Source organism: Ferruginibacter sp. (assembly GCF_028288465.1).
Classification (GTDB): domain Bacteria; phylum Bacteroidota; class Bacteroidia; order Chitinophagales; family Chitinophagaceae; genus Ferruginibacter.
Map to the genome: position 1 here is coordinate 1 of NZ_JAQBNR010000015.1, position 57,671 is coordinate 57,671.

Sequence of the window (57,671 nt, forward strand, 5' to 3'; positions counted from 1 at the left end):
AGTGGACCCGGGCGACGACGCTTATGTAGTTAAGACTGCACAATACGGATATGCGCAGGTGCTATTTATTTCGCAATTTGACGCATCCAATCGTTTAACCTGGTCCACAAGAATAGAAGGTAACGCCGATGATGACCTGGGAGCCAGAGTGTGTACCGACAGAGTAGGGAATATTTGCCTTGCCGGCAATACAAGATCTTCTAACTATCCGCTGGTAAATGCCGGGGGCTATTATAACCCTGCAGCCTGGGGCGCTGTAGTTACAAAATTTAATCCTGCAAGGCAAATGACCTGGTCGACCTATTTTCCTTATCCCTATGGGGTAGATGATGTAACTGCTGACGATAGCTGCAATTTGTATGTTGTTACAGATAAGACCGTATCAAAATTTGATAGTAGTACACGGTTGGTTTATGAAAAAGTGATCAATACCGACAAGATGTATTTCTGGAATAAGATTAATTATGATCCGGTACACGATCAGCTTCAATTGCTTGGCGTAATGAATGAAAGCTACGCGGGGTTTCCTGCCATTAACACAGCCTGCAATGGAAGTTTTTTTTACGATGGGTCATTTCCGCAAACGTATAACAACGCTACCGGGCCAATTTTTGGCACCATGGGCACAAATGGAGAATTTAGTTACCTATCCCTGGCAGATTGGGTTTACGAATATTATGATCAAAATGAAATGGCGATAGATGCGAAAGGTGATCCTGTTTATTTATTCTGTTATCAACAGGATGGATACACTATGCCTAATCCCCAGCTTACCAACCCGGGCAATGGTGCTTATTTTGATAGTACTTGTTGTTACCTTGCTAACAGCAATAGTTCTGCGTTGCTTCTTAAATTAAATGCTTCTGACCTCTCTGTAAAAACTAAGGTACAAGCCCCTGTTGGTTGCAGTTGCAACGGCACTGTCGCCGTTACTACTCAATGCGGGGTAGCTCCTTTCAAATATCTCTGGAGTAACGGCGATACTTTGGCAACAGCTAAAAATTTGTGTGCTGGTAATTACTGGGTAAAAGTAACGGATGCCAATAATCTTTCTTCCATAGCAAAGTTTGTGATAGATCCGCCATTGGGCAGCATCAGCAGCGCTATCACCGTTGTTACTCCGGAAAACTGTAATCTTAGGAATGGAACCATTCAAATGCAAACTGTACAAGGCGGAACAGCACCATTTAGTTATTCGCTGGATGGCACTACATTCCAGTCATCATCATCATTTACAGGGCTGAGTTCTAAAGTCTATAATTTTTATATAAAAGATGTTAATGGTTGCCTGTACACCGATACACTATCTGTTTCAAACCTGGCAGGGCCATCTGCGGTAACCTATGAGATTAAAAAGAGTTCCTGCATTGCCAGCGATGGACAAATAAAGGTGACTGGTGTCACGGGTGGTTCAGGTACATATCATTTTAATTTGAGCGACGGGCAAACAAACAGCACGGGCATTTTTACGAATCTTGCTGCAAAAACTTACCAGCTGGAGGTTATAGATAGTGCCGGTTGCCCACTGATGCAAACAGTAGTTGTTGCCAATGAAACTGCAGCTTCAGATGCAACCTACGTGATTGCAAATGATCATTGCAAGCAGGCAATAGGTAGTATACAGGTAAGCAATGTTACCGGCGGAATGGCTCCCTATACATTTTCAATTGATAGTATTAATTTTAATGCAGGTCCTGTTAAACAGCTACAGGAGGGTAGTTATAACCTGTATATAAGGGATGCCAATGGTTGTGTGCTTAAAAAATCGCCATTGGTGGTGGCAAACGAAGCAGGGCCAACGATCCTTACGCTCACTACAATCAATGCTTATTGTGGAAGTGTAACCGGTAACATAAAGGTCACTTCTCTGCAAGGTGGTTCAGCACCTTACCTCTATTCAGTTGACAACGGCGTAAGTAGCGAAACTGGCAATTTTACAGGGCTTCAGCCTGGTATTCATACCACGACTGTGCAGGATGCGTATGGGTGCAAGGACAATAAGTCTGTAGAGATTCTATATAAGTTTACTCCATCATTAAAGCTGGCACCGGCAGATACCACGGTTTGTTTTAATGAAACAGTTACATTACGTGTTACTGGAGATGTCAGCCAGCTAACGAATATTAGTTGGGATATTCCGGCACAGGGTGCCGTAGCGGCTATAAAAGTAACAGGTAACCAGCAGGTGCAGCTAAGTGCTACAGACACCAATGGTTGCGTCATCACAGCTACCAGTTTGCTCAAAGCAAAGGCTTGTAACACTGCAGAAAATTGCATTGCTATACCGGCAGCCTTTACTCCAAACGGTGATGGTATAAACGATAAAGTGGCCCCGATCATAAACGGTTGTCGAATAGACAATATCAGTTTTGTGGTATTTAATCGCTATGGTGAAGCAGTGTTTGAAATGAAAAATCCTGGTAAAGGGTGGGATGGTATATACAAGGGCACAGCACAGCCAGATGGCGCTTATGTTTACCAATGTACCTATACTTCCGGCGGAGTTACAATATATAAAAAGGGCACGTTCGTACTTATCCGTTAGCAGAATTTGCGACACGTTTTTGACAGTGTTGAACTGTGGCAGAAGTTGGATACTGCTGCTGATATTGAAATAGAAAAAAAGGTCCGTTATCCGGAACAACCTCTATTATATAATTACACTCCGCCGGCAAAAGATAAAAAGTGCTGGTGGAAGTTTTGGGTATTATAAAGGCTTTCAACAACCGGACACCGGATCTGTTTTTTAAAGTATCAAAAAAACCGCTAAACCAGTAACACAATGGAAGAAACAAACCAGGTCACTAACTATTTAAATGAAGAAAAGCAACAAAAATTGTACAGGTTTAACTATGCAGTACACAAAGCAAAAGGCGCCTTGTTTTTTGCTGCGGGATTAAGTTTAATCCCAATGATGCTTTCGTATTCCCGAACAGACGGACAATTAGGAAGCTTCGAAATTATTTTGTTCGTCTTACTATTTTGTTCCTTTATTGGTCTTAGTTTCTTTGCATCAAAAAAACCATTTACGGCGCTCGTAATAGCGGCATTGGTATACGTTGCCTATATCCTCATGCTTGCACTTCCTTTTTTATTTTCGCAAGGGATTTCCGGCTTAGTTATGGCTATCTACTCCGGCTGTCTTTTTAAAATAATTGTATTAACCATTTTAGGCAAAGCCTCACAAGTGGCTAAACCAATGCAACTGCTGAAAGAAGAAATGGACCTTTAAGATTTATATACACCTCTTAGACCGCACAAGGTTTAAACAAAATCCTCCCTCGAATGAGTTCTAACAATTGCAAATGGTGAAATGAAATATTTAAGAACACCCTGGATCAGGGTAGTTGTAACGTAATATTTAATTTTATTAGTTTCAAGTGCGAACAGGCATTTGCTTTTTTACTTTTTTCGAAATGAATAACATTGTTATCACCTGTGTCTATTATGATTAGTTAATTTTTCAATTGTTTGAAATGCAGTACTCTGCCAGGTAATTTTGCCTTCCTTTATCTCGAAGCAATCTGTGGCAAACGGAATATTTATGACTGGGCTGTCAGCCGTCCAAACAATATAAACCTTTTCGTCTTTCGAAATCATCTTTTTTATTTCCAAGCTAGACTTATCTTTTGGGAGCAGTGTGAATGCGTATGAAAAAAAGGAAGAGATATTTTCCATCCCTGCAATTATTCCATTTTGCGTCCAAAGTTCAGATTGTTCTGTGTAGTCGTTTAGAAGTTCCTTTAAGTTGTTATTTCCAAGAGCTTGTAAATGATGTTGAATTACATTTTCTGCAGTTGTTGTTGTTGATAGCATAAAAATAAATTTGGCAGAAAAGTAATAAAATTGTTTTCAAAAGACAATTATTATTTTGAGTAAATTAGAGTCCACAAATATTGGTCTGCCATAAGTTTGCCGCTAACGAAAAAGGTATTGCTGCAGGTGTGGAATTCATTGCTTGTCCTGCCCGGAACTACTGCCCAATAATGATTTAAAAGTACAAGATAACAACTAAAAGCCCAAGAGAATTCAGTCCGCTGGAACTGCTGCTGATAGTGAAATACAGCCGAAAATGACAACGCCCAGCCACACTTGCAGCAATACCCATGTTAGCGGAACTGGTTTTTGTCAGCTTGTTTAATTAAACGAATTTCTAAATTCCAAAGGCGTTTTATTAGTTTTATGCTTAAACAATTTGCTGAATGATTGCGAATGTTGAAACCCTAAATCAAAAGCTATTTCAGACACCGATAAGTTCGTTGTCGATAGTTTTTCTTTTGCTTTCTCGATAAGCTTATACTGTATGTATTGTTGAGCGTTTTGTCCAATTAGTGAACGCAACATATCACTTAAATAACTTGGCGTAATGTACAATTGTTCGGAAAGGTATTGAACAGTTGGAATGCCCAGATGTAAGGGCTTTTCTTTACTAAGATAATTATCTAAAATTTCTTCCAATTTATCCAATATATTATTGCTTGCTGTTTGTCGGGTAATAAATTGGCGTTTGTAAAACCGATTGGCATAATTCAGTAACAGGTCTATTTGTGCAATAACAACGTCTTGACTAAATTCATCTATCCTGCTGTTTAACTCTTCCTCAATGATTTTAAATACAGAAAGGATGATTTCTTTTTCCTTAACAGATAAATGCAACGCTTCGTTGACGGAATATGAAAAGTAGCCGTATTGCTTTATTTGTTTTGATAAGGGATAACCCAGTAAAAAATCTGGATGAAATAATAGCACGAAATCAGAAACAGTGTTGGTGTAATTCACGTCATCTCCAATTACCTGGTTAGGTGCTGCAAACACCATTCCTCCATCATTAAAATCATAATAATGCTGGCCGTATTTTACCCTGGCGGCTGAATCAGCAGAAAAAGATATTTTGTAGAAGTTCATAATATGCGACCCTTTAGGCGGTCTTAATTCTCCATCGTTATCAGAAGGTTTGATCAGACTAATTAAAGGGTGCAAAGGCTTTGGTAGCCCAAGCACCCCATGTATGTCTGACAAAGAATTAAATTTTACCGGTATACTTTCTTTTTCATTCATAAGAAATAAATCTACAGGAAATTAAACTGATTTAGAATCTATTTTCCCTTTTGGATGTTGATTTTTTGCTAAAGCTTCCACTGCGTCTTGCCATGCTTTATTTTCCGGGAAAAGTTTTGTGCGAATGTAAGCTGCGGTCATTTCGTTTACAAAAGCCACGGTTTCCGGATTTTCATCTTTGGTTTGATCTGTTTCTAAAACATCGTATCCCGAAACTCCACCCAATATATGACCACTGTTAAAAACGGTTAATAAAGTTTTAGGCGCCGGGCTGAAATTGTAGGCATCCATGCGCCAGTTGTCACGGGCTGAAAAAATTGCACTCTTATCCAGGTCTCCGGCTACTACCAGTACATCTCTTGTCATTTTAGAATAATCAGTGCTTTTAAGTATAGGATAATGTTCAGATACCCATTCTGCAGCGTCTACTCCAATGCCAGGCGCACCCATAACCACAAATGCCTTTATACGGGGTTCCTCTATATTTACCGTTTTACCGGAAACAGGATCGGCAACATGCATACCAGCAAGCATAGAAACCGTATTTCCGCCCAAAGAATGCCCAACTGCCGCAACCCTGGTTTTATCTGTTCGTTCGGTAAGATTGGGAATTGCTGAAAGAATGTCTTCAATGCGATCATAAACATAGATCATATCTTCTGCCCTGGATTTCCAAAACAGGGGGCCTTCGGGTCCGGTTGGATCGAGTTTTAATGTTTTTGAATCCTGGTGAGTTGGTTGTATCACTACAAAACCATGAGACGCATAATAGTCAACAATCGGGGCATACCCCCGGTAGGAAGATAGAAAATTTGATGCTCCATGACCGTGTGATAATAAAATAACCGGAAGATTTTCTCCACTTACCGGTGCTGTAATCTTAACTTCTAAATCTACCAAACGGTTTGGAACTTGAAACACGATTGGACTAACTGAAATGATCTGATTTTGATGTGTCATAATTTTTAATTTTAATTGATGACTCAAAAGTCAGCATTCTCATTTTTTTGAATGTAGCTCTATTAAGGATTATTGTAGTCGAATTGAGGGACTTGTTATTAGTAGGGTCTGTCTTACCATTGCCGCTAACGTTCAGGGCTTTATGATGTTGGGATATTTCCATTCGTCCGCCCAAAACCGATGCTAAATATATAAATTAAAGTTCATTGTTTTTCCTAAACTTCAAAGGTGCTAGTCAAGCCCAGACTGAAGACTGGCTTTGCTTTTAGCTGATGATAGTTGGTCAAGCCCCAATAGCATAAAACCCCATGTTATGTGCAGTACTGGCTACTTTGTGAATTAAGATTCTAAACATTCTTATTATTTCCTCACCCATTGATTTGTGTATCCCAACTGAGAAGCTTAATTTAGAAGATAAGGCCTTATATAATAAACCTAGATTAAATAGTTTTCATTTAATCAAAATACTTTAAGGCAATAACTGTGTTTTCTATCATATTCACTTATTGCTCCCACTATATTTTCAAATAAATAAAAGTGCTTATCCCCATTTCCATTGAGTATTTCGAAACTTGCTTTACCACATTGCTCCATGTTTTTACGATACACAACTTGCGGAATATCAGAAATTGAAAACACATATGATCCTTTCTTTTTAGCTATAATGCCAATTTTCAAATTATACTTGTTGTTAGATTCCAAAAAACTCAGTTGTTTAACCCTTTTAGGATCTAAGGTTTGAACAGAGTAAATTTCACCTTCCACTTTCACAAAATCAAAACTATCAACAGCACCTCTTTCATACGTACCAAACTTTTTTATATCTTGAACTAATAGCGTTGTACCAAGATTTACTACTGATACAAAATCTACTTCACTGCTTGTAGTTAAATCTTGCATACGGGTCGATGTTTGACATATTAACCAAAGGGTGTCTCCCAGAGGAATACTATCGTTCTCACCTAAAAAGGAAGCTGTAATTGAAAAAGAATAATTTGATTCATTGCAAGGTTTTTGACACGCCGTGAATTGAAGAAGAAACCACGTTAGTAATAAAAGCGTTATCGAAGATTTCATAAATTAATAGTGATATTTAAAACAAATTTCTTGGTATCTAATTAAAAGCCTGAAGTTTGATATATTCAAATCTTCATCACACTAACGTAAAATACTTCAAACTTAGAATAAGTTGTGAATTCAAAAATTCAACCAATATTTTTAAATTGATATTTCTTATTTCCTTAGCCAAGTAAGATAACAAATAAATGTCGATGCTTCTAACATTAAGGGTTAAATTGTATTGCACATAAAGCCCCATGTTATACGCAGACATATTTGTACATCTTCAAATTAAGTTCTCGCAGAAAGACTAAAACTCATAATAACAATTATTGAATTAGGCTGGCCATTCAAATTCTGAATCCAAAACTCTTTTAATTGTTGAAAAAATTCTCACTTCTCTTTCTTCTCCTTCAAGTAAGTTGGCATAAAAATATTTTTCTGAAACCAGCTTTTCAAATCCAAATATTATTGTCCTTTCGTTATAAGTATACGAATCACTATCTTCAGCAACTTTCCAAAATTTTGACAACCGTCCATCAGATATTTTAAAGCAGCCTGAAAAAAGGTACATTGAATAATTAACGCCAACACCATCGAAATGATCCTCACATACTAAATACCACTGAAATCTTTTAAAAGTCGCTATGCCATAAACTGTATATTCTTTATTAATAGTAACTTCAAAATGACTGCTTTTGTTGTAGGAATAAACGCCTTCTGGTAATGCAGCACCAGTATTATCAATACATTTAACTTTCATAATTTAATATTCGAATACAGTCGTTTTTGATTGATGGAATTTCTAATGAACTTGAACTCGTATAAGTTTGCGTATAACGAGCAGGGTTTTATGCAGGTTGGGTATTAGTATTTCGTCTGCCCAGAACCGCTGCTGATTGAAAATATGTTGATGAAGTTAAGAATTAATGCTCAGCGATGTTTGTCCAGCCGACAACTAATGCCTGGCTTTGCAATTTGCTGAAGCTAAGTTTGTCAAGCCCAACTTGCATAAAACCCCATGTTATAAGCCGTTTTTTGAACGTTTAGCGTCATAATAAAAACTCCAATGCGGTACATATCCGTGGTCTATGTCACCACTGTCAGGTGATGGAAAAAACTTAAACTGTTCTATAAAATTATTATGTCTAATTGTATCAATTTCTGCCAATAAAAATTCTTGTGTTGTATTCGGAAAAAACCTTTTTTTTATCGTATCAATTGCTTCCTGTTTTGTCTTGTCAGTCATTTGAACGCTAATTGCCCAATAGCCACGAACTCTTTGAATTTGTCGAAGATTATCTGTTTCAATGTAAAGTGTCCCAATCATTGTACCCGTACTTTGTCGAGCAGAAAAGAACTTGTCAAGAGTAATATATGAGTGGCCGTCACCTTGTCTATTAGTTGTGTCTTGGTAAAAATTAGGTCTTGAAGTTAGCTTGTCAAAACGTTCATTAAAAACAAAAAGGGGTGCCCCTTTATAAAATAAACTTGAAGTGTCTGAATATACTTTTGGTCTGTCAGCATTACCAGTTTGTCCCGTATACAGGATAACGTCAACAAACACATGAATGAGAGAAGAAGCTTCATTTAAAATGGCTTATAAAGCCCCATGTTAGCTGCCGTTTATTTTTTCCAAAAGTCGTTGTGATATAAATGGTCAACAAATATTTCAAAAGTACTACCTAATGAAATAAAGTCATTTTTGTCTCCAATGTAAGGAAGGATCCCAAAATTCATTTTATCATCTCGAGTGTCGATTACATACATCTCGTTACCGCCGTCTGTTCCAATAAAAACAATCCAAGGGAAAATTTCACCTCCATACTCTTTCGTGTATCTTTCGATTTGTTCAACCTGCAGAAATATCGAATACGATTGTCCTACTTTTCCATTATATCCGTTAGTCCTGCGTAAGAACGCAATATAATCTTCCGGAAACTTTATTGCCAGTAACTTTTCTACCTGTTTAATATTGTCCAAGTCGGCGGCTGGAAAAAATTTACTGATACCGCCATAATCTTCAGAACTACTTGGATCGCTGAAATATTTTTTTATGATGTCTGTCATTGATGTCTTTTACCGAAGTGTGTCATTGAATGGCAGCTAACGTATCGGGCTTTATGATGCTGGGATATTAACTTCCGTCTGCCCACAACCAAAGCTAAATTAATAATGAAAAGTTCATTGTTAGTACTAATGTTCAAAGATGCTGGTCCTGCCGAAATTAATGCCTGGCTTTCCTTTTAGCTGATGTTTGTTGGTCAAGCCCCAATAGCATAAAACCCACTGTTGCGCGAAGGCATTTAGTATTCAATAAGTTTCTCTAAAGTCAAATGATTCGCAATCCTAACTCTAAATTGTTTGTTGTTAGAAATTGTTTCGCCGTTTTTAGTAAAAGTATAGTCAACTTGCATTTTTAAAGACTCTGTATGTTCAATCGAATATTGTCCTGATAATGCGAACTTATTCATTTTTGAAAAGTTGTTGATTTCAAAAAAGGAATTCATTTGGATGGGTTCACTATGCAAAGAGTCCCAAGCCAGCGGTCGAAATGCTGGCTTTACAATTTCATTTTTATCATTGTAAATCGTCAAATCGAATTTTATAAATTCAATGTCGCTTCCTTTGGTAATAATCGCTTCGATACTCACTCTGTCAAACATTTCTGGTTGCAATTTGAATTCTACTGTCAAGTCATTCTCCTTGTAAAGGGAAATATGGTTTATGTTGTCTTTGTCAATAATAAACTGTTTAGTCATATTAGGCAAGCCAGCATAAATTGCTGTCATGGCCAAAATGAAAAGTAGTGCAGCTATAATCAATAAGAGTTTCTTGCTTTGAAGTTTATTTCTTTGCGAAAACAAATAAAGCAAAGGAATGCTAAGAAGGACTGTCATTATTAAAGCAACTGTTCCGCCTGCATTTGAAAAGTAAAGTCGTCCGTGACTACCTGCAAGAGCAAATGCTAAAACAAAGAATGAAAGTAGAAGAGCAGTAATTTGAATTGCAGAAAATGTCAAGACTCGTTTTGTCATTAGTGGTGTGTCTGTTTTGCTTACGCCCAACGGGCAGGGCTTGCTGCAGGGGTGGAATTCATTGCTCGTCCTGCCCGGAACCGATGTTAAATTTATAATTAAAAGTTCATTTTTTTACAAAAGTTCAGATTTGCTGGTCAAGTCCAAACTGAAGACTGACTTTGCTTTTAGCTGAAGATTGTTGGCTAAGCCCCAATAGCATAAAGCCCCATGTTGTGCGCAGTTACCTATTTAGGATAAACGATTAACCTAATCTGTCTATATGTATCTATGTCCCTTTTGAACATCAGAAGATAAGCATTGAGTTGGTTTAACCGTTGCCATTTCACATCATCTCTTTCTGTTTCTTCTAAAAACTTACTTTTTATATTCCTAACAGATGGAGTGCCAAGCAGTTTTGTAAAAGTTAAATCAAGAGTAGAAAACTTTCTGTCGAAAGTCTTGATAATATTTGTTCGAGGCGAGGCTGAATTAACTGAGACTGAATCATTAGCAACTTCAGCAACATCCCACTCATGCAAAATTGTTCGAACTGAATCATCGGATGTTGCGTAGTATTCTAATGTATATTCCATTCCTTCATCTGCGGATGACCGCAAGAACCGTTTGACATTCGTTAATCTGAAATGTGCCTTATTGGGATAAAGACTTGTGTCAATACCGACTGTATACTCATAAGAAATGTCTTTAGAGCCGATATTTTGTTCCATTTCTATGGCGTTTTCAAGGGTTATGGGAAAAGAGTTCACAGAGATATCTTCTGAATCAATAGCTTTTTTTGTATTACATCCTATAAGCAACAAACTGCAGGCAATAACTTTGGACAATAATGAAGTCATGTGTAAATATTAATTTGAATGTATAATTGCGCACAACGACCGGGCTTTATGCAGGTTGGGTATTGTTATTCCGTCTGCCAATTACCGATGTTGTTTGAAAATGTGATTTTCAATTTACAACCTTCTGTTGAAAGTTATTTGTCAGACCATGACCGCTGCCTGGCTTTGCACTTTGTTGAAAGTTTGTTTGTCAAGCCCAACTTGCATAAAACCCCATGTTGGTAGCAATGTTATTTGGTCTTGTGGAATTTGAGTGTCTTTAATGCTTGAAGAAATAATTTTTCGTTTGCTGGCTTTAAATTGTCACCATACAAATTAAATCTGTCTACGTCAGCGCCGCCTTGCCATAAACTGTCAATGTAAATGCCTGTTGTTCCAATACCTGGTTTTCTTGGGAAAACAATTTTGGCTTTGCGTCCATCAATTGTGTCCCACGAAATATTATTCTTCTTGAATTTGTCTGGGTCAATGCCTTTACGGCTATCAACAATAAAAAATTGAGAAGTGTCAAGCACATCTAAATCTTTTAAAATTGAACGCTCAATAATTTGAGGCTCGCGTTCAGTCAACGTGTTTGAGTACCAACCTAAGTCAAAATCTATTGTGTCGATATTGTCAATTGCAATTCGTCCGACGTAACTGTCAGTGCCTTGTGCTTTAACTTTTGTCCAACCGTTTGGTGTCACAATAGAAAATGAGCCAAAGTCCAAAGTCTGATTGTCTGCTTTTGGTTTGTGGTCTGCACAACCGATGGTTAAAAGCAGTAAAAGCCGTGGAATTATTTTCATAAACGTGAAGTCTCTAAACATTGCTACCAACGTATCGGGCTTTATGATTTTGGGATATTAACTTCCGTCTGCCCACAACTGAAGCTAAATTAATAATTAAAAGTTCATTGTTTATACTAAAGATCAAAGATGCTGGTCAAGCCGAAGCCGATGCCAGGCTTTGCTTTTAGCTGATGTTTGTTGGTCCAGCCCCAATATTATAAAACCCAATGTTGGCAGCTACTCATTTTTTTGGTCTATTGTTAAATCGAGATAAAATTGCTGTGAAGTCCAAATTCTTTTTTCCTTTTAAGTTTGATATGTTTTATCACGTCATCTTTTGATTTAAATTCCGGAAAACCATAACCTGTCCAAAGGTCGATAATTCTGTCTCCTTGAAATTTAAACATTAAAATGCTAGTTGATATTCCAATGCCACCAGTCAAATATGTTATAAGGAAAATGTCTTTGCTAGTCGAAAAGAACAATAATTTTCGACTTGGTAATTTTCCAGATGATGTACAACAGCATCTATAGTCTTCATTTGGATTTGCAAGGGAAAATTTGTCCTTTGTCAAACAGTCAAGTTGTTGCTTTATAAAAGCGGGGAGTTTCTTTTTGTCAGTATAGGATTGAAAACTTTCACTTTGTAAATCTGAAAGAAAGGTGTCCAAATTTTCATCCAATAGGATTTTGATTGTGTCAACAGTTACTCCACAATTATTTTGTCCGAATGAATTATAAGAGAGTGTCAAAAAAAGTAGAAGGATAAAATAATTGATCTTTGTCATGCCTATTTAATTGGAACGGAATTAATATTTGAGTTGCAGCTAACGGTCGGGTATTGCTGTCAGGCGGGGAATTCATTGCTGTGTCTGCCCCCAACCGATGATGAATAAAGATATAAAAAGTAAAAGATAACAAGCAAAAGCCCAACAAAGCTTGTCCTGCCCAAACCGAAGCTGATAGCGAGCTGCAGCCGAAGATAACAAAGTCCTGCCCTGCTTGCAGCAATACCTTTGTTGTACGCTGCCTTATCACTTACTTCTTTAATAAAAAGGCGATGAAAATGATTGGACCAACAACAAATATTACAGTTAGAAATTTCCAAATGTCACGTGTTGTGAAAGATAGCGTGTTATACCTAGCTAAAATAATCTTTACTCTTGTAGGTGAGTAATATCGATTTATAAAAAACATAAGTAAGAAAATAAAAGGAAGAGCGAAATATTTGTTGGGCAATGCCATCAATATCAAATTTTGTCCAATTATTTTCGATAATACAATTATGAATAGTAATATGAGCATCATGATGCAAAGCGAAACAATACATGCAGCGCTAAACCTTTGAGATTGATTCTTAAATCTTCCATAATAATAAAAAGCAGTCGCAAAAACGTTGTTCCAAATCTTCATTTTAAAAATTAATTTTCGTTTTCGTGAAAAGTGCGAAAAGGTAGCGTACAACACGTAAATATATGATATTAGGTGTTAGCGATAGAAAAAATTGGATTTACAAATCAATGAGTTGGTGTTATACATTTTGTATTGTTGTTAGTATAATCTACCATTCATTTAATCAGCAATGAAATACGATATTTGTACTATACCATTCAATACGTAATCCGCAACCGTCTTTTACATTGATTAGTTAGTTGTTTAGCAACCCAAAACAATTCCAGTTATGCTTCACACAGGAAGGCAATCATTTGAATTGAAGCAATATATATAAATGCTTCAAACTTCATCACGAATTTACCTGATGGAAGCGACGGAATAATTTTATTCCTCTGATTTCACAACATGCCCGCCAAAAAATTCAGCCAAGTCTTGCATGTCGTTTTTGGGGTTATGAAAAACCCATTTGCTTGTATAAGAAAGCGTACCCCAATAGTATTTATTTACCATAAGGTACCAAACGTTACTATGGCCAGCGACTGAAACTTTTGAGAGTATGCCAGTGTATTTTTTTCCCTGGTATTCGAAGGACACGGGTTCGCCGGGTGGACTGTAACTAGGTTTTAGCATTGTATTTTCTTAAGTTTTAATTTGCTAAAATAGTTAGTATTTATAAACGGGCAAAGACTTGTGGATTACTTGTTTTTGAAGACATGCTGCCTTGGCGGTCGCCAACCAGGTACGGCCAGTTCAATCAGCTATTTGGCTAAACTAGTTTCCACCTGTCGGCAAGATAAACCTGCTGAATTACCAACTGGTATTTTTCATCCCATATTCCTTTTTGAAAACTATCACCTACATTCTCATCCCTCGTCCAGATAGCAACTCCTAAATATTCTCCCTGCCGCCAAAGGTGATACTCTCTGTCGTAGATTAAATCAGCGTGTTCGTGTACGGCGGGATTAAGCGCCTTCAATTCCTTTATTAATTTATCCGACATGTCATCAATTTAAAGTTTGATAGAACAATGTGCCTGCCCCGTCCTTAACAATGGTGCTTTAAATGCGAGCAGTCAAGTGCATGTCTGTTTACATTACCACCCAATCATTCCAATAGTCGTTTTAAAATTTTAGCGTTCTTCATTTGTACTTGCAACAGGCTCTTGTTGTTCTGGATATCCTGCCACAAATCGCCTTTCTTTTTAACCCTTTCAGTCATGTTGTTGATGGTGAACTGTTGAGGATCCAGCGTTGCCCTTACCTCCTTCCATTCAAGCGGAGTAGATACGCATGGGATAGTATGCGGCCTAACCGAATAAGGGGCAGCAATGGTATCTGCATAATCGTTTTGATTGGGATCAATGTAGAGTTTTTTTCCGCGGCTGTCAACACTGACCTCAGTGGTAGTAACCGATGGAACCAGCCGGTGGATCTCACCGCAAATATATTCCGCAACGGTCCGGGCATACGTAAACGCTATGCCCTTGCAAGGCAACAAAATATGCATGCCGGTTTTGCCGGATGTTTTTATAAAGGCCGCAAGTTTATGTGCATCAAAAAATGACTTTGCAGCCCCGGCAGTCTCAATCACTTTTTTAAAGTCGGCATCACTGGGATCAAGGTCAATAACAATGTAATCAGGTTCTGCAGGGTTTTGTATGCGGGAAGTCCAGGGATTAACATCAATACAGCCCAGATTGATCATGTATAATAAGCTTGCCTCATTATTGCATACCAAGTAGTCAATCTGATCGCGTTTTCCTTTCATTTTATGCTTGCGCTCATCTGTAAATATGTCTGCACACTCAGGTTGATGGCCTTCCATATCCTTGATGTAAAATCCAGGGGCTATTGCGTTCACTTGTTTTATGTGCAAAGACTGTGGTCTGTTTTTGATGTAAGGCAAAATCAAGTTGGTCATTGAATGATAATACTGAATAAGGTCGTACTTTGTAACCTCCTTCCACAGTTGCTTTTCAACGTTGTTTAATTCAATGGTACAACCTCCAATGTCGAACTGCTCGCTGCTGGTAATCTTTTGTTTTTCAATGGACGGCCAATTGGAATCGATTGGGGATGGCATAACCGACGGTTTACCACGACTCGTTTTTAAAGCGGAAGGTTTTTGCTTTTCTGCAACATTATTTACAGGTGATTCTCTTACAACCGACGATGCAGGCTTGTCGTTACGAAAGCCGAGGAAGATGGCAGGCTTCCTTATTTTACCACTTTTAGTCCAGGTGGCGAATTTAAAATTCGCCACCAGTTTTGGCTTCGCCCAATGTATTTTACCTTTCGTGTCAACCTCATTTACAAAGGGGTTTTCCGGAACTTCAAGCGCCTTCAGCTTTTTCAAGATAAAGGGCATTTCTGCTTCTTTAAAGCCACCTCCGCCGTGGCCGATCCACTCCAGAGCCTTGTTATTATAAGCTCCAAAAAGCAGCGAGGCAAATGGCCTGCCCCGGTCGGATTCCACCCAACCACCAATTACAAATTCCTGCCTTTTTTCTGTGGGTATTTTCAGCCAATTATTGGCCCGTTCGCCCGGCCGGTAGATGCTTGTTCGCCGCTTCGCAACGATACCCTCCATCTGCAGCGCTTCCATCTGTGCAAACAAGGCCATGCCGTCGTCGAAATGTTCGCTATAGCGGATGATTTCGTTTTTGGCAAATAACGCTGCAAGGAGCTGTTTTCTAGCTGAGAGCGGAAGCTCCATCAGGTCATAACCATCCAGCCAAAGAATGTCGAACACATAATAGTAAAGGGGACTGTCATGACCGTTAAATTTTTGAAGGGCATCAAAGTCAGGCCGCCCTGCATCATTCAACACAATTACTTCACCATCGAGCACAACATTGAACTTAAGCGCCTTTAATGCATTTGCTACAGGTGGGTATTTTTGTGTATAGTTTAGCCCACCCCTGGAATTCATTTGCACAGTTCCCTTATTCACAAATGATACGATTCTATAGCCATCCCATTTTACTTCGTACAAATAATCGGGATCATTAAAGGGTTCCTTCACCAATGTGCAGAGCATAGGTGACACAGCTGAAGGGAGCGCTGACTTCTTACCGCCACCCTGTATGAGGCTATCAATGCTTGCCCTTGTCATTGCTCATTATTTCTTTTCCAGTGCCTCTCTCACGGCCTTTACGGAAGTACCCGCTTTTGCAACAACTTGTATCAATTCTTCTTTCGAAATGCCGAGGGTTTTTGTCCAATAGGTAACTTCATGTTCCTCATGGACATTTATCCGGGCAGCATCCTGCGGACGTGTTTTATTTAAATTGTCTGACATAATTGGATTGTTTAGAATAGAAGCAATACAAATCCCAGACCATTGTAAGCCTGCCCTGGACAGTTCAACACAAAACTGCAGCAGCACGTTTGAAAAGAAAATTATCAGCGAACGCGGACGATCAGCAATTTGAAGCAGGATGTATGCAACAGTCAACCATTATCACTTATTTTTGTTGATCGGTGATGAAAACAATAGAATTCAATATAACGTTTACATACAAAGGCCAGCAAATTGAGGCGCATTGCAGTAAATTCCAGGTACATAAGGTGCCTCAAATCTGGGTTCATTACGGCGAGCCTATGAAAGAATTTGCCTTCACCTTTTATGAGACAGAAGATCCTAAACAAAAATACTTCTGGTTTCCTTTGCCTGACTTTAGAAATTCCATTGCCAGGAGTATTTCCACCGCATTAGCCCAAAGTACTGAAGCCAGCCAACCTCTCTAATTGAACTTTATTACCCGTCAATAATTTGTGGATTCTTTGCCTATTGTTTAGAAAATAAAATGGCACCGACTATTAAGCCGATGATCAATGCGATTATTATGGTCAGTATGCTGGGGCTGGAAGTTGATCGCGCATCCTGTAGTTGTTTCTGATAATTTGTGGCCAGGTTATTTGCTTGCTGAATCATTGCATCTTTTTGGCTTTGCTGATTATGCAAATTTTGTATTTGGTCATTCAGGGATTTCATTTTCTCAACCTGCAGTGTATTTATCTGAGTTAACTGGCTTTGGTGTAAAGCGGTAATATCCTCCATTTGCTTCTTTAAATTATTAACTTCGGTTAAGTGAAGGGCAGCTTTGTCGGTTGCTGTTTTGCCTACCAGCTCTTCAAAAGATTTTAATTTATCTGTGAGCGTTTGCATTTGCTCTGTATAATTCTTTTTTGTGTCAGCCAGCGTCTTTTCATTTAGCTCTTTTGTGGCCTTGAGTTGCTCATGTAAGTTTTCAATTTGTTTGTTGTAAACCGTTGTCAATTCGGTTTTAGTATCCTGGATAATCTTTGCCTTTGATCTTTGAAATTCTTCAATCGTAGTGTTGTGGATCTCCTTTAAATAATTGCCAAATTGTGTTGGTGTAATAAATTTTTTATCGGATAGCTTTTCAAATAGAGTAACATCCGTTGCGTGACCAATGGCTGATGCAATTATAGTTTTGCGCTCCAGTATAGCATTGCATATTTCAAGATTTTCAAAGATTTCTAAATTTTCACCTCCACCTCTTGCAACACAGATTATATCTGTATCAGGCGTATCTAATGATATTATTTTATTAATGATTTCAGCAGGAGAAGACAATGAAACCCGGTGGTATTCTATGTTGTATAAAGCGATTGCAGCCTCCATCCCTTTTTTAATATCCGAATCTATAATGCCGGATCTGCCCATTATCACTTTTATGGATAAACGCTTATTATTGAAAATTGCATTTTTTATGTGAGCATCCAGATCCTTAAAACCGGTTGCTACTTTCTTATTGATAAGGAGAATTTTTTTTACTTCTTCTTCCGAAAATTTGTTTACTGTTTGGGTTAATAATTCTATCAGGTTAAGGTGTATAACGATGCGGCCTTGCTTATCCATCTTGCGTGTTATAAACCCATTTAATTCAATTGTTTTATTATCATCTAATTGATTGTGTAATAATTCAGAGGTTAGTAGTGTGATTGAATAATCGCTTGCCTCGTCCTTTAAAGTATCGTAGTAGTAGCCGCCATAATTTTGAGTGCCACTTTTTTTGAATATCCCACGCACCTGGATAATTTTCTTTTCTTCTTTTGTAACCGTGGCAGCATTAAATATTGCAACCAATGATGCAGGTGAGAAAAAAACCGCATGCGCCTGTTGTTCGGTTGCACTAAACTGATTGGGCTGAAAAGTGGTGTCTACATTCATGTATGAATTTTGAGAGATAAACCGTTATTCAAAGTTAACCCCGGGAATGTTACTACAATCTATCATTAACAGAAGCTTGGCCACAAAAAAGTCCCGAAGCAGTGTTAAATTATCCGTCAATAATTTGTGGATTTTTTGCCGTCCATTCTCATCTTGCAAGCAATTAAATTTGTTGTATGCAGACTGATGAGCAACTTCATGAATTAATCATTACAGGCAAAATTTGCCCGTACTGCCTGGGTAAAACTGAATTTGTGGACAGCATCAAAGTATATCCCCGAAGCCTGGGCATGATTTATTATTGTGACCCATGCGCTGCCTGGGTGAGCGTACATAAAGGCACTGACCGGGCAATGGGGAGGCTGGGAAATGCCAAATTGAGGGAGTGGAAAAAAAATGCGCATGCCGCATTTGATACTATCTGGAAGTCACAGCTTGACGGTCAGCAGTCAAAATATGTACTGCGGAATGCAGCTTATGCCTGGCTGGCGGAAAAACTTGGTATGCACATTAGCCAGGTGCATATTGGATATTTTGACGTGGAGGAGTGCAAAAAAGTAGTTGAATACAGTCTCGAAAGAACGAAGCATATTGAAAAAATGCCCAGTGTCTTTCCTGCAGATGCCAACCTCAAATCAGGGCTGGCCGGTAAGTTCAAACATTTTGAAAGAGTGCTTTACCCACCGTTAAAAACAAAGTTTAAAGATGGTTTTTGGTATGATCCCAAAAAAATGTGTTATACGTTTTATGCTCCCTTAGCTGAATCGCTGGAACTGTATTATGATTTTTATCCGGCAAAAAATAAGTTACATCTGCGCAGACAAAACAAATGGTTACCCGATGGCTGGGCCTGGATTGTTCAGCATCTCTTACCGCCGGCTTCTCCTTAAAATATAGATTATACAACTTCCTGCTTATACATTATCTGCGAATGATTGCTAAATTATTTAGTATTTAACATGAAATGTTGTAATTTGCTTTCAAATCACCGGCTATGGAAAGTGAAGCAACAATTTTAAAAGTGGATACTAGCAAACGCGTTGCACAGGATATCAATACTGAGCCGACAGGCTTTCCCTCGCCCGCTGCAGATTTCTTTGAAGAAGCTATCAATATTCAGGACTATTTAACACCGAATCCAACGGCCACGTTTTTTGTTAAATATACAAGCCATTCTATGAAAGAAGCGGGCATCTTCCCCGGGTCTATCCTTGTGATAGACCGAAGCCTGCGGGTAAAAAATAATGCCATTGTACTGGCTGTTATCAATGGTGAGTTTTATGTAAAACATTATATCAAAAATAGCAGCGGCATCCGGCTGGTGGCTGCAAATAAAAATTGTCAGCCCATTCCGATCAGTGATGATATGGATTTCAGTATTTGGGGAGTAGTTGCTAAAATTATAACAGATGTGGATTGCATTAGTGGATTGTAATAACTTTTATGTTTCGTGCGAACGCCTGGGCAGACCCTCCCTGGAGGGCAAGCCGGTTGTGGTACTCTCCAACAATGATGGCTGCGCTATTGCAAGAAGCGAAGAAGCAAAGGCGCTTGGCGTTAAAATGGGCACGCCTGAATTCATGATCAATACTGCAGTACAAGATAAAATCATCAAGTGCAGTTCTAACTATCCGCTGTATGGCGATTTAAGTTCGAGGGTGATGAAAACGATGGCCAGCTTTGTGCCCCGCATTGAAGTCTATTCCATTGATGAGGCTTTTCTTGATATGGGTGGCATGAGCACGGCCAGCGTGTACAAGACAGCCACCAATATCCGGAATACTGTTAAAAAGAATATCGGCCTGCCGGTTTCTGTTGGCATTGCGAAAACAAAAACGCTGGCGAAGATGGCCAACAAGTTTGCGAAAAAACATGGCGACGGTAAAGGAGTGTTTTTTGCAGCTGATGAAAAACTGGTAGAAGAATTACTGGCCGCCACCAGGGTAGAAGATATCTGGGGTGTGGGGAAGCAATACGCGGAATTGCTGAGAAGCAATGGTTTTGAAACGGCCCTCGATGTCAGCAATGCGCCGGAAGAATGGATCAGAAAAAATATGACCGTCGTTGGCCAGCGGCTGCAGAACGAATTAAGAGGTATTCCGTCCATCGATTGGCAGTTTAATGCCAGGATAAAGAAGAACATTTGCAGTTCAAAATCATTTGGCAAAATGCTGAAAGATAAAGTGACGATTCAGAAAGCGGTGTGCAACTATGCAGCCACCTGCGCACTGAAACTGCGTAAAGATAAATCCTGCGCTAAGTCGGTGGCGGTGTTTGTTCAGACCAATCCTTTTAGAAAAGGGGATGTTCAATATACCAGGAGTATTATTGTGCACATGCCTTCGCCTTCAAATGATACTTCTGTTATTATCAAGCATGCCGTTCAGGCATTTAATCTTATTTTTAAACAGGGTTATAATTACATGAAATGCGGTGTTGAAGTTCATGGCCTGGTACCGGAAGCACAGGTGCAGCTGAATTTGTTTGATGATAGCGATAGCCCCAAAAAGAAAATCATAAAGTCCGCGATGGATAAGGTAAATAAAAGTTTCGGCAAGGATCTTGTCAGGTATGCCATGCAGGAATCGGATGAGGGATATAAGCTGCGGGCGGCTTATTTGTCCAAAAGATTCACTACGAATCTGAATGAAATTATTGAAGTAAATTTATAATAAAAACTATGTGCTATATCAATGGGGTGCGTGTAACACACGCTGAATTTATTAGCTATAAACAACAGGAAAAGGAATTGAGGCAGTTAATGGAAGGTAGCCAGCTAAGGGAAATTCGCAAGGGTTTTGATTATACGCAATGGCCCGTTATAAAACCTTCAGCAGATGGTAAAGATTGGGATCTGGTGTTAATGGAATGGGGTTTTATCCCATCCTATTTAAAAACCCGGGCGGAGGTGGCCAAATTCAGAAACGGTTATGTAGGTCCGGATGGCAAGTGGGTTAAAGGTTATACTACACTGAATTTTGTGGGTGAAGAACTGATGGAAAAATTTATGTACAAGGAGGCTGCATTAAAGCGTCGTTGCCTTGTATTGTCAACCGGATTTTTGGAACATCAGCATATAGAAGTAATGGGCAAACGAGGCAAACCGCTGAAAACTCCGGAAAAATTCCCCTACTATATCACTGTTAAGGACAGGCCGTATTTTTTCTTTTTAGGAATCTACAACACCTGGACAGATCAAGAGACTGGTGAAACCGTAGATACTGTCAGTTTTGGTACTACAGAGGCTAATAGTTTGATGAGGCAAATACATAATAGCAAGAACAGAATGCCTGTAATACCTCCAATAGAGCTTGCAGAAGAATGGACAGACCCGAATTTGTCACCACGCCGCATTATTGAACTTACATCTTATCAAATCCCATCACGAGAAATGCAGGCTCACATGGTTCCTAAAAATTTTCTTGAACTGGATGACCCTACAGTGCCCTGTAAAGATGAAAGAGTGCCTGATTTAATCTACGACGAAAATGAAATTTAACATAACCATGAATACCTGGGATCACGCCAGGAAAGTAGCCGGAAATTTTTCTTTCCTGGTTGAGTTAATCTATGCGTCTGACCAGGTACAAAGATTTAAATTAACCGGCGGTACAAAAGAAATGGTACTGGAAAGAAACTTGCTGATTAAAAGTAAACTTTTCAAAAACTGGAAAATAAAAGACCTCAACTTCCGGATGGAAATTGTAAATGAAGCAACGGTGATGACTTTGCATGATATTTATAAAAAGATTGAAGAACAAATGGACGGTGCACGAAGCATTGCTTATCAAAGACAGGAGTTGTAAAGCAAAGCACCAACTGCTAACTGAGGATGTAAATATTTAATAGAACTATAAAAAATCAACGTTATGGAGAATGAAATCATGAATGTGGAGTTTACTGAACCGTTAAACCGGTTTCTTGCTGGCAATGGTTATACGCATGTACTTTCACTTGGTGCGGATGATAGTGATTGTAAGACTGACACAGATGATAAGGTTGTGTATTGGTTGGAGCCTTTAAAACCCCAGGACGACCGAATTAAAGAAGCTGACTGTGATTATCCAGTAACGCCAATTTTAGACAGTGAGGTATTTGAGATGGCCGAAGGCCAGGATAATACTGTTTTTATGATTAAGGTGCCGGCAGAAGATTTGAAGCTGTATGAAAGTGATAAATAAATAATAATCTAGCAAAATCTTGGTTATCATTAGATACCTGTCCATGATTTGTCCGGAAATATTTTGCTGGCACCAATCAATAATTCAATAAGTTTTTCTGACAGCATAACTAACTTTTAAGCTTGTGAGAGTACCCATCAAATTTGAGCATGAGGGGAAATCTTACAATGGACATTTTGATTCAGTCAATGGGGCGGGTTGTGGCGCATCCGGAATGTGGCATTTGACAATAGATAAATATCACTATGGGCAAATGTTTTATTCGGAAGGAGCAGGTTGTTGGATATTCAAGTCAAATAGCGGCAGGTTTGATGAATTATCAGACTACTTTGAAGCGTACATGATCGGATGGTTCGCTTCGTGAAGCAATCAGCAACAAAAGCAAAAATAAATTTTCTGATGCGGTCAGTGAAATAATAGGCTAAAGTTTTTATATTTCTGAAAATTACCTTAATGCCTAATATTTTGATTGTTGAAAACTCAGTTGATCTGAAAAATGTTTACATCCAGTTATTCTCAATGTAAAATGCAATGCCCTAGCGTTATCATCTGGCCAAAATACAGATAACGTGATAATAGAGTTTAAACCTGATGTAATAATATTAGACATTTTTTTAGGTTGCGAAGATAGAAGGGATATATGTAAGGAAATTAAACAAAAACATAAAGCTATTCCTGTTATACTAGTGTCAGTAAGTATGGGATTAAAAGAACATTCTATTGCATGTGGTGCTCATGATTTTGTATCGAAACCATTTGATATAGACTATTTACTTAGTAAGGTAAATGATTGGGCAAAAAAGTATCAGCAATTAAAAACCGATTCGACAACATAGAATTCACTACCTCCATTTGGCAAAAGAATTAAAAACAGTCCTTTCTTTGCGACGCAATCGTGCCCTTCACAAACGCTTATAGAAATCTTACTTTAAATAGCCCGCAGGGCTAATCCTATGGCAACATTGCATATGAAGAGTGGCGTTATATCTCTGTATTTTGTTTCAAGTATCGACATCATGTCACCCAAGATTTCACAATCATTAGCATGGTTGATCTCTTGTTTTTATCTCTAATACTTATTTCACTCTTAATTACATTAGGGTACGAATATTGTAAACTTGCTGGTATAAAATTCAACCAACATGAAAAGCACTTACGTCTTAGTTGCAACACTATTATTTTCAACGTGGGCATTTGGCCAAACAGAAATCGAGGTCGGTGAAATCAGCAAGCATACCCGGCGATTCAATTAAAATTTGCACCACGATTTCTGGCGACATTTTTTTAGACAGAAGGAAAGGCAACCACCACTTTTAAACGCTGGAGGAAGTTATCCGGACAACCCATGAACGCTGGTGATCTGGCCTGATCTGAGACAATCATTTGAAGTTAAACCGGAGGAATTTTTTAAAGGCAAAGCCGTTTGCATTTTTGGTAAAATTGAAACCTTTAAAGACAAGCCACAATTGTTATTCATTCAAAAAATCAAATTCAGTTACAATAATTTTGTAGGTGGTTATGAAGGGAAGCAGGCAATTGAAAGGCTTTGGAATCAGTCTTAAATTATGTAGGGTATGATACAGGCCGATGCTAAACGATCTTAAATGCAGAATGTTTCTGTTTGCAAGGATATTCTAAAATAGTAGGTTGTATCTCTTGCCATCAACTTTATTTTTGAAATTGTTTGAGAGCAAATTTTACCATTTTAACGCTGGCACAATGGCGAAGCTGAAAAAAACAGACGACGAACACCAGTTAGTAGCAGATGTTGCTAAACTTATTGAAGAAAGCCGTCAACAGATAGCCCAAACTGTAAACACTACGCTGTCCATACTTGCGCCCGCCAGTCATTTCAAAGTTCAAATTGGCCGCCATACGGTGTTGCGATAACAAATTATTTCACTTATAAAGCCTGCAATTTCTGATTCATTTCGGTAAGGCCTGCCTTACTTAGAAGATCGGCAGCTAGTACCAATAATTCTTTGACGTTTTCTGCAGTGACCATTTCCAGCACATTCGATGATGCATCTTTTTCCTCTTTTGTAGCAAGTCCACGTTCAATTACTTTATTTAGCAACAAGACATTTTTTCGGGGAATATTGAGGGATATTTTTATTGTTTCATTCATGCCGGGAATGCTTAATACAGTATCATATATCCGGGCAATTTCATTCTTCGCTAACATAACATTTCATTTAAAGTGTACAATCATTTTTTCCAGTCAAAATTAATTCCCTCTTCTGAAATGATCCCCTTCTGTATTTGATCAGGATGTGCATCTGAATATAGCCAGCTGTAATTTTACAACCGGCAACTGATTCGTGTAAAGAAATAGTGCAGCATGAAAAATAATCAGAAAAGGCTTACCTGCCTGCAGGTGAAAGCAATGGACATAGTAGAATACCTCAAAGCTTCCGGCTATGAGCCTCAAAAAATCAAAGGTCAGGACTATTGGTATTTATCTCCCTTAAGAAAAGAAAAGAAAGCATCATTTAAAGTCAATCGTAGACTGAACCGGTGGTATGATCATGGAATTGGAAAGGGCGGAAACCTGGTTGATTTTGCAGTTGAGTATTATAGTTGTTCGATTAACGAATTACTCCAGAGACTAGAGTGCAATTTTTCTTTTCACCAGCCAAATGCTTTAAGCACTGATACTGGTAAGATTAGTGGTGAGCCGGTGATCCAAATTCTTAAGACTAAACCAATCCATTCACCCGCATTGTTACAGTACATTAAAAGTCGTAATATTCCGATCATTCTTGCTGACAAATATTGCAGGGAAATAGATTACAAACTGAACGATAAAATCTATTACTCCATCGGTTTTTTAAATGACGCAGGAGGTTACGAAATGCGCAATGCTTTTTGTAAAAACAGCGGCGCTCCAAAGGCCGTTACCACCATCAAAAACGGCGCGAAAAAGATCGCTGTTTTTGAAGGGTTTTTTGACTTCCTTTCATTTGTTTTTCTGCTACAAAATTACTCAGAAACAGAATGGGATTTTTGTATCCTGAATTCCCTTTCTTTCTTCGAAAAATCAAGATCTTTTCTAGAGCAATACGAAGCCATCCATCTCTTCCTGGACAACGATGTAGCCGGACAAAATTGCAGCCGGTCTGTTACTGATCTCAATAAAAAGTACATTGATGAAAGTAGTTTTTACGCCGGTTATAAAGATCTCAATGAATGGATTGTCACTATGGGTAAACTTCCCAAATCATTCCTGAAAGAGAGACCACCTTAATTGTTTTTTCAGCCGCAAATCGAAAATTATCTTTTTCAAAAATGCTATACCATGGAAAGATGATCCCGATAGTAAATCATACGAAAGGAGGTTTTGGTAATACCTTAAGTTGCCTTATAGCGCAACTGGCTAGATGTACGTTTGTCGGACAAACGGCTTTGCCTTCCGCTCCGGAGTCGCTTCGGGAAAGAGTTTGCAAGGGTAAAGCCCCAGATAATTTAAGATAAAAAGTGAGAATGAATATGAAGAGTCAGCATAAAAAAAACCTTGGAAGGAAAGTTACCATCCGATTTGCAGAACAGGATTATAATAAGATCAACTTGCAATTTAAGAACTCTACCAAGCAGAAATTAAGTGAGTTTATCCGGGCTGTTGTCCTGGACAAACCGATCACCGTCTACACCCGCAACCAGTCCTTTGATGACTTTCTGGCGGAAATGATCCTGCTCCGAAATGAGCTCAAAGCCATCGGAAATAACTTCAACCAGTCAGTCAGAAAACTCAATGCCATGCAGGATGAAAGAGAGATCAAAGCATGGGCTTTGCTCAATGAAAACAGTAAACAAAGCATCCAGCAAAAAGTAGATGAGATCAATTCAAAAATCGCTCAAATATTTACGCAATGGTCGCAAAAATAAATAGCGGAAAAAGCATTTCAAAAGCGCTCAATTACAATGAGCAAAAAGTGCAACAGGGCAGGGCCGAATTGCTAGAGGCTGCCAACTTTTTAAAGGAGGCAAAAGACCTTAATTTTTATGAGAAGATGCTCCATTTTGAAAGGCATTTAAATATGAATGAAAGAGCCTCTACAAACAGCCTGCATGTGTCTTTAAATTTTGATGTTACCGAAAAATTATCCAATGAAAAAATGGTGGAGATAGCAGCAGTGTATATGGAGAAAATTGGTTTTGGCCACCAGCCCTATTTGGTCTACCGTCACCAGGATGCAGGTCATCCGCATCTGCATATTGTAAGCACCAATATTGAAAGAAACGGCAAACGAATTTCTATGCATAACCTGGGAAAAAATCAATCGGAAAAAGCCAGGAAAGAAATTGAAGTGGATTTTAAATTGGTGAAGGCGGAAAATCATAAACTTGCTCAGTCGCAGGAACTGTTGACTGTGGATGCAAAAAAAATATCGTATGGCAAATCCGAAACCAAACGAGCCATCAGCAATGTGCTGGCTACTGTCTACAATACTTACAAATACACTTCACTGCCGGAATACAATGCAGTACTTCAGTTATACAATGTGATTGCCGAACGTGGTGCTGAAGACTCCCGCATGTTTAAACAGCGTGGGCTTAATTACCGGGTATTGAATGAGGCAGGGAATAAGGTGGGTACACCCATTAAAGCCAGTGCATTTTACATGAAGCCAACCCTGGCCAACCTGGAAAAAAAGTTCGCCGAAAATGATGCCTTTCGAATGCCGTATCAAAAAAAATTGCAGACTACCATTGGCTGGATATTGCACCAGCAACTCAAAGGCCTGGAAGATTTTGCAAGGTCACTGGAAAAGCAGCGCATCAATGTCGTTCTGCGCCGGTCAGCAGAAGGCCAGGTTTATGGCATCACCTATGTTGACCATGCTTCCAAAACGGTTTTTAATGGCAGTGAGCTGGGGAAGGAGTACAGTGCCAAAGCTGTGCTGGAAAAATGCGGCGAAATGGCGCTGAAGCCTGAACTATTAAAGCAAAAGCAAGTTGATGAAAAGAAGCCTCAACGCAGTCAGCAAAAAGATTTCATCAGAAAGAAAAGCAGCAGTGCTATACCACATGCAAAGAAGCCTTCAAAAAATATACTGGATACCGTGCTGCGTCCTTCCCGCACGAATGATTTTGTTCCGCAGGAATTCCTGCAAAAAAAGAAGAAAAGAAAATACCTATCGCTTTGAATCATTAAAAATTAAAATCGGATTGTATGCATACAGGAGAAGATGAACAGGGATTGCGCAAGATACTGGACATGACGAGGCTGATCAGCCTGGTCTTACTGGCGCTGCATTTTTATTTTTATTGTTACCGGGCTTTTGAAGCCTGGGGATGGAGATCGGCAATTACCGACAGATTGCTCAGTAATATCAGCCGGGCAGGCTTGTTCACAAACTTGCTTAAATCCAAATTAGGGGCGCTTGCTTTTCTGGCGATTTCACTGATCGGAGCAAGGGCAACCAAGGATCAGCAAAAAAGATATAGAACCGTCGTTATTTATATCATTGCCGGGCTGCTTTGTTATTTTGGTAACTACTGGATATTGCAATTACATATGGATACCCAAACAGTGGCAGTGATCTATATGCTAATTACCAGCCTTGGATTTATGCTTGTCTTAACTGGTGGCACCATGTTTACTGCGGTGATTAAAATGCGATTCAATAACAAGAGCGTTTCCAACCGGGAAAATGAAACCTTTCCACAGGAAGAAAGGTTCCTTGAAAATGAATACTCCATCAACCTGCCAGCGGTTTACCAGTTAAAAGGAAAGACACGCAAAAGTTGGATCAATATTATCAATCCATTCCGTTCTCTTTTGGTGCTCGGAAGTCCAGGATCGGGCAAGAGTTATTTTGTTATCCGGCATGTCATCACGCAGCATTTAGCTAAAGGGTTTTCTATGTTTGTCTACGATTTTAAACTGGATGATCTGTCCATCATTGCCTATAATCATTTCCTGAAAAACCGTCATTGTTATAAAGTGCATCCCGAGTTTTACCTGATTAATTTTGATGACCTTTCCCGCTCGCACAGATGCAATCCCCTGGATAAGGAAAATATGCTGGATATTACGGATGCTGCTGAATCCGCCCGTACCATACTCATGGGCTTAAACCGGGAATGGATCAAAAAGCAGGGTGATTTTTTTGTGGAGTCGCCCATCAACTTTTTAACAGCTGTCATCTGGTTTTTACGAAAGTACCAGCAGGGAGAATTCTGCACCCTGCCGCATGTGATTGAACTGATGCAGGTAGAATATGATAAACTGTTTTCCATCCTGCGCACAGAAAAGGAAATTGAGGTGCTGATCAATCCTTTTGTGAGTGCTTACGAGCATGGTGCAAAAGAGCAATTGGAAGGACAAATCGCCAGCGGTAAAATCGCCATGGCGCGGCTGTCTTCTCCGCAGCTCTATTACGTTTTATCCGGCAATGATTTTAGCCTGGACATCAATAATCCCCAAGCACCCAAGATTCTTTGCATGGGCAATAACCCGCAGAAAATACAAGTCTATGGTGCAGTACTTTCTTTGTATGTCAACCGCCTGGTAAAATTGGTCAACCAGAAAGGCAAATTGAAAAGCAGCCTGGTGCTGGATGAGTTCCCTACGATCTACCTGAACAACATGGACACATTAATTGCAACCGCAAGAAGCAATAAAGTAGCCACCTGCTTGGGCGTACAGGATTTTAGTCAGCTTAAAAAAGATTATGGTACCAGCCAGGCAGATGTCATTATGAATATTACCGGCAATATTGTCAGCGGCCAGGTAACGGGCGATACGGCCAAACAACTGTCTGATCGCTTCAGCCAGATCCTGCAGGACAGGTCCAGTTATACCGTGAACCGGAATGAAACCACATTCAGCTTTTCCAAGCAACTGGAGAATTCCATTCCTGCTTCCACCATTGCCGGTTTAAGTTCCGGGGAATTTGTGGGCATGGTGGCAGACGATTCGGATTGTAAAATTGAGCTGAAAGCTTTTCATGCTGTCTTGCAGAATGATCACAGCGCCATCAAAAAAGAGCAGGAGAACTACCAGCCCTTGCCGGTAGTCAGACAGGTAGACAATACCATGGTGAAGCAGAATTATCTGCAGATCAAGCAGGATGTTGAGAACCTTGTGATGGCTGAAATGGAGCGAATTTTAAGTGACCCGGCGTTGGCAGCGTTGGTTGTTGGCAATTGAGTTTTGGAACCCATAACACCAATGTTTATTTAAGAGATAACGAGACAACCTTTGAAAACCGATAAAGGAAAGATGATTTTTTTACAGGTTAAAGAATTTGGGATGACAGAAAACAAGTTGACGTTGATCGATGCTTTCAAACAGTTTTGGACGGTTTGTGGGGAAGAAGACCGGCGGGCCCTTAGTTGTGCTGGCCTTACCTATTTTTATTTATGCAAGGTATGGAATGCAACGGGGAGGCCTGTTTCTTTTCGCCGTCAAAACGCGTTGGTCTGTGCTGAATTGTATATCAGCCGGCCGACCCTTGAAAAGCACCGCAATATCCTGAAGCAATCTGGTCTGATTGACTTCTTTTCGAAGGGTAAGGGTGATCCGAACATTACCTACAAAATTCTGGCGGCAGGAGGTACGGAGAAACTTGATGAGAGCCAAGATAAACATGTTGCCTTCCTGTCAGCGGAGGATGTTAATCACCCGTCAGTCCTGACAGATCAGCTGCACGTTTTAATTGGTGTAGAAAAGAAAACCTACGACTCTCTATTGCCGGTCTTTGAAAGGGATGCAGGTTTGGTGAAGTACTACCAGCAGACCGGATTGCCGGAAGGAGAATTTAAAAAAGCTGTTGAGCGGTGGATGATCCAGAACAACGGCTTGTGGTACAATAATTACCCTAGTGCCCGAAGGCATTTTCTTTTCTGGATGCCCAATTACTGCCCTCCGGTACCTTACCATCATCGGATGGCAGGTCCGTTAACATCGTTTTACAAGAAACCGAAAAAAAGACACAGCTCTTCGGATTATAAAAAAGGACTTTGAACGTGGAAGTAACAAATGCCATCGGTTATGTGAACCGTGGAAGCAGGAAAAGTAAGGCCGGAAGTACAAAAGAAGAGAGTAAAGAAAGAAGCAAACAAAGAAGTAAAGAAGGAAAATTATTTTACAACTTCCTTTACTATCCGCTTTACTATCCGCTTTGCATATAAACAGAGTATAAGAGTTACAGAGTAAAGAGTATTTGTTGTAGTAGTAATGGGCGCGCTGATGAAAAAAAATATTCCAGGCTGCGCTTTAGCTTTTCAACACGGTGCTATTCCAAATCCAGGATATCTGCCCGCGCATTTTTTTGTTTCGCTTTAACTGGAGGCGGGGCTTTGCTAATTGCTAAAAGCAGTGGGGTGAGAGAATATGGCCACCGCTAATTTTTAATTTAAAAAAACTAAAAAAATGAAAGCAAGTAACATGCAACCAATCGGAAATATTTTACGTGGCCGAGACAAACGAATGCTGGCCATGCCGCCAGATTTTGATCAGATCAGCCTGACACCGGAAGAAACCGAATATGCGCTTTATGATGCCCGCTGCGAAAAATATTTTGTTGAAAAAGAGCGCCAGGAAAAAGCCAGGAAGGCCAGAGAATTGCAGGAAGCAATTACGCCGTTCACCTCAGATCAGCTGGCGGAATTTGTGTTGAAAAACCATCCTGGTTTCCACGTGGATCATCAGTGTGAAAAAATGTTTCACCTGCTCTGCCAGTATTTTGCAAATGATCCGGCCTTTGAAAAATCGGGTTATAAATTATCAAAGGGGCTTCTGCTTTCTGGTCCGGTTGGCGTTGGTAAAACTGAACTGCTGAAAATATTCTGCAAAAACAAACGCCAGTGTTTTCATTTGATTTCAGTTTATGAAATTGAAGCTGCCTGCCAGAAAAACGGCGTGGAGTATTTTCAGACTTTTGCCGGTATGGTTCCTGGCTGGGGAAACAGTCCGGATTTTTTTTATCAGAAATTCGTCGGTTGGGCCTTTGATGACATCGGGCGGGAGAGTGTAGTATTTGACTTCGGTAACAAATCTGACGTGGTGAGTAAGATTATACAGACCCGCTATTTAAATAAGCACCGGATTCCATTTAGCAGCCTGCATCTTACTACTAACCTGACGACACATGAAATTGAATCGAGGTATGATTATGCTCTTAAGAGTAGGCTGAGGGAAATGCTTAATTATTTTCTATTGGACGGGAGCGACCGCAGATGAAATCTTTGCCAGGTTAACCTCTATGAGTAAATACCTAAAAGCATGCAAAGCTTGCTGCGCTAAGACAGTGCTTAAAAAATGCCGGCACCTGCGATTGAAATCAAAACAAAACTGCACTGCTGTCCTTGTTGCAAAACAGGTACGCTGATTACCATATCGATCTTTGGCAAACGTAGTCCACCAGCGAAATACAAGACCGGAGAAAAATCAATGCCTGATCAATGCGAAGGGAAGTGCTGTGCCTGTCAGCAAAAAAGAGGCATTAAAATACCGGCACACCGGAGAAAATGAATCGTTGAAAAAAATAGTACCCCTACTATCAACATCAACGCTCAGCTTACAAAACGACAACTCCATAGTACAATACCACCCCAGCATTTTGCCGGTTTCGTTCAACATTAGGCTTCCTTGTCGGTGCTGCGCACCCAACGAAACCTTAGTTGTTAGCAGAAGTTAATCTCCTTCGCCCCATGTAAAAGTCAGGGGAAAGGTTTTATTATTTAGTTTGTACGACCCAACAAAAACAATGGTCTTACTTGTGATCTGGTTGTCGTTATAAGGAACTTTGCTAGGGGTAAAACGTCCATTGATGACAAACTCGCCGATCAATTTACTATTGAAAGTTATAGAAGTACTGTCACGATTAATATAATATCTCTTGGTTTCGATATCAGCCCACTTGTCCGTCTTTACATTTCGAAATCTAACGGACACAAAGTTTCTGAGGTTTTTAGCTGGTTCGATCATTATCCCAAGCCAGTCAAAACTCCAGTCACCCTTTTTTATCTCGGAATTAGAGAAATAGTATCCGTCGGGATAATAATTTTTTTGTGCATTGGCTTCTACCACTACGAGAAAGAAAAATAGAAAAATCGCAATAAGTCTCATCTTGATATAGTAGGAGAGTTGAAATAATTTCTGCTAGCGAACAGGGCTTAATGCTGGTGGGATATTAACTTCCGTCTGCCCACAGCCGCTGCTAAATTTATAATTAAATGTTCATTGTTTTTACGAAAGTTCAAAAATGCTGGTCAAGCCCAAACTAAAGACTAGCTTTGCTTTTAGCTGAAGATTGTTGGTCAAGCCCCAATAGCATAAAACCCAATGTTAGTGGCAGCTTTTTGTACGGGTTTCAATTTTATCAATTGCGTTTTCAATTAGCATTCTTAAGCCGCCATCTCTTGTTTTTTTATGAGCTTCTTTTAAAATTGGAATTGATTTTAATGTTCCAACTGTTGATAGTGGTCCGCAAATTGTTCCCTTCATGTGTTTATCTGAAATTCCAAATTCATTTAAAAATATGTCTTCAACTTCAGGATCATTTGTATTTGACAAAGCTCTTATTGCTGCTCGGGTTTCACCTTCCGTCCCATCCCTGACTATTGTTTTAATTGGTTCTATATTATAACCTGAACCTTTCTCAATGTCTTGAAGCCTTGATAGAATAGAGATTCTTGTACTTTCATCATCTTCTTGCTGGATTTTGTCAATTAAGAAATTAAAAAGGTCTTTGTCATTGGTATTGGAGCAAATACTTGCCAGGCAGCAATAAATGTATTTTTTGTAGTTGGAGAACTTTTCATTTGTAAGTAATCTTAAAAGTTCCGTTTTATCTTCGTCTGAATGTAATTTGTCTGATTGTCCGTATGCGTATCATGAGACGCTGTCTTCGCTTTTATAACTAAAATCAATTTTTCGTCTTTCTAAAATCAAGTCGGAATATTCTTCATTGCTTCCCATTTTAGTAATTAAAAATGCCATTCCGTTTTTTTCCAAATCGGAAATAAGTTGTTGTTTGGCAATTTCTAATTTGTCAGCTAAAGCATTAGCTTTAATATTTCGCTTACTCTCTTTTCGTCTGAATATGTTGAACATAGAAGGGTTTCGATAAAGTTGCCACTAACGGGCAGGGCTTGCTGCAGGGCTGGAATTCATCGCTCGTCCGCCGGAACCGCAGCTGATTAAAGATATAAAAGTACAGATTAACAAGCAAAAGCTCAACAATGTTGGTCGAGCCCAGATGAAGCACAACAGCTATAAAATGACCATTGCTTCAACGTCCAGCCAGCCTTGCAGCAAACCTAATGTCGCACGCAGCTTCTTATTCTACTGAAAGAAGCATTGCCACGTATGGTCGGTATTCATATTCTTTTTCTTCGAATTCAATTGTCTCATTGTTTTCGTCAATATTAACATAAAGTTCCGCATATTCATCTTCTCCATTTCCTTCAAGAAACACTTTGACATAATTTATATGACTTAGCCGTTTCTGTCCATCACTTTTGTAAACCAAATCATTTAGTCCAGTATAGTTAAATGAAATACTATCTACAAATTTTAAATTGTTTTGTGGGTAGAGACCGTAAATTGAAAAAAGTGCTTTTATGAAATTATCGCTTATGTTTCCTAAAGATTTAAATATAACTCCTTCACCGAAAGTTTTAATGTCAGTTGGAATTTGTAATTCAAAGCCAATCTCATTTTCTTCATACAATGAACAAACTGTATAAACGTAAGAATTGTCTTTGATTTCTTTGCTTTGAATATGGAGTTTGAAGTTTCCTCCCCAATCTGTTACTTTGTCAATTACTATATTTTCCAAAGGGAATTAATTCTTTTTTACGATTAAAAGGGTAGTGCTGATAGTTGCGTGCAACGAACAGGTATTGCCGATGGTGGGGAATTTTATATTCGTCCGCCCGGAGGCCGCAGCATGGCTTTTTGATAAAGTTAAATATTAAGAACTAAAGCAGGGCTTTATTCGTCCAGCCCCGAACCGCCGCATAACAGAATTACCGCTGCTGACTGATCCATTGTCCAGCCCCACTATTGGCAATACCAATGTTGTGTGCTGCCATTTTCAGCTGTCGATGGACGCTCCAACCACTTTACTGTTTAAAAGGAAAACGTTGAAATGATATAAAGATTCTTTCTCTTCGAAAGTTATCGATACTTCATTGTTCATTGTCGACATAGTAATACAATTAAAGTGAGTTTGCCAGTTAGAATATTCTTTATCGCCTTGTTCATATTGAATTCGTAATACCTCATTAATTTGCGGTTCTATGACGGCTTCATTTTTTAAGGTATTTAACAACTTCGTTTTTTCTGACGAGTTTAGCCGGTCTGAATTTCCTGACATATACAACGAAATTGTTTCGTTAAAAACTTTAGTCTGACCTTTCCAGGTCATCACGTCTCCATGATGTGTTAACTCAGTAAAGTCACCCAGCTCACCGTCGTGAAGCAACCCTTTTTTACTACTGCCAAACAATCCAGTTAGCAAGCCCATAGTATTAATTTTTATTTTTTTGTAGATGAGCTGTAAAGTAGCACATAACGTGAAGGTATTACCCGATGGTGGGGAGTTTTATATTCGTCCGCCCGGAACTGCTGCCTGGCTTTTTGATAAAGTTAAATATTTAGAACTAAAGCTGGGCTTTATTCGTCAAGCCCCCAGCCACAGCACAACAGAATTACTGCTAGGGATTGCTCTAATGTCGAGACCCACTATTGGCAATACCAATGTTATGTGCATACCTTACTCTGTCCACCAAAACACTTTGTCAACTTGTTGAGCTTTTTCGTTTATGTCAGCTCGTACAACGATTTCAAAATTTACTTTTCCTTGTGGGTCATAATTGAAGTCTTCCGGGTCAAATAACTGCCTGATTTGAAATACGTGTCTTCCGTTGTCTAAGTTAACAGATAAGCCAGTGTTATGTTTAGCAGGAATTTTTTCGTCATCATATTGTGCAGCCATTGTTAAGTCTTCGTAATTAGTCAGGAATATTTTTCCATTGGTGACTTCAAGTGTCTTGTAAAACTCTCTAAATGATTTAGTGCCTGATGGCTTATTTACAAAATTTACAGTCCAAGTATTTTCAGAGCCGGTCGACCAAAGTATTAAATTGTCATTGTTTATTTCGTCAACGAAGCGATTAAATAATTGCGTCAATTGCCAATCTTCACTTACAAAGGAATTGTATTTGTCAGTATTGACAATACCTAAAAAGCCGGAGTCGTCTGTTATAGTAAGGGTTGTTGAATTTTGCATTGTCTTGTCAAAACTTATATAGTTAACGGAATGTTCAAAAAAAAGGTTGCACAGACGAGCAGGTATTGCCGATGGCGGGGAATTTTATATTCGTCCGCCCGGAACTGCTATCTGTTTTTTTGATAAAGTTAAATAGTAAGAACTAAAGCAGGGCTTTATTCGTCAAGCCCCGAACTGAAGTACAGGAGAATTACCGCTGCTGATTGTTTCAATGTCAAGCCCCAGTATTGGCAATACCAATGTAAGCCGTAGTTTTTGTCACTCGTCATAAACAAAGTATTTATCTATCTCTTCTGGATTAGAAATATCAACAACAATTGATTTCCACCAGTCAGCAAGTAATAAATTGAATTTGTCTGCCATTGTTAACAGAAATTCTTTGTAAATGTCATTGTCTAACTGATGAGGTGAGTCGTTGTGCCAAATATCATCTACTATGTCACCTTTAAAATCAATGCAAAGTACAATAGATTGCCTTTTGAATGCCCTTATGTTGTCACAGGGAAACACCGTCGTACTATAGCCTGTCGTCACACTCGGATATTCCGAAAAGCCTTCATTAATTAGAAAGTCAACCAAATGTCTCACTTTAATATTTTTGCTAATTGTCGGAACGCTTGCCTCACTGCGTATGTAACAGCCTTTCCACCCATAACCGTCAAATGTTTTTTCAGAGTGCTCGATTATTTCTGTCGCAACTTTTGAAGATGTGCTAAAGTTTTCTTTTGGCAAATATTCTATCTGGCAATAATAGTCCTCGTGAAAATAATAAGCGTTTGAGTCGGGCTTAAACTTTGTCTCTTTTTGTCGAGCAGATTCTGTCTTGAAAATGTTTTTTATAAAGTTGAGGATGCTCATTCAAATTACGGCTTACGTATCGGGCTTTATGATGTTGGGATATTAACTTCCGTCTGCCCACAACCGAAGCTAAATTTATAAATTAAAGTTCATTGTTTGTACCAAAGAACCAAGATGCTGGCCAAGCCCAAACTGAAGACTGGCCTTGCTTTTAGAATGTTAGTTGATCATGCCACAATAGCATAAAACCACATGTAAGCTGCCGTTTTATTCCCGCAAGTAAATTTTCATTAGTTGGGCATCATTATCTTCCATTCTGTCAGGGTCAAAGGCAAAAAGTTGTCCTGATTCAGTTCTAATATTAGGAGTGTCGTAATAAGGCCCACGTTCTATATGCCAATGCACTTGTAACTCGGTAAGCTTTGTACTTACATTTTCAAAAGATAATTCTTGGGTTAGCCATCCGGGGTCTATGGACTTTGTCTGTATTCCCTTGTAAAGTGAAATAGGTTTAATTATGATTTCATTCAAGCCAACAAAATTAATATCGTCACTAAAATAAAACTCTACAAAATCGATTATTATAAATGGATAATGTCGTTGTTTCAATGAAATTATTTCTCCAGATGAATTGGAAAATAGATGACTAATTTCTTCAGAAGAGTCACCCCAATTCAGAGGAGTTATGCTTCCATTTTTTATCCAATCTGTAATTATTAATTTCATGGTCAGTTGTCAGAGCGTAATAATAATTAGTGTCAATGTAAAAAGCGGTTTCAGCAAGTAGATTGTCAAAGTGAATGGCGGCTTACGAGCCAAGTATTTGCGAAGGCTGGGGAATACACTTGTGTCCGCCCGTACCGCTGCTGATTAAAATTATTAGTTGAAGTTGCGTATAGCTGCCCGTTGGTGTTTGTCCAGCCCGGAACTAAAGCTGATCAAATAAAAACTGATGATTGTTATTCCGTCCGACCAGCTTTTGCAAATACTTTTGTTGTGCGTTCGCCTTGTCAAAATTCCACTCGTACTGCTTTTGCATCTTCCTTTTCCCGAAATTGCAAATCAGGTCTATTAAATGTTTTGCAACTTTTATTGTATTCATACCTGGCAACTACAATTCTATTTTCAGCTCCTTCAAGTTGAGCCATAAGATTCATAACATCGTTTCGTTTATTAAATTTTTTGTCGTTCTCAATTGATGTGATTGTCTTTGTCAATATTTTATTAAGAGAGTGATTTTTTTTCATTGTCACGTCGATTGAAAGACTGTCGAATTGTTTTAATGTGTCAAGATACTTGGAAATGCCAGTAGCAATCATTTTTAATTTTGCAAGCTCTTTTTTGTCTTTGTTGGAATTGTTCAAAGTTTGAATAAAGTTAATTACAATGTTTGTTCGTCTTTGTAGCTGAGTTTTGAGTATAGCCCAATTCTTTTCGATAGATGTTGCCGTGTCCTGCCCAAAGCTGTTTTGAGAATATAGAAGAAATAAGATAATAGTAAATTGAAGAAACAGTTTCATTGAGCTTTTAAATTAATTTGTCTATTTAACGGAGTGTCATGTAAGGTGAAGCACAACGTACGAGGCTCGCCGCAGTGCTGGAATTGTTGCTGTGTCCGCCCGGCAACTGAAGTCGATTGAAAAACTGAAGTTGAAGTTAACAACTAAAAGCCAAATAGAATTCGGTCAAGCCCGATGTTAGCTGATAGTTGTACAACTGCCGATGTTTATTCCGTCAGCCAGCCTTGCGGCAAACCTTTTGTTGGTGGCAGTTATTCTGTCACTATGAGCTTTGTTTTCTTAGGTACTTCTTTTAGCATTTCGTTTTCGGCTCTCAATAACTCTTCGTTTAGAAAATCTGAAAAACTGCTCCATTCATTTACAAGTTTTCCATTTTTTCGTATTGACATTATTTTGCCTTGTCCATAAAAATAGCCTGTATTCTCTTTGTCAGAATAATAGCCTCCTCCAAAATGAAAAAAACTTTGGTCAACATTAAATCCCTTTATCCAGTCATTGTTCGCAGTTGTCAAACTATGGCATTGCAAAAAAGAACGCGTCAAAGAATGTATTAACCCAAACATTGAAATGTCGTAGAGAAAGCAACCATTAATATTTGTCAAGAAGCATTTATAAAAATTAGGAATTGTCTTGCTAATAGTTGCCTCTGCTTCGTCAATCCGTTTCGTGTCTGCACCCTTGTAAATCATAAGTCCCCAATTCAAACGTGCAACCCAAGGTCTATGAAGAATATTTACTCCTTGATTGTCGTCAATGTTAGAAGCATTTTGAACATATTTCTTTGCTTGCTTTTTTATAGCGAGATACTCGTCTGGATAAGCGTCTATTATTTGATTAATGTCGTTCATTTTGAAGTAGGTCTGTTGATTGCCACCAATGTTCGGGGCTTTGTGCAGTTGGGGAATTGACCAACTCTCTGCCCAGAACTAAAGCTAAATTTATAACTAAAGCTGAAGTTAAGAACTACTTCCCAAGAGAATTACGTCCGCCGAAACCAAAGCCTGGGTATGCACTGCCGATGATTGCTTCAACGTCATGCCCGAATTGCACAAAACCTTTTGTTAGTGGCAGTTTTATACTTTCGAATTACCATGTACCTTGAATGAAAGTTTGTATTTCGAATTTTGCACTTCCAATTTCCCTCCATTATAAGACTTGCCGTCACCTAAATATTTAATTAAATGAAGCGTAAGAAGAACTGTATACCCGTTACCTAAGTATACATCTCGAAAAGTATTTTTAGAAGTTTCTACTGATTTTTGATAATCCTTTACTAAGTAAATCTCTGCTCCATTTATTTTGACAACAGCAAAGGTTGCTAAATCTGAGAGAAAGATATATTTCTTGTCAATCAATTTTGTTGTGTCATAAGTATAAAACTCACCACTACTATCTGAAATTGAACTTGGAAGTTGTGTGAAAAAATCGACGCTAAAAGAAGATGTGTCTATTTTATTTAATACGGTAAAATTCTGTTTTCGAATTTTCAAATTATTTGAAGTGTCTACCGGTATTATAACAGTCTTTGGCTTAGGCTGCTTGTTGTCAAAGCAAGCAATTAAGTTTGAAAGAACAAGCATTAAAGCAAAAAGTCTAAATAGCTGCATTTATAAACGGATCATTTTTTGAAATTGACGCTAACGGACAGGGCTTTATGAGTTGGGATATTTACTTCCGTCCTGCCCGGTACCGCTGCTAAATATATAATTAAAAGTTCATTGTTTTTACAAATGTTCAAAGGTGCAGGTAAAGCCCAAACTGAAGACTGGCTTTGCTTTTAGCCGATGTATGTTGGTCAAGCCCCAATAGCATAAAACCCACTGTTAGCGGCAGTTATTTTACTTCGTAAATTGTTTTTACAATATACTTAATCTGACCTATGGACGTTTAGAAACTTTAAGGCACTACTGCCCGTATGTTATTTTTGCAATAACGGGATGACCTCACCTTCGTGCTACATCTTCTTGTATTGCTGAAGCCTGGACTCAAATGCGGTCAACTCGGTCGCGGAAAAATCCTTTTTGCTTTTCAGCGCTTCAATAGCTTTTTGCTGGGCATCTATTGCTTTTGATTTATCTTTTACACGCCAATACCACTCTGCCATTTTGTTATAACGCTTGGACTTGTTCACAAGTTCCGGATACGGAATTTCATCAATTTCTGCCCGGTAAGCGTCAGCACCTAACTGGTAAATTTCTGTCGGTAGATTCAGTTTGCCTGAATACCACTCGATAGCATCAATAATGGAATAATAGGCAGGCTCCGTATAGGTAGGTGTTACTATCACCGCTTTGCCATACTCATAGGCCTTGTGTGGAGACGTTTTGAGTAACGCAGAAAATGTATGAAAGGCAATCTTTGGAGCGTATTTCAACTTTGGCTCATTTCTAACCGTTTCATTAATCACTAAAAGGGCTGAATCAGGTTTCCCAAGATAATCCTGTCTAAAAGCATCGCCGGTGTACTCATTCAATTTGCGATTTACTGAATCATCCAGCTCTATTAAATGTATGTCCAAATTTCTTTTGGCCAGTGCTTCTTTTATATCCCAAGCATTGTTCACTATTTCGCGTAAAACTTCATTAAGGTCTTTAGGGTGCCCAATCCAGGCAATCCTTCCTTCTGCATTCACCACAAAAGTTTTAGGAATGCCCCGCTCACCGGAAGCATCGAGCCAACCAGCCTCCATAAAATTACTATCCTCCGCCGCAACATTATAGTCCATCCTATGTCCCATACTGTCGACAAAAGCCTTTAATTTTTCAATAGACGTTGTCTTCTTTTCAGATACTTCAATACCCAAAATGGTGGCCCTGTCCTTGTATTCAATGGCTAAGGCGGAGAGATGAGGCATTGCTGCTTTGCAAGGTCCACACCAGGTTGCCCAGAACTCTAACACATATACGCTTCCTTTTTCGAATTGTTGAAGCGGTGTGCCTTTTAACCAACTACGCAGACGCAACGGTGGAGCGGGATCACCTATGTTTAGCAAAGGGGATTGATCATTTTGTCCTTGGGCGGAAACTGCTATGACACATAACAGCAGAAATAACTGAAGCTTGGATCGCATGATTAATATATTGAATACTTTATAATGCTTTGCTCTAGTTTCAATTTATGCACTGCTCATGAAACATTAAAACAGTTTAATAAGGTATCGCATTTTATTTGACGAGTTTAAAAGTTGACTCATAAAAATCTCTGATCGGAAATAATTCACGTCTATACAATTTCCGCTAACGGGCAGGGGTTGCTGCTTTGCTGGATTCATGTTTGTCCAGCCGGAACCGAAGCCTGATTAAAAATATGATGATGAATTTAACAACAAAAAGCTAAATAGCATTACGTCTGACCACAACCACTGCTGATAAGCAAACCCAAAGTTGAGAATTTATTCGTCTGCCAGCATAGCAGCAACCCCAATGTTGTGCATTCGTACATCTATTTATGAAAGCCGTCATTGTCATAAATTAAGTATGGTTTACCCAACTGAACTAAACAACTGTCATTGCAACTACCACAACCTCCAAATTCTTTAAAGCAGTCTTCAGTGTTTACCAATTTAAGAGTTGAATAATCATAGAAATTTTGTCCGGCAAACTGATCAACGATTGATAAAACTTTTTTTGAACTTACTGTGTCAATGAAGAAATATCAATTTGACTCTAATGAAACATAAGTAGTTTTCATTGTTGCCCTTGTCTTACTATTCATAATTGTGATTGTCTTGTCATTGTTAAAGTCTTGAAAACCCAATATGCCGTCGTCAATTCGTAGTTTAATTTTTATGGTGTTGTCAATTGTGTAGCTGCTGTGTCTGACCCAAAATATTTCACGAACTCCTTTGTAAATTGGATAAAGCAGTAAAAGAATAACCAATAATTTTATACCTTTTTTCAATTACTTTGTCAGTGACTATTGTTGGTTACGGAATGTCGGTTTGTATGACGCACAACGAACGGGCTTTATGCAGGTTGGGAATTAGAAATTCGTCTGCTCATAACCGCTGCTGATTGAAAATATAAAGTTGAATTTAAGAACCAAAGTTGAAAGTTGCTTGTCCTGCCCGAACCACAGCTTGGATTTGCAATTAGGTGATGTTATAATGTCGTGCCCAACTTGCATAAAACCCAATGTTGTGTGCCGTTTTATTCTGCTTTGAGGTTGTCTTTAAAGAATTGTTTAGCGTTGTCTTCAACGTTTGTGTCTGATTGTCCGTCCCACGCAATGTCAAACATTTTTTGGTCGCCATTTTTACTGTAACTCAAAGTAATTTGTTTGTCTTTAATCCTCGCTGATGCCCAATTAAAATTATAATTGTCTTTTGTCTGTGATTTTTTTAAAACATTCGTTGTCAAACGCTCGACTTTTCTTTTAATATCTTCCCAACTGTAATCATTTTTAGCTGCGCCAATTGAATGGTCATAGTCTTGTTTGTCAAAAGCTAAGTTTAGTCCGTTATGATTTGTCCATAAAATAGTGTTTTGATTAACCGCAACAGTTACTGGATAATCACAACAGCCCTCAACTCCGCAAGTACATCGCCCAATCATTAATTCTCCGTCTTTGTCAAAGTTGTCTTGTTCAAAAAAAGAAGGTGGGTCAAGTCCCAAATAGTCATCGCCCAAGAAATCTTCATTGTCAATTAAAACCCGAATCTCGTGGTCATTTGTTTCTGAACTTGGTAATATTTTGAAAGATATTTTATTCATTTTTTGTTGTCATTCTGGAACGTCTTGCAAAATGGCATACAACGAGCGGAGCTTTGCGCAGCTTGGGTATTTGTTGCTGTGTCCGCCCCCGCCTGGATGTAAATTAAGAAACGCAATTTATAAAGCGAAAATAAAAATACTTAGTTAACGGTCCAGCCCATAACCAATGATTGGTAGCGAACCGTTGCTGAAGATTGTTTGTCCTGCCCAAGTTGCGCAAAACCTGATGTTGGCTGCCGTTTAAAATAGTCTGTAAAGTTAATTGTCAAGTAAATAGCTATTGTAATATGGTTCTTTTGAATATTTAAATTCCTTTTTTCCTGTCTGTCCGCCCATTCTTGTCGTGATACGTAAACTGTCTTTTGCGAGCTCAATTCTATAAGTTCTTGTCCATACTTTTTGCTTGTTGACGAACTTATCTAAATAAAATTTGTCGTCCGTTATTTTTCTGCCAACAAGAAGAACTGAATCATTTAAAGACTCATCAGAGGCAATCTTTGATTTATAAAAATATCTGAAATAAATTTTTGTTGAGTCAATAACTAACTTGACAGTCTTAGATTGCCCAAATGAGAAACTGAATAGTCCCATTAGAATAATTATAAAAATCAGATGTCTCATTTGAATTTTTTAGTGCGGCAATAATGGCATCCAACGTCGAGTCTTGCCGCAGATGGGATATTTGATGCTGTGTCTGCCCGCAACTGCGGTCGAATAATGATTTAAAAGTACAAGTTAACAACTACCAGCCGAACAGAATTCCGTCAAGCCTGGATGCAGTACCGTAGCGATTTGCAGCCGATTGTTCTTCCGTCAAGTCCCATTTGACGGCAATACATTTGTTAGGCGAGTGTGCTTTCCAGCTCCTTTATGTCCTTATATAATGTAAGTAAATGGTCTTCTGATAAATCCATTAGTGGCTCATACATAAATGAATTTAAGTGTAAGTTTTCTGCCGTCATTAAATTAACTCTGTCAAAAATTTCAATTTCTTTTTTGTTACCAGGAAACTCCGTTTTGTATTGTCCTACAATTTTTCCTGTTTCTTTACTCCAAATGTTAGTGAGGAATGTTGCATCGGTAACTTTATGGATTATGTATTCTTCTGCTTTAAATCTTATGGCAATTGATAAACATAGTTTTGATTTTAAGTCTAAAACGGGCTCAATTCCTTTGCTTGTCTCAATTTCTTCTGCAATTGAAATAGCTAAGTCATATACCTTTTTTGCTGGGTCAGCCAAAACCACAGAGGTTCCAAAAACGCTATTGAAAATTGTTACAATATCTCCAGTTGTATGTGCTTTGGTTTCCTTTATACTTTCAGCCACATTTGCCGGTTTAATATGTAATAAGGAAGTTAACGTAAGATAATTTGCATTTTTTGTCCCTACCGTATATTCAATAAGATTCCTTACAAATGGAATACAAGAGATAAATGACTTTTCACAAGTAGAAAAGTTTTTTCGCAGTAGTGGAAAAACATCTTGCTTTTCACCCGCAACCAAATTCACCTCAGTTGCCGACTTTACTGCTTTGAAATTGCCTTCCCAATTGTTTACGCTTTCTAACCTTTTCTTAATTGTTTTATAAAAATCAAAATTGTGTGTTAGAATAATCATTTTAAATCTTGGGTCATCTGCAATGTCTTTTAAGTACTCAATAATTGCATATTTGTTTTTATAATCGAACGAGTCAGCAATGTCATCAACTACAAATAACTGGTCGGCTCCAATTTTCTTTCGTGTTTCAAATTGGAAAATGATATTCAAGAGATAAAAAACTCTTTGTTCGCCAGTACTCAAGCTTTTGCTTATTTCGGTTCCCCCTAAGTCTTTCTTTGATGCACCATCTTCGTATGTGAAGATCAAAGAAGCAGGTTCATTTTTCAAAATAACATCTTCTTGATTTTTAATTTTAATCTTAAATGGAACTGTAAATCTATTTTTAAAAATGTCAAGTACTTTCAGCCATTCAGCTTGTTCCTTTTTTGCCTCAATAGTTATTGCATTACGCTTTGTCTTCGTTTCAGCATACTGTTTTGCGAAAAGATCAAATTCGCTTTTGTGATCTGCAATGTAATTTAGAATAAGCTTCTTTTTGAAGTTTTCTAGGTCTATAAATTCTTTTATAATTTCTTGATTGTTTTCAACGTAACTTCTGAAATTGCGAAGCTCATTATTTGAGTTAAGGGCTTTGTCAATTTCATTGAACTTTGACGTTAATTCAGGGTCATTTAAAACTTTCTCTTTTTCTTCCTTGATTACATTTTCTAATTCTTCAATGTTTCCAATTTCTACATTTTTAATTTTGACTTTATGTTCAGCCTTGAAAAAGCCATTGTCTTTTAATGATTTCGTTACATTGTCGGCATTATTATGATTAAATTGTCCTTTCTTAAACAACGTTGTATTTTCATTTACTAATTTGTCGTAAATAGTAATATACTCTTTGATTTTTGTATTAAAAGACTTCTCTTGCAAAAATTTCGATACTTTATCATTGAAGATTTCATTGAAAACAATGTTTGTTAAATTTGGAGTTGTTATTGCATTAATTTCTTCTTTTCTGCCTTCAACAAAAGCATAAATGTCTGTTTTAAATGTCTCTGTAATAGTTTGTTCGATTGCATTTTCTTTCAGCCCGAAATAAGGTTGAACTGTCTTTATAAATTCTTTTTTAGTATCGGATAGTTTTATATTAATTTCATCATATTCCTTTTTGAGTGTTTCATTAGCTAAAATTGTTGAAGCTTCTTTGAAATCAGCATCCTGCATTCGATTTATCACAAAAACTTCTTCCTTTAGAATATCCCTACCGTCCACAAGAGCCGACCTATGATTTACTCGTTCACTAAAAATTCTATCTTCCGATACTTTGTCAAACGATATATCTTCTAACGTCTTTGCAAACGAAGACTTCATGGCTCCGTTTGGTGCATAAATGATTTGTACTTTTGATTTGGTGAAGTCAAATGTGTGTTGCAGTTTCTTAATTCCGTAACAATTCTCAAAGTGTATTGCTAGTTGGTTCATTGTCGATGGTTTAGGTAGTGGGCGTAGGGTCGCTATAGCATATCGCCTAACGTTCAGGTATTGCTGCAGATGTGGAATTCATTGTTTGTCCTGCCCGGAACCGCTGCTAAATAAAGTTATAAAAGTACAAGTTAACAAATAAAAGCCCAGCAATGCTTGTCCTGCCCAGCTGATGTTGATAGCGATAAAATGCCCATTGATACAACGTCCTGCCAGACTTGAAGCAAACCCAATGTTGGTGGCAGTTATTCAGTCACGGACAGCTTTATTTTCTTTGGCACCTCTTTCAACATTTCCTTTTCCGCTCTATCTAATTCGTCGTTTAAGAAGTCAGAAAAATCACTCCATTCGTTTACTAACTTTCCATTCTTCCTTATTGATATAATTTTACTTTCTCCATAAAAATATCCTGTATTCTCATCGTCAGAATATGTCCCCCCACCAAAATGAAAAAAGCTTTGGTCGATATCAAACTCCATAATCCAATCACGGTTTGCACTTGTCAAGGAATGGCATTGTAAGAATGAACGTGTTAAAGAATGAATTAAACCAAACATTGAGATGTCATATAAAAAACAGCCATTGATATCTGTAAGGAAGCGTTTATAAAAATCGGGGATTGTCTTTCCCATAGTTTTTTCAGCTTCGGTAATCCATTTCATGTCAGCTCCCTCATAAATCATAAGCCCCCAATTTAGAGGAGCAACCCAAGGTCTATGAAGAATATTTAATCTTCCACTTTTGTCTATGTCAAAGCCGTTTTGAATATATTTTTTTGCTTGCCTTTTAATGGCAATATATTCGTCAGGTTAAGAGTCTATAATTTTGTAAAGAGTTTCCATAATTGAAGTGTGTCTGCTAATTGCCACCAATGTTCAGGTATTAATGCAGTCGGGATATTTATAAACGTCCAGCCCGGAACAAATGCTGATTGGAAGTATTTTGTTAAAGTTAATGACTAAAGTTAGATTACTAACGTCCAGCCCGAGCCAAAGTACAGCGATGCAAACTGCTGAAGTTACAATGTCCGGCCCCGCTTGCTGCAATACTCTTGTTAGGCACAGCACATTTTAATTTATCAATGTTATTATTGTCTCCAATTTCCCGAATAAATATTTTTCAAGCTTGTCAGCGTCACCTTCGTTGTTGTAATAAAATTTGAAACCATCTTTTTCATTTATTGTATTAATAATCTTGTCAACCTGTCCTTTGGGGTTATAGGTCACGGTATAATTATATGGAAAACTTGAACAAATAAAACAACCTGAATAAGTAAAGCTTGTTACTCGGTTAAGACCGTCATAAGTGTAAGTGGTTTCCCAATTCTCCTTATGGTCATTTTTCCCTTTCAAGTTTGCCCAAACAGAAATCTTTTTACTTTTATATCTTTTGTCAACAAACTTGTCTGGCAAATAATAAGGAATGTAAAAATGATTTTTATAAAAATAGACATCAATCCTGTCGTTAGAGAGCCCTATAGTGTCAAATAGTTGTCTGTAAAAGTTTCCATTGATATACTCTGTTCTTTTAAAGATTTTAGCCTTTCCAGTCTGAGCGTAAGAACTAAATAAAACAAATGTCAATATTGAAATTAGGAGTGGTCGCATTGTATTGTGCCTAACGGGCAGGGCTTGCTGCAGGGCTGGAATTCATTGCTGGTCCGCCCGGAACTGCTGCTGATTAAAGCTATAAAAGTACAGGTTAACAAACAAAAGCTCAACAATGTACGTCCAGCCCAGATGAAGCACAATAGCGATAAAATGACCATTGCTCCAACGTCCTGCCAGCCTTGCAGCAAACCAGATGTTGGCGGTAGTTTTGGTTGGAGTGTTACTCCGTCTCGAAATTGTAAATGTCACCGTACTTTCCTTTACACTTTCTAAAAAAATGCTTTGGTAACCCATTTTTAAGATTGATAACAGTTGTCAATTTTTTATCGCAATCTTCGTCAGCATTTTTAAAGATGAGATTACCATTTTTAATTTTTGTCGGTAAGTCTGAAGTAACCGTTACATAATAATTCCCTAAATACTGGTTGTTACCATTAAAAATTAATATTCGGGAAGTCGCTCTGTGTGAAAGTCCCCAAAACCACATTGAGTTTATTATTTTAAAAGTCTGCCCGTGTTTTGAAGTGACTTGTCCTAAGTATTTTAAGTGAGTTTCTGTCCCGTCTTTTTCTATCCACTTACCGAAAATGAAAGTACTGTCGACAATTGATTTTTGTAAAACTATTTGTCGGATATTTTGGTCATTAACCTGTCCGCTTGCATAACTAAAAGCAATTGTAAAAGTCAGGATTAAAAATGTCGTGGAAAATGTTTTCATAAAAATTACCGCCAACGGCCACGGCTTGCTGATGGACTGGTATTCTGTGATCCGTCAGCCCAACCAATGACCTTATTATGAAAATTAATTTGCCGGTTTACGTGTTTACCATTGTGAAACGGTCGCCATACAGTTGCAGCTAACTAATGATATAATGCCCATTGCTCCAACGTCAAGCCAGCCTATTAGCAAACCGCATGTTGTGCGTTCGCTTATCAGTTGCGGCTCATTGTCCAAGTCCCGCCTTGCCGAGTAACAAATCTTGGTAAAAATCCAAGCCATATAATTCCTGGTTTAAAATGCCACTCTCCACTAACCACGATTTTGTCGGTCGAAAAATCCCCCGAATAGTATATCGGCCGATGCTTTTTTTTAAGAACCTTTCTTGTTCCATTCTTGTCCATAATTAGGGTCATAATAGGCATCAGCTTCGTAAACTTTATTTTATTGGCATTAATTGCACCTATTATTTTACCAACTCCCTCAGTCCCGCCGGTTGCCAAGTCGTCTTGCACTGTCCCGGTAAAGCGGTTGTCAATTATGTCAATAATTTCAATAGTAAATTTTGTCGAAGTAAGCCCGCTTATAAGCGTTTTTGTTCTCTCTGCATGGTCGTAATGCCCAGTCCAAACACCTTTAGTAATCATCTTTTAAAAATTATTTTTATTTAAGTGACGCACAACGTCCGGGGCTTAGCGAAGTTGGGGATTTGAAAAACGTCCGCCCGTACGTCTGCTGAATTATAATTAAAAGTTGATGTTTGCTTTAATGCCCGGCGATGTTGTGTCTGCCCGAACCAATGCTGATAATGATAAAATGTTGAAGTTAAGTTTGTCCAGCCCCAATTTTGCTAAACCACATGTTGGCTGCAGTGCTTAAATTTTAAAAACCTCTTTTACATCTAGTTCATGTTTGATGGATTGGTATACAATTGCAATTAAATCTGTGGTGTTAGCGATAAATAACGAAAGTATAAAAAGGGTGATTTTATAAGTAAGTATGTCATTGAGCTGTATAGCATAGAAAAGTAAAGAAAAAATTAGTAAAATTAAAAACACTAACATGTTCAAAAAGTTAATCTTGAAAATATCTGGGAATATGTTAGAATTTAAATTACTTAAATAATAATGCTTTTCAAAAACTCCTTCGTCAAAAGAGCTAAACAAATCTTTCATATCTTTTCGATAATCAGTTTGATTAATTGGATTGCCGGTAATCTTTAAATATAGCTCATCAATAAAATTCAAGTGATATCTATGTACACGTTGAAAATTATAAACATCTCTATCAGAGCGATCCAAAAAATACCAAAAAGAATTAGTATACTCTTTATATCTGGCAATATCGCTTAATGAGTAATTTTTCGGATTGAATTCAGTGTAAAATGAAAAATCATTTTCGTTATCTTCCAAAGCTTTTAAAGCTAAATATCCTTGACCATCAGACCCAAAAATTTGTTGATCAATATCGGATATTTCAGTGTACGTAAATTTTCTGAATTTAGGGCCTTCATAACCTCTATACTCTTCAAATAACAAATCTGGAAATTTATTATCAATGATAGCTTTTAAATCGTGGTCTTGGTAATGCCAAAAACTGTACTTTTTTCTAATGTGGAAAGCTACACTTCTTAAGTATGTAATTTTTTTTTTGAAAATTCGTCTATTTCTTTTTTTCGTTCAATCCTAATTGTTTTTTCTGCAAATAGTTTGGAAAATAAATAAGTAACTAGTATCGCAACAATTATTGAGATAACAGAAACCATCATGCTAAGTAATTCCTTTTTGTCAAACGCATTGGTGGGTGTAAAGTAAAATAGAATAATCGACGAGATTGAGAAGATAACGATATATAGGATTATTCTAAAATTGTTATTCATGACCTTAATGTATAAGCTCGCATTGCATCCAACGGGAAGGGCTTGCTGCAGGGCTGGAATTCATTGCTGGTCTGCCCTGGAACCGCTGCTGAATAAAAATATAAACGTACAGGTTAACAAACAAAGGCCCAACAATGTTGGTCCAGCCCGGATGATGCACAACAGCGATAAAATGACCAATGTTCTAATGTCCAGCCAGCCTTGCAGCAAACCCAATGTTGGCAGTAGTACTATTCTACTCTTAGTCCGTCTAAAGAAAAATCTTTCTTGTCACCAACTTTTACAGGTGTCATTAAAATCTCTGTCTTGCTGTTGCTTAAACTTTCAATTTTTACGGTAAAGAAAACATTTGCTGCATCGTTGATGAAATACTTATTAACGATTTTCCCTTTTATTAATAAATCCTTTTTTGGGTTAAATGTCCATTCTATTGTTGGGCAATTATAAAGGACTGCATTTCTATAATTGGCGGAAACGTCAACAGGCATAAAAATTGAAATATTGTCGCCAGCTTTAAACTTGTTATAGATGGAAACCGCCGCTTCTTTTTTCTTAGTGTCACAATCTGAAATTTCTTTCCAGTACTTTTTATAAGGCTCAATTTGTTTGTTAAGGTCTATTGCCTTTTTATTAAGCGTCCTATGTAATGATGTGAAAACAATTGAGCAAATGTCGTCAGGAGCGAATATTCCTAAAGAATGGAAATAGTTGGTAAATGTGGTATCTCGGTCGCCTCTCACCCAGTTATTCCTTAGCCACATGCCAGCTCCAAAATGGACGTCAGCGACGGCTGCTCTTTCGTCCTTCATTTTAAAACTGTCCAACTGTTGCTTTGTCCAGGTTTGCTGAAAATATAAAATTGCTTCGTTAAGATTTTTTGGTAAAGTGATTTTGACTGGCTGAGATTTACAACTAGTCAGAGTGATAATAAAAATAAAAGTTATAAACTTTAAAATTCTAAAAGTCATTTTGATTATTAGGGTGTTGTCGAAGTATTACAGCCAACGTTCAGGGCTTTATGCGGTTGGGATATTTGCCAACGTCCTGCTGGTACCGTTGCTAAATTTATAATTAAGTGTTTATTGTTTGTACAAAAGTTCAAAGATGTTTGTCCTGCTGAAACTGAAGACTGGACTTGCTTTTAGTTGATGATTGTTGGTCAAACCCCCAATAGCGTAAAACCCCATGTTGGTGGCTGTTTTGTCCGCTAATTAAATGAATACAATTGTCCCCACCTGCCAATTTTCATTTCTTTGCTAAATATTTCGCCGATTTTGTATTTTCTAGTTGCGTTAAGTCTAATAGCAGAATTGTCAATTGGATTTTTGAACGTTATGTAGTGTATTAAATTTCCTGCTCTATTTATGAATGGTTCATATTTTATTACGGGTTGATTGACGAAAATAATTCTTTGTGGACCTAAATAAGCATTTGTCGTAATAAGACCAGAAAGTGTCAAACCATATAAAACTAAAAAAACTAGGGGTAGCAATAAAATTGCAACACTAATGTCTTGCAATCTTGATTTTGGCTTCAAAGCCATCTTTTTCTCAATTTTTTTAAAATATTTAAACTGTAAAAAGTATGTTGCGATTAGTGCAAGAACTAAAGTTGGAATTGAAAAGTAGTGATAAAATATTAAGGTGAATTGGAAAGTGTCAAAATATTCAATTTTAATAAATGGATAGGCGATCCCAATACCAATAAGTATCAAAGTCAAATACGTTTTACTTTTCCAGTCTAATTTCATAGTAAATCCTGCTTGTAAAATAGCCACCAACGGGCAGGGCTTGCTGCAGGGCTGGAATTCATTGCTCGACCTGCCCGGAACCGCTGCTGAATAAAGATATAAAAGTACAGGTTAACAAACAAAAGCCCAACAATGTTGGTCCAGCCCAGATGAAGCACAACAGCGATAAAATGACCATTGCTCCAATGTCCTGCCAGCCTTGCAGCAAACACAATGTTAGCAGCATACTCTATTCTGTGAACATTTAGAAAACTTGAAAGTCAACAATGAGGCTGCAAATTTTTCCATCGTCATTTGTCCCCCAATAACAAGGATACATACCGTCGCCATAACCTGAATGAAACATAATTACATTTAAGTCCGGTCTGTTGGGCAAATAAAAGTTTAACCAGTCTCCGATATCTTGGGGGTCATTTTGGTCAATAGCATTTTTCTTAAATTCTGCTGCAAAGAAGTCATCATAAATATTTCCGTCTGGATTTCTTTGCATAAAATCTGTGTCAAACTGGTTATAAAATTGCTGAGTTTCTAAGTCACAAAAGCAACCAAGTCCTGCGTCAACTGGAAAGCCGAAAAATTCATCATCTTCATTTAACTCTTTTATGTCTTGATGTTCTGTCACGGCCATTTCCCATTTTGTTGCTCTATCCTTATAAAACTCAAGTTTTACTACCGCATAACGGTCTCCTGAATTTTCGGTCTTTGCGATGCAAGCAATTACTGGATATTTTCCAGGTTGTACTTTTCTCGTGAAAGGCGAGGTGTCATACAAGCAAACTAAGGGGTCGCAAGCAATGATTTGTCCTGTAGATATATTTACTTCCCCTAAATTAAGAAGTTCAAGAGGTGTATTGTCAACAGTTTTGTTTTCAAAAAATTGGTTATAGTCAACCAATGAAGGTTTAACCTTATTTAGGTCTTTATCCTTGTTGCCAAAAAGTTTATTGAATAGTCCCATAAGAGTTGCTGCTAACGAGCAGGGCTTGCTGCAGGGCTGGAATTCAATGCTTGTCCTGCCCGGAACCGATGCTGACTAAAAATATAAAAGTAAAAGTTAACAAATAAAAGCCCAGCAATGCTTGTCCTGCCCAGCTGATGTTGATTGTGCTAAAATGCCCATTGATACAACGTCATGCCAGACTTGAAGCAAACCCAATGTTAGCGGCATGCTCTTTTTCTTGCTGTTGTCAGTATGCCAGTTTTAAAGTATCACCGTCAACAAATTTACCTTTTGAAAATGAAATTGGAATTATTTCATTAGCCGACATCCCACAAGTTTGTCCATCTTTAAATGTCACATCATAATCGAGAACATAATGAGTAATGTTGAATAAAAACTTGCTAATTTCAGCTATGCTTTTTGCTGAGTCAATAATCTCCATTTCGTTTTTGTCGAACTCTTTAAGTCCATATGTATAGCTGCTATTGCCATTGTCAGTAACTCTATAACCAAAATAAATCCAAAGATTAAGCGGCAAATAATCGTTAGTCATTAATGATGCTTCTTTAATATAATCATTTTTTGGAATTAGTAAAGATTGATTGCCTTTATAAACGCCAACAGAATTTGTTGTCCGAAGCAATGAACAAATTACTTGTGTGAATATTTTGAAACGTTTGATTTGGTCTTGTCCACCACTTGTGATAGAAACAATCAAATGGCTTTTATGATTTTTTAAATCTTCTAATGCTGTCTCCCAATTGTAAGCATACTTTGCTGTCCCTTCAATGTCGCCATGGGGAATTGGTATAGGCATGTGTCCAATTACTATTAATTCGTCGTCAACTTTAAAGGCAAATGAAGAACTGTCGCCACTTGGCTTATTAATAGTTTTGCGATAGTTATCTTTAAAGTCTTTACGAAAAGCTTTAGTGTCAAACGAATTATCGTCTTGAAGAATTACCATTCCCAGAATTATCTTTCTTTCCTTACCGTCTTGCTTTTTACTTTTCCAAAACATTAGAGAGTGTCATTTAGAGTTGCCGCTAACGGCCGAGTATTGCTGCAGGCGGGATATTCATTGATCGTCCAGCCCAGAACAACTGATGATTGAAATTATATTGTTGAAGATAACAACTAAAGCTTAATAGATATTCGTCAAGCCCAAGCTAAAGTACAGCGATGCAAACTGCTGAAGTTTTGATTGTCCACCCCCGCTTGACAGCAATACTTTTGTTAGCGGCTGGCAAGGTTTGTAGGCATTTACGGATTTAATGAACACGGTCTGCCATTTTTAATTTCTTCATATGCTGTCGGGAATGCAAAAACTTCTTTCTTTCCAATTGGGTCGTTGCTCCTTGGTATATGTGTCGCAACTTTTTTTGCCATGCGTTTAAGTTTACCCCAGAACTTTTCAGTTGATTCATTTGCACCATTCCCAATAATCCTATAGTGATTGCCAATCCAGCCAAAGTTTGACATTCTGATTTCTTGGTCATGCGGAAGATTTATTTCCAAATGAATTACGCCTGGGTGTCCTGCCCCGAAATAAGGTATTCGTGAATTTGCTCCTGTTCTAATTTCTGTCCAACCTAACCATGGATTTTCAACTTTACCATCTTCGCCCCAATCTTCTTTACCAAATTTAATTTTAACACCGTCCTTGTTTGCGTCAAGTAACGGAAGTTGTCCTGAAGGAACATGCCAAAGATTGTACTCAGCATAATTTGGAATTGCAAAGTCGTGTCCGTCACCAAATTTTTGTGTTCCAATGTCTGCTTTTATATTATGCTGTTTTTGGGCAATCCATTTCTTATGTCCGCCAGAAACTAAGAATGCAATTTCGTCCTCTTGATTAAGCCAATCGTTCAAGAAGTCAATGTCATTGTCTAATAAATACATTGGAAGCCATGCCATAGTAGAGTGTTATTTTTTGCTTGCCGCTAACGGGCAGGGCTTGCTGCTGTGCTGGCATTCAATGCTTGTCAGCCCGGAACCGAAGCTCAATTAAAAGTTAATGATGAAGTTAACAACAAAAAGCCACATAGATATTCTTCAGCCGGAACCGATGCTGATAGTGAACAAAAAGATGAGAACATATTCGTCAGCCAGCATAGCAGCAAACCCAATGTTAGCGGCTGGCTTTTTTTGAACCGTAAACCTTTTTTATCAGTCCTGTCAAGCAGCCATTACAAATTATTGTCTCCGAATTCCGTTTTTTGACGTGATTTATTATTGCTTGTGTCGCTGCATTAGTTTGAAATTTATGTTGCGCTAACATCTCAAAGCCGCTTATTGCGTATGCTTGTGTCTCAATACAAATACTTTGCAGCATTTTAGTCAATTCACTAACATTTTTATTGTCAACAAGTTTTTCAATGTGAATCCCGTCTCCAGTTTTTGAAGAACCCATGCCACAATAAAAAGCAAAGACTTGATATTTTGAAATCTCGCTTGTGAGGTCTGAGATTGATTTGTTTGAATAGTAGAATTTGTTTCTTAAAGTGAGGTAATCAAAATTCATCGCCGACTCTGCATTAAAGTATTTTGTCGTAGTATCTATTTCCGCCGGATTGTGATAATCTTTAATAACTTTTACAAATATGCTGTCGTTTCTTTTAAGCAGGTCAATTTGATACCAGTGAAAATTTAGTTGAATATTAATCCTTTGGTGCCTGTAGCCAAAATCTATGTCTCGGTCAAAATATGTGCTAAGGCTACTTCTTGATGGAATAAATTTAGATTTTAAATTGTCAAGTTGAGCATAGAGTTTAGTGGCAGAATTTTCTGTCATTACGATGCTGTCCGCCAGTTTGAAAAATACTTGTACTTCTTGTCCAGATGTCTGCAAGAAAACAAGTAAAAAAAATGTCAGTATGTTTAAACGAAGGCTTGTCATATGCTTGCCGCTAACGTTTTGCATTGGCGAAGTACGGGGAATTCATTGCTGGTCCTGCCCGGCCAACGAGCTTTAATTGAAAACGAGAATTACAAGATAAACGAAAGATCAGCCGGAGAGGTCCTGCCCCAAACTAAAGCTGATAGTGAGTTATAGCTGAAGTTACAAGGTCTAGCCCCGTTTTTTGCCAATGCATTGTTGGGCGCCGTTTTAATTTTGACATCAATATGTACCCCACTTTCTAAAGTTAAAAATCTTTCTGAATCCATGTTTAATCTTATAGGTTTTTTCGGTAAGCATTGTGTTGTAGTCTTTCTTTGTTTGGTCCACCAGGAAACTCCTTGCTTCTATCATCATAGGATGTTCATCTATTTGTTGCTCAGTCAAATCACCACTTTCTTGAATTTTAAAGTCCACTGTATCTGAGAGGCAAATACCCACGTCATGAACGTGCTTTGGATTATGATCAACTAGGAATTGTAGAGTTTCATATACAGCAACGCAAGCATTTAATGCATAGGAGCTAATCTCATCGCCAAAATCGTCCATATCAGGAGTGATAGAATTTATGGCTTCGATGAATTGCTCCAATATTAATTTGTCAACTTGATTAAGTTTTGCTTTCTCACACACTAAGATGGCATCAAGCAGTTGGTCTGGATTACCAAATTGATATCTCTTTGAGAAGATTTCATAATCGAAAAACAGCTTTTTGCAAACTGTTACGGCGAAGTCTAGCTGATCTTCAAAATGAAGCGATAAAACCTGCTGGTTATAACAATAAAGGAAGTCTCTATAATTCATGAGGTTCGATTAAATGGCGCCCAACGAGCAGGGCTTGCTGCAGGGCTGGAATTCATTGCTTGTCCGCCCGGAACCGCTGCTGATTAAATATATAAAAGTACAGGTTAACAAACAAAAGCCCAACAATGTACGTCTAGCCCAGATGAAGCAGAACAGCGATAAAATGACCATTGCTCCAATGTCCAGCCAGCCTTGCAGCAAACCCAATGTTGTGCGTTCGCTTTTTGTCCACCGACAAAATTCATTCTTGTCTTAGGAAAATGGTTAAGAAAGATTGATTTTAATTTCATCTTTGTCAACTGAAATTAAAACTAAGTCAGCTTCATTTTCGGGTGTCAACACAACCGTTTTATTGAGAACTTTTGAAAGATTTGTCATATAGTTCATCAAATTATTATGGTCGTCCATTGAGTTGATTTCATTTGGCGTTATGTCGTTTTCAATTTCTTCGGCTATAAAAAAATGGGCATTAACTTGAATTTTGTCAATGAAAACAGTTGCAGTAGAGCAATTCTCTTGAGTCCCGTTCCAGTAGTCAAATATTTTTGTTAGGTCAACCTTATCTTTTTTTACTTCTGTGTCATAAATGTGAAAAGATGTCTTATAGTTCTTGTTCACAAAGTCTGCCCAAATTTGCCAATCTTCCTTTGTTGTGTTATGAACATAAATGTCACGATAAGAACCGTCCCTGTTATAAATTTTGTCTTTAAGTATTTGCCAATCCATAGTCGGAGAGTAAGGCCTGTTTAAAGTGACGCACAACGGGCAGGGCTTTGTGCAGGTGTGGCATTAGTATTCCGTCCGCCCACAGCCGCTGCTGATTGAAAAACTGATGTTGAAGTTAAGTACTAAAGCTCAAAGTTGTTTGTCCAGCCCGAACTACAGCCTGGATTTGCAATTGGCTGATGTTAGTTTGTCCAGCCACACTTGCACAAAACCCAATGTTGGCTGCCGTTAATTTCACTTAGGGTCATTTAATTTAAAAAAGTCCTTGATGTTTTTTTCGTCAACGACCTTACGGTGTATCCAGTCAACTAAGTATAGTTTTTCTGTCGCTAACAACTTTGAAACTTTGGCAATTGACCTTACCAAATCTTTATCTGTGTCCGCCCCATAAAAACATAAAACAGAAACATTGTTGTTGTCATCTTTTACTCCGTAATAGCTTAAGCCTTCGGATGAAATAGAAAATCCATTTTTTATTTGCCCGCCGTTTCCATTAACAGTAATTCCTGCGATTTCAATCTTCGCGTCGCCCAAATA

At 38.1% G+C, this 57,671-nt stretch carries 63 protein-coding genes (1 of these 63 running past the window's edge); 18 read left to right on the forward strand and 45 right to left on the reverse strand.

Annotated features, from left to right (window positions below; all coding sequences use genetic code 11):
* Both JWR61_RS05120 and JWR61_RS05125 read left to right on the forward strand, forming a co-directional pair.
* A partial coding sequence (locus tag JWR61_RS05120) for a gliding motility-associated C-terminal domain-containing protein (RefSeq protein WP_301926763.1) occupies positions 1-2,545 on the forward strand: 2,545 nt, incomplete at its 5' end.
* A gap of 237 nt (positions 2,546-2,782) precedes the next feature.
* Positions 2,783-3,232, forward strand: coding sequence for a hypothetical protein (locus JWR61_RS05125; RefSeq protein WP_301926764.1), 450 nt, complete (start codon positions 2,783-2,785; stop codon positions 3,230-3,232).
* Between the two features lie 200 nt (positions 3,233-3,432).
* Here the strand turns inward: JWR61_RS05125 and JWR61_RS05130 are convergent, their stop codons facing one another.
* From JWR61_RS05130 to JWR61_RS05195, 14 genes are all read right to left on the reverse strand, one after another.
* A complete protein-coding gene (locus JWR61_RS05130; protein ID WP_301926765.1) occupies positions 3,433-3,816 on the reverse strand; it encodes a nuclear transport factor 2 family protein in 384 nt (127 codons plus the stop codon).
* A 321-nt stretch (positions 3,817-4,137) separates the two neighbouring features.
* Positions 4,138-5,058, reverse strand: a complete 921-nt coding sequence (locus JWR61_RS05135; protein ID WP_301926766.1) for an AraC family transcriptional regulator — start codon at positions 5,056-5,058, stop codon at positions 4,138-4,140.
* 21 nt (positions 5,059-5,079) lie between these two features.
* Positions 5,080-6,018, reverse strand: a complete 939-nt coding sequence (locus JWR61_RS05140) for an alpha/beta fold hydrolase (RefSeq protein ID WP_301926767.1) — start codon at positions 6,016-6,018, stop codon at positions 5,080-5,082.
* A gap of 459 nt (positions 6,019-6,477) precedes the next feature.
* Positions 6,478-7,095 carry a hypothetical protein gene (locus JWR61_RS05145; protein ID WP_301926768.1) on the reverse strand — a complete coding sequence of 206 codons (618 nt, stop codon included), beginning with the start codon at positions 7,093-7,095 and terminating at the stop codon, positions 6,478-6,480.
* A 319-nt stretch (positions 7,096-7,414) separates the two neighbouring features.
* The gene (locus JWR61_RS05150) at positions 7,415-7,840 is read right to left on the reverse strand and encodes a hypothetical protein (RefSeq protein WP_301926769.1); all 426 of its coding nucleotides are present in this window, start codon (positions 7,838-7,840) and stop codon (positions 7,415-7,417) included.
* Between the two features lie 261 nt (positions 7,841-8,101).
* Positions 8,102-8,644, reverse strand: a complete 543-nt coding sequence (locus JWR61_RS05155; protein WP_301926770.1) for a hypothetical protein — start codon at positions 8,642-8,644, stop codon at positions 8,102-8,104.
* A gap of 59 nt (positions 8,645-8,703) precedes the next feature.
* Positions 8,704-9,147, reverse strand: coding sequence for an SMI1/KNR4 family protein (locus tag JWR61_RS05160; RefSeq protein WP_301926771.1), 444 nt, complete (start codon positions 9,145-9,147; stop codon positions 8,704-8,706).
* A gap of 236 nt (positions 9,148-9,383) precedes the next feature.
* Positions 9,384-10,115 carry a hypothetical protein gene (locus tag JWR61_RS05165; RefSeq protein ID WP_301926772.1) on the reverse strand — a complete coding sequence of 244 codons (732 nt, stop codon included), beginning with the start codon at positions 10,113-10,115 and terminating at the stop codon, positions 9,384-9,386.
* A 227-nt stretch (positions 10,116-10,342) separates the two neighbouring features.
* Positions 10,343-10,954, reverse strand: a complete 612-nt coding sequence (locus JWR61_RS05170; protein ID WP_301926773.1) for a hypothetical protein — start codon at positions 10,952-10,954, stop codon at positions 10,343-10,345.
* 230 nt (positions 10,955-11,184) lie between these two features.
* Positions 11,185-11,742 carry a hypothetical protein gene (locus JWR61_RS05175; protein WP_301926774.1) on the reverse strand — a complete coding sequence of 186 codons (558 nt, stop codon included), beginning with the start codon at positions 11,740-11,742 and terminating at the stop codon, positions 11,185-11,187.
* A gap of 242 nt (positions 11,743-11,984) precedes the next feature.
* On the reverse strand, positions 11,985-12,512 hold the full coding sequence (locus JWR61_RS05180; protein WP_301926775.1) for a hypothetical protein: 528 nt from the start codon (positions 12,510-12,512) through the stop codon (positions 11,985-11,987).
* A 1,373-nt stretch (positions 12,513-13,885) separates the two neighbouring features.
* Complete coding sequence (locus JWR61_RS05185) at positions 13,886-14,119, reverse strand: hypothetical protein (protein WP_301926776.1); 234 nt, start codon at positions 14,117-14,119, stop codon at positions 13,886-13,888.
* A gap of 104 nt (positions 14,120-14,223) precedes the next feature.
* Entirely contained in the window at positions 14,224-16,233 is a 2,010-nt protein-coding gene (gene ligD / locus JWR61_RS05190) for a DNA ligase D (protein WP_301926777.1), read from the reverse strand.
* A gap of 6 nt (positions 16,234-16,239) precedes the next feature.
* Positions 16,240-16,419, reverse strand: coding sequence for a DUF3606 domain-containing protein (locus JWR61_RS05195; protein ID WP_301926778.1), 180 nt, complete (start codon positions 16,417-16,419; stop codon positions 16,240-16,242).
* A 185-nt stretch (positions 16,420-16,604) separates the two neighbouring features.
* Between JWR61_RS05195 and JWR61_RS05200 the strand changes: the two genes are divergently transcribed.
* The gene (locus tag JWR61_RS05200) at positions 16,605-16,868 is read left to right on the forward strand and encodes a hypothetical protein (RefSeq protein ID WP_301926779.1); all 264 of its coding nucleotides are present in this window, start codon (positions 16,605-16,607) and stop codon (positions 16,866-16,868) included.
* Positions 16,869-16,908: 40 nt separating this feature from the next.
* Here the strand turns inward: JWR61_RS05200 and JWR61_RS05205 are convergent, their stop codons facing one another.
* Entirely contained in the window at positions 16,909-18,318 is a 1,410-nt protein-coding gene (locus JWR61_RS05205; RefSeq protein ID WP_301926780.1) for an exodeoxyribonuclease VII large subunit, read from the reverse strand.
* Positions 18,319-18,494: 176 nt separating this feature from the next.
* Here JWR61_RS05205 and JWR61_RS05210 point away from each other — a divergent pair, with 176 nt between their 5' ends.
* From JWR61_RS05210 to JWR61_RS05245, 8 genes are all read left to right on the forward strand, one after another.
* Complete coding sequence (locus tag JWR61_RS05210; RefSeq protein ID WP_301926781.1) at positions 18,495-19,208, forward strand: zinc-finger-containing protein; 714 nt, start codon at positions 18,495-18,497, stop codon at positions 19,206-19,208.
* A gap of 104 nt (positions 19,209-19,312) precedes the next feature.
* Positions 19,313-19,753, forward strand: a complete 441-nt coding sequence (locus JWR61_RS05215) for a LexA family transcriptional regulator (protein WP_301926782.1) — start codon at positions 19,313-19,315, stop codon at positions 19,751-19,753.
* Positions 19,728-20,990 (forward strand): Y-family DNA polymerase, encoded by a 1,263-nt coding sequence (locus JWR61_RS05220; RefSeq protein WP_301926783.1) that lies wholly within the window; start codon positions 19,728-19,730, stop codon positions 20,988-20,990. The genes JWR61_RS05215 and JWR61_RS05220 overlap by 26 nt, the downstream gene beginning before the upstream one ends.
* Before the next feature lie 8 nt (positions 20,991-20,998).
* The gene (locus tag JWR61_RS05225) at positions 20,999-21,817 is read left to right on the forward strand and encodes an SOS response-associated peptidase (RefSeq protein WP_301926784.1); all 819 of its coding nucleotides are present in this window, start codon (positions 20,999-21,001) and stop codon (positions 21,815-21,817) included.
* Positions 21,807-22,124 (forward strand): hypothetical protein, encoded by a 318-nt coding sequence (locus JWR61_RS05230; RefSeq protein ID WP_301926785.1) that lies wholly within the window; start codon positions 21,807-21,809, stop codon positions 22,122-22,124. Before JWR61_RS05225 ends, JWR61_RS05230 begins: the two co-directional genes overlap by 11 nt.
* 63 nt (positions 22,125-22,187) lie before the next feature.
* A complete protein-coding gene (locus tag JWR61_RS05235) occupies positions 22,188-22,499 on the forward strand; it encodes a hypothetical protein (RefSeq protein WP_301926786.1) in 312 nt (103 codons plus the stop codon).
* A gap of 512 nt (positions 22,500-23,011) precedes the next feature.
* A complete protein-coding gene (locus JWR61_RS05240; RefSeq protein WP_301927099.1) occupies positions 23,012-23,335 on the forward strand; it encodes a response regulator in 324 nt (107 codons plus the stop codon).
* Positions 23,336-24,218: 883 nt separating this feature from the next.
* The gene (locus JWR61_RS05245) at positions 24,219-24,389 is read left to right on the forward strand and encodes a hypothetical protein (protein WP_301926787.1); all 171 of its coding nucleotides are present in this window, start codon (positions 24,219-24,221) and stop codon (positions 24,387-24,389) included.
* Between the two features lie 13 nt (positions 24,390-24,402).
* On the opposite strand, the gene JWR61_RS05250 is transcribed toward JWR61_RS05245, so the two are convergent.
* Entirely contained in the window at positions 24,403-24,684 is a 282-nt protein-coding gene (locus JWR61_RS05250) for a hypothetical protein (RefSeq protein WP_301926788.1), read from the reverse strand.
* Positions 24,685-24,840: 156 nt separating this feature from the next.
* On the opposite strand from JWR61_RS05250, the gene JWR61_RS05255 reads away from it, so the two are divergent.
* The 7 genes from JWR61_RS05255 (at position 24,841) to JWR61_RS05285 (ending at position 31,689) form a co-directional block, all read left to right on the forward strand.
* Positions 24,841-25,746: a toprim domain-containing protein gene (locus JWR61_RS05255; RefSeq protein ID WP_301926789.1), complete on the forward strand. Its 906-nt coding sequence runs from the start codon at positions 24,841-24,843 to the stop codon at positions 25,744-25,746.
* Between the two features lie 236 nt (positions 25,747-25,982).
* Positions 25,983-26,384: a plasmid mobilization relaxosome protein MobC gene (locus tag JWR61_RS05260; RefSeq protein WP_301926790.1), complete on the forward strand. Its 402-nt coding sequence runs from the start codon at positions 25,983-25,985 to the stop codon at positions 26,382-26,384.
* Positions 26,369-27,646, forward strand: coding sequence for a relaxase/mobilization nuclease domain-containing protein (locus tag JWR61_RS05265; RefSeq protein ID WP_301926791.1), 1,278 nt, complete (start codon positions 26,369-26,371; stop codon positions 27,644-27,646). The genes JWR61_RS05260 and JWR61_RS05265 overlap by 16 nt, the downstream gene beginning before the upstream one ends.
* Before the next feature lie 26 nt (positions 27,647-27,672).
* Positions 27,673-29,655, forward strand: a complete 1,983-nt coding sequence (gene mobC / locus JWR61_RS05270; protein ID WP_301926792.1) for a conjugal transfer protein MobC — start codon at positions 27,673-27,675, stop codon at positions 29,653-29,655.
* A gap of 51 nt (positions 29,656-29,706) precedes the next feature.
* On the forward strand, positions 29,707-30,471 hold the full coding sequence (locus JWR61_RS05275; protein WP_301926793.1) for a hypothetical protein: 765 nt from the start codon (positions 29,707-29,709) through the stop codon (positions 30,469-30,471).
* Positions 30,472-30,507: 36 nt separating this feature from the next.
* Entirely contained in the window at positions 30,508-30,663 is a 156-nt protein-coding gene (locus tag JWR61_RS05280; protein ID WP_301926794.1) for a hypothetical protein, read from the forward strand.
* A 216-nt stretch (positions 30,664-30,879) separates the two neighbouring features.
* Positions 30,880-31,689 (forward strand): hypothetical protein, encoded by an 810-nt coding sequence (locus tag JWR61_RS05285; RefSeq protein WP_301926795.1) that lies wholly within the window; start codon positions 30,880-30,882, stop codon positions 31,687-31,689.
* A gap of 453 nt (positions 31,690-32,142) precedes the next feature.
* Here the strand turns inward: JWR61_RS05285 and JWR61_RS05290 are convergent, their stop codons facing one another.
* The 29 genes from JWR61_RS05290 to JWR61_RS05430 all read right to left on the reverse strand — a co-directional run.
* The gene (locus tag JWR61_RS05290) at positions 32,143-32,577 is read right to left on the reverse strand and encodes a hypothetical protein (RefSeq protein ID WP_301926796.1); all 435 of its coding nucleotides are present in this window, start codon (positions 32,575-32,577) and stop codon (positions 32,143-32,145) included.
* A gap of 219 nt (positions 32,578-32,796) precedes the next feature.
* The gene (locus JWR61_RS05295; RefSeq protein ID WP_301926797.1) at positions 32,797-33,024 is read right to left on the reverse strand and encodes a hypothetical protein; all 228 of its coding nucleotides are present in this window, start codon (positions 33,022-33,024) and stop codon (positions 32,797-32,799) included.
* A 318-nt stretch (positions 33,025-33,342) separates the two neighbouring features.
* Positions 33,343-33,564, reverse strand: coding sequence for a hypothetical protein (locus JWR61_RS05300; RefSeq protein WP_301926798.1), 222 nt, complete (start codon positions 33,562-33,564; stop codon positions 33,343-33,345).
* Positions 33,565-33,790: 226 nt separating this feature from the next.
* Positions 33,791-34,291 carry a hypothetical protein gene (locus JWR61_RS05305; RefSeq protein ID WP_301926799.1) on the reverse strand — a complete coding sequence of 167 codons (501 nt, stop codon included), beginning with the start codon at positions 34,289-34,291 and terminating at the stop codon, positions 33,791-33,793.
* 258 nt (positions 34,292-34,549) lie between these two features.
* On the reverse strand, positions 34,550-34,981 hold the full coding sequence (locus JWR61_RS05310) for a hypothetical protein (protein ID WP_301926800.1): 432 nt from the start codon (positions 34,979-34,981) through the stop codon (positions 34,550-34,552).
* 249 nt (positions 34,982-35,230) lie between these two features.
* Positions 35,231-35,746, reverse strand: a complete 516-nt coding sequence (locus JWR61_RS05315) for a hypothetical protein (RefSeq protein WP_301926801.1) — start codon at positions 35,744-35,746, stop codon at positions 35,231-35,233.
* A 258-nt stretch (positions 35,747-36,004) separates the two neighbouring features.
* Positions 36,005-36,604: a hypothetical protein gene (locus tag JWR61_RS05320; protein ID WP_301926802.1), complete on the reverse strand. Its 600-nt coding sequence runs from the start codon at positions 36,602-36,604 to the stop codon at positions 36,005-36,007.
* 207 nt (positions 36,605-36,811) lie between these two features.
* Positions 36,812-37,270 carry a hypothetical protein gene (locus JWR61_RS05325; RefSeq protein WP_301926803.1) on the reverse strand — a complete coding sequence of 153 codons (459 nt, stop codon included), beginning with the start codon at positions 37,268-37,270 and terminating at the stop codon, positions 36,812-36,814.
* Positions 37,271-37,554: 284 nt separating this feature from the next.
* Positions 37,555-38,064, reverse strand: coding sequence for a LemA family protein (locus JWR61_RS05330; RefSeq protein WP_301926804.1), 510 nt, complete (start codon positions 38,062-38,064; stop codon positions 37,555-37,557).
* A 251-nt stretch (positions 38,065-38,315) separates the two neighbouring features.
* Positions 38,316-38,912 (reverse strand): SMI1/KNR4 family protein, encoded by a 597-nt coding sequence (locus JWR61_RS05335; RefSeq protein ID WP_301926805.1) that lies wholly within the window; start codon positions 38,910-38,912, stop codon positions 38,316-38,318.
* Between the two features lie 225 nt (positions 38,913-39,137).
* Positions 39,138-39,671, reverse strand: a complete 534-nt coding sequence (locus JWR61_RS05340) for a hypothetical protein (RefSeq protein WP_301926806.1) — start codon at positions 39,669-39,671, stop codon at positions 39,138-39,140.
* A 347-nt stretch (positions 39,672-40,018) separates the two neighbouring features.
* A complete protein-coding gene (locus JWR61_RS05345; RefSeq protein ID WP_301926807.1) occupies positions 40,019-41,134 on the reverse strand; it encodes a TlpA disulfide reductase family protein in 1,116 nt (371 codons plus the stop codon).
* Positions 41,135-42,212: 1,078 nt separating this feature from the next.
* A complete protein-coding gene (locus tag JWR61_RS05350; RefSeq protein WP_301926808.1) occupies positions 42,213-42,776 on the reverse strand; it encodes a hypothetical protein in 564 nt (187 codons plus the stop codon).
* Between the two features lie 258 nt (positions 42,777-43,034).
* Positions 43,035-43,397, reverse strand: coding sequence for a hypothetical protein (locus tag JWR61_RS05355; RefSeq protein WP_301926809.1), 363 nt, complete (start codon positions 43,395-43,397; stop codon positions 43,035-43,037).
* Between the two features lie 221 nt (positions 43,398-43,618).
* On the reverse strand, positions 43,619-45,808 hold the full coding sequence (locus tag JWR61_RS05360; protein WP_301926810.1) for a hypothetical protein: 2,190 nt from the start codon (positions 45,806-45,808) through the stop codon (positions 43,619-43,621).
* A gap of 245 nt (positions 45,809-46,053) precedes the next feature.
* On the reverse strand, positions 46,054-46,491 hold the full coding sequence (locus tag JWR61_RS05365) for an SMI1/KNR4 family protein (protein WP_301926811.1): 438 nt from the start codon (positions 46,489-46,491) through the stop codon (positions 46,054-46,056).
* A 387-nt stretch (positions 46,492-46,878) separates the two neighbouring features.
* A complete protein-coding gene (locus JWR61_RS05370) occupies positions 46,879-47,391 on the reverse strand; it encodes a hypothetical protein (RefSeq protein ID WP_301926812.1) in 513 nt (170 codons plus the stop codon).
* A 247-nt stretch (positions 47,392-47,638) separates the two neighbouring features.
* Positions 47,639-48,136, reverse strand: a complete 498-nt coding sequence (locus JWR61_RS05375; protein WP_301926813.1) for a hypothetical protein — start codon at positions 48,134-48,136, stop codon at positions 47,639-47,641.
* Between the two features lie 215 nt (positions 48,137-48,351).
* Complete coding sequence (locus JWR61_RS05380; RefSeq protein WP_301926814.1) at positions 48,352-48,783, reverse strand: hypothetical protein; 432 nt, start codon at positions 48,781-48,783, stop codon at positions 48,352-48,354.
* Between the two features lie 228 nt (positions 48,784-49,011).
* Positions 49,012-49,674 carry a hypothetical protein gene (locus JWR61_RS05385; RefSeq protein WP_301926815.1) on the reverse strand — a complete coding sequence of 221 codons (663 nt, stop codon included), beginning with the start codon at positions 49,672-49,674 and terminating at the stop codon, positions 49,012-49,014.
* 571 nt (positions 49,675-50,245) lie between these two features.
* The gene (locus JWR61_RS05390) at positions 50,246-50,983 is read right to left on the reverse strand and encodes a DUF6794 domain-containing protein (protein ID WP_301926816.1); all 738 of its coding nucleotides are present in this window, start codon (positions 50,981-50,983) and stop codon (positions 50,246-50,248) included.
* Between the two features lie 239 nt (positions 50,984-51,222).
* Positions 51,223-51,765, reverse strand: coding sequence for a hypothetical protein (locus tag JWR61_RS05395; RefSeq protein WP_301926817.1), 543 nt, complete (start codon positions 51,763-51,765; stop codon positions 51,223-51,225).
* 244 nt (positions 51,766-52,009) lie between these two features.
* Positions 52,010-52,723, reverse strand: coding sequence for a DUF4241 domain-containing protein (locus tag JWR61_RS05400; RefSeq protein ID WP_301926818.1), 714 nt, complete (start codon positions 52,721-52,723; stop codon positions 52,010-52,012).
* 229 nt (positions 52,724-52,952) lie between these two features.
* Positions 52,953-53,726 (reverse strand): DUF4261 domain-containing protein, encoded by a 774-nt coding sequence (locus JWR61_RS05405; protein WP_301926819.1) that lies wholly within the window; start codon positions 53,724-53,726, stop codon positions 52,953-52,955.
* A gap of 242 nt (positions 53,727-53,968) precedes the next feature.
* Positions 53,969-54,622 (reverse strand): hypothetical protein, encoded by a 654-nt coding sequence (locus JWR61_RS05410; RefSeq protein WP_301926820.1) that lies wholly within the window; start codon positions 54,620-54,622, stop codon positions 53,969-53,971.
* 214 nt (positions 54,623-54,836) lie between these two features.
* Complete coding sequence (locus JWR61_RS05415) at positions 54,837-55,604, reverse strand: hypothetical protein (protein ID WP_301926821.1); 768 nt, start codon at positions 55,602-55,604, stop codon at positions 54,837-54,839.
* Between the two features lie 222 nt (positions 55,605-55,826).
* On the reverse strand, positions 55,827-56,408 hold the full coding sequence (locus JWR61_RS05420) for a DUF416 family protein (protein WP_301926822.1): 582 nt from the start codon (positions 56,406-56,408) through the stop codon (positions 55,827-55,829).
* A 264-nt stretch (positions 56,409-56,672) separates the two neighbouring features.
* Positions 56,673-57,134 (reverse strand): hypothetical protein, encoded by a 462-nt coding sequence (locus JWR61_RS05425; RefSeq protein WP_301926823.1) that lies wholly within the window; start codon positions 57,132-57,134, stop codon positions 56,673-56,675.
* A gap of 234 nt (positions 57,135-57,368) precedes the next feature.
* Positions 57,369-57,671, reverse strand: partial view of a hypothetical protein gene (locus JWR61_RS05430; protein ID WP_301926824.1) — the 3' end only. Its footprint extends 405 nt past the window's final position; only the last 303 of its 708 coding nucleotides appear in the window; its start codon lies off the right edge, out of view; its stop codon occupies positions 57,369-57,371.

Coding starts and splice junctions, on each gene's coding strand:
- JWR61_RS05125 (WP_301926764.1), top strand. CDS start 2,783: ATGGAAGAAACAAACCAGGTCACTAACTATTTAAATGAAGAAAAGCAA.
- JWR61_RS05130 (WP_301926765.1), bottom strand. CDS start 3,816: ATGCTATCAACAACAACAACTGCAGAAAATGTAATTCAACATCATTTA.
- JWR61_RS05135 (WP_301926766.1), bottom strand. CDS start 5,058: ATGAATGAAAAAGAAAGTATACCGGTAAAATTTAATTCTTTGTCAGAC.
- JWR61_RS05140 (WP_301926767.1), bottom strand. CDS start 6,018: ATGACACATCAAAATCAGATCATTTCAGTTAGTCCAATCGTGTTTCAA.
- JWR61_RS05145 (WP_301926768.1), bottom strand. CDS start 7,095: ATGAAATCTTCGATAACGCTTTTATTACTAACGTGGTTTCTTCTTCAA.
- JWR61_RS05150 (WP_301926769.1), bottom strand. CDS start 7,840: ATGAAAGTTAAATGTATTGATAATACTGGTGCTGCATTACCAGAAGGC.
- JWR61_RS05160 (WP_301926771.1), bottom strand. CDS start 9,147: ATGACAGACATCATAAAAAAATATTTCAGCGATCCAAGTAGTTCTGAA.
- JWR61_RS05165 (WP_301926772.1), bottom strand. CDS start 10,115: ATGACAAAACGAGTCTTGACATTTTCTGCAATTCAAATTACTGCTCTT.
- JWR61_RS05170 (WP_301926773.1), bottom strand. CDS start 10,954: ATGACTTCATTATTGTCCAAAGTTATTGCCTGCAGTTTGTTGCTTATA.
- JWR61_RS05175 (WP_301926774.1), bottom strand. CDS start 11,742: ATGAAAATAATTCCACGGCTTTTACTGCTTTTAACCATCGGTTGTGCA.
- JWR61_RS05180 (WP_301926775.1), bottom strand. CDS start 12,512: ATGACAAAGATCAATTATTTTATCCTTCTACTTTTTTTGACACTCTCT.
- JWR61_RS05185 (WP_301926776.1), bottom strand. CDS start 14,119: ATGTCGGATAAATTAATAAAGGAATTGAAGGCGCTTAATCCCGCCGTA.
- ligD (WP_301926777.1), bottom strand. CDS start 16,233: ATGACAAGGGCAAGCATTGATAGCCTCATACAGGGTGGCGGTAAGAAG.
- JWR61_RS05195 (WP_301926778.1), bottom strand. CDS start 16,419: ATGTCAGACAATTTAAATAAAACACGTCCGCAGGATGCTGCCCGGATA.
- JWR61_RS05200 (WP_301926779.1), top strand. CDS start 16,605: ATGAAAACAATAGAATTCAATATAACGTTTACATACAAAGGCCAGCAA.
- JWR61_RS05205 (WP_301926780.1), bottom strand. CDS start 18,318: ATGAATGTAGACACCACTTTTCAGCCCAATCAGTTTAGTGCAACCGAA.
- JWR61_RS05210 (WP_301926781.1), top strand. CDS start 18,495: ATGCAGACTGATGAGCAACTTCATGAATTAATCATTACAGGCAAAATT.
- JWR61_RS05215 (WP_301926782.1), top strand. CDS start 19,313: ATGGAAAGTGAAGCAACAATTTTAAAAGTGGATACTAGCAAACGCGTT.
- JWR61_RS05220 (WP_301926783.1), top strand. CDS start 19,728: ATGTGGATTGCATTAGTGGATTGTAATAACTTTTATGTTTCGTGCGAA.
- JWR61_RS05225 (WP_301926784.1), top strand. CDS start 20,999: ATGTGCTATATCAATGGGGTGCGTGTAACACACGCTGAATTTATTAGC.
- JWR61_RS05230 (WP_301926785.1), top strand. CDS start 21,807: ATGAAATTTAACATAACCATGAATACCTGGGATCACGCCAGGAAAGTA.
- JWR61_RS05235 (WP_301926786.1), top strand. CDS start 22,188: ATGGAGAATGAAATCATGAATGTGGAGTTTACTGAACCGTTAAACCGG.
- JWR61_RS05245 (WP_301926787.1), top strand. CDS start 24,219: ATGGCGAAGCTGAAAAAAACAGACGACGAACACCAGTTAGTAGCAGAT.
- JWR61_RS05250 (WP_301926788.1), bottom strand. CDS start 24,684: ATGTTAGCGAAGAATGAAATTGCCCGGATATATGATACTGTATTAAGC.
- JWR61_RS05255 (WP_301926789.1), top strand. CDS start 24,841: ATGAAAAATAATCAGAAAAGGCTTACCTGCCTGCAGGTGAAAGCAATG.
- JWR61_RS05260 (WP_301926790.1), top strand. CDS start 25,983: ATGAATATGAAGAGTCAGCATAAAAAAAACCTTGGAAGGAAAGTTACC.
- JWR61_RS05265 (WP_301926791.1), top strand. CDS start 26,369: ATGGTCGCAAAAATAAATAGCGGAAAAAGCATTTCAAAAGCGCTCAAT.
- mobC (WP_301926792.1), top strand. CDS start 27,673: ATGCATACAGGAGAAGATGAACAGGGATTGCGCAAGATACTGGACATG.
- JWR61_RS05285 (WP_301926795.1), top strand. CDS start 30,880: ATGAAAGCAAGTAACATGCAACCAATCGGAAATATTTTACGTGGCCGA.
- JWR61_RS05290 (WP_301926796.1), bottom strand. CDS start 32,577: ATGAGACTTATTGCGATTTTTCTATTTTTCTTTCTCGTAGTGGTAGAA.
- JWR61_RS05300 (WP_301926798.1), bottom strand. CDS start 33,564: ATGTTCAACATATTCAGACGAAAAGAGAGTAAGCGAAATATTAAAGCT.
- JWR61_RS05310 (WP_301926800.1), bottom strand. CDS start 34,981: ATGGGCTTGCTAACTGGATTGTTTGGCAGTAGTAAAAAAGGGTTGCTT.
- JWR61_RS05315 (WP_301926801.1), bottom strand. CDS start 35,746: ATGCAAAATTCAACAACCCTTACTATAACAGACGACTCCGGCTTTTTA.
- JWR61_RS05320 (WP_301926802.1), bottom strand. CDS start 36,604: ATGAGCATCCTCAACTTTATAAAAAACATTTTCAAGACAGAATCTGCT.
- JWR61_RS05325 (WP_301926803.1), bottom strand. CDS start 37,270: ATGAAATTAATAATTACAGATTGGATAAAAAATGGAAGCATAACTCCT.
- JWR61_RS05330 (WP_301926804.1), bottom strand. CDS start 38,064: ATGAAACTGTTTCTTCAATTTACTATTATCTTATTTCTTCTATATTCT.
- JWR61_RS05335 (WP_301926805.1), bottom strand. CDS start 38,912: ATGAACGACATTAATCAAATAATAGACGCTTATCCAGACGAGTATCTC.
- JWR61_RS05340 (WP_301926806.1), bottom strand. CDS start 39,671: ATGCAGCTATTTAGACTTTTTGCTTTAATGCTTGTTCTTTCAAACTTA.
- JWR61_RS05345 (WP_301926807.1), bottom strand. CDS start 41,134: ATGCGATCCAAGCTTCAGTTATTTCTGCTGTTATGTGTCATAGCAGTT.
- JWR61_RS05350 (WP_301926808.1), bottom strand. CDS start 42,776: ATGAATAAAATATCTTTCAAAATATTACCAAGTTCAGAAACAAATGAC.
- JWR61_RS05355 (WP_301926809.1), bottom strand. CDS start 43,397: ATGAGACATCTGATTTTTATAATTATTCTAATGGGACTATTCAGTTTC.
- JWR61_RS05360 (WP_301926810.1), bottom strand. CDS start 45,808: ATGAACCAACTAGCAATACACTTTGAGAATTGTTACGGAATTAAGAAA.
- JWR61_RS05365 (WP_301926811.1), bottom strand. CDS start 46,491: ATGATTTATGAGGGAGCTGACATGAAATGGATTACCGAAGCTGAAAAA.
- JWR61_RS05375 (WP_301926813.1), bottom strand. CDS start 48,136: ATGAAAACATTTTCCACGACATTTTTAATCCTGACTTTTACAATTGCT.
- JWR61_RS05380 (WP_301926814.1), bottom strand. CDS start 48,783: ATGATTACTAAAGGTGTTTGGACTGGGCATTACGACCATGCAGAGAGA.
- JWR61_RS05390 (WP_301926816.1), bottom strand. CDS start 50,983: ATGACTTTTAGAATTTTAAAGTTTATAACTTTTATTTTTATTATCACT.
- JWR61_RS05395 (WP_301926817.1), bottom strand. CDS start 51,765: ATGAAATTAGACTGGAAAAGTAAAACGTATTTGACTTTGATACTTATT.
- JWR61_RS05400 (WP_301926818.1), bottom strand. CDS start 52,723: ATGGGACTATTCAATAAACTTTTTGGCAACAAGGATAAAGACCTAAAT.
- JWR61_RS05405 (WP_301926819.1), bottom strand. CDS start 53,726: ATGTTTTGGAAAAGTAAAAAGCAAGACGGTAAGGAAAGAAAGATAATT.
- JWR61_RS05410 (WP_301926820.1), bottom strand. CDS start 54,622: ATGGCATGGCTTCCAATGTATTTATTAGACAATGACATTGACTTCTTG.
- JWR61_RS05415 (WP_301926821.1), bottom strand. CDS start 55,604: ATGACAAGCCTTCGTTTAAACATACTGACATTTTTTTTACTTGTTTTC.
- JWR61_RS05420 (WP_301926822.1), bottom strand. CDS start 56,408: ATGAATTATAGAGACTTCCTTTATTGTTATAACCAGCAGGTTTTATCG.
- JWR61_RS05425 (WP_301926823.1), bottom strand. CDS start 57,134: ATGGATTGGCAAATACTTAAAGACAAAATTTATAACAGGGACGGTTCT.